This is a genomic window from Kribbella sp. NPDC056951 (genome assembly GCF_042674205.1).
GTDB lineage: Bacteria > Actinomycetota > Actinomycetes > Propionibacteriales > Kribbellaceae > Kribbella > Kribbella yunnanensis.
Genome location: NZ_JBHUQZ010000016.1, coordinates 108,358 through 164,357, shown reverse-complemented (window position 1 = coordinate 164,357; position 56,000 = coordinate 108,358). Strand labels below are relative to the sequence as shown.

Here is a 56,000-nt window from a genome sequence, read left to right as displayed (position 1 = left end):
CTTCCTGATCATTCCGGATCGCCCCGCCCGGATGGCCTACCTGACCAAGCGTTGGGCCCGTCCGCTGTACGACCGGCAGATGCGCAAGTCCGCTGCCCAGGCTCACCGACGCGCAGAACAGGCCCAGCAGACACATGGGTGATGGTGCTCGCGCCGTTCGCGACGAGGACGCGTTCGACGTCACGGCGATGGACACCTGGTTGCGGCAGCACACCGAGCTGCCGCCAGGTGAGCCGACGGTCAAGCAGTTCTCCGGCGGCGCGTCCAACCTGACCTACCTGTTGAGCTACCCCGGGCACGACCTGATCCTGCGTCGGCCACCGGCCGGGACGAAGGCGAAGAGTGCGCACGACATGGGTCGCGAGTACCGGATCCAGGCGGCGCTCAAGCCGGTCTTCCCCTACGTCCCGACGATGGTTGCCCACTGCACCGATGATGCGGTGATCGGCTCGGAGTTCTACGTGATGGAGCGGGTCGCGGGCACGATCCCGCGCAGCTCCGCGCTCGGCGTCGACCTCACCCCGGAGCAGACCGGTCAGCTCTGCCGCACGCTCATCGACCGGCTCGTCGACCTGCACGAGGTCGACCCGGCCGCGGCCGGTCTCGCGGACCTCGGCCGCGGCGAGGGGTACGTCGGCCGCCAGGTCAGCGGTTGGTCGGACCGGTACCGCAAGGCGAAGACCTGGAACGTGCCGAGCTACGAGAAGGTGATGGCGTGGCTCGCGGCGAACCAGCCGGCCGACGTCCGCACCTGCGTGATTCACAACGACTTCCGGCTGGACAACGTCGTACTGGCTCCGGATGATCCGCAGCGGGTGGCCGGGATCCTGGACTGGGAGCTGGCGACGCTCGGCGATCCGTTGATGGATCTCGGCGGCGCGCTCGCGTACTGGGTGCAGGCCGATGACGACTGGGCCTTCCGCCGGTTCCGGCTGCAGCCGTCCGCTGAGCCGGGAATGCTGACCCGCGCCGAGATCGTTGCCTACTACACCGAGCGGTCCGGGCTGAAGCCGGAGAACTGGGCGTTCTACGAGGTGTTCGGGTTGTTCCGGCTGGCGGTGATCGCGCAGCAGATCTACTACCGCTATCACCACAAGCAGACGCGCAATCCGCGGTTCAAGAACTTCTGGCTTCCGGTGAACATGCTCGAGCGGCGTTGCCGGCGCATCATCCGGCAGGCCTGACGTGGGTGTCATCTACTTGGTCCGGCACGCGCAGGCGTCCTTCGGGGCGCGGGACTACGACAAGCTCTCGGATCTCGGCGAGCAGCAGGCGGTTGCGCTCGGCAACACCTTGCGGGCTCGTGGGGTGCAGCCGGATCTGGTGATGTCGGGTTCGATGCACCGGCACGCGCAGACGGCCGAGCTGGCGGGATTCGGTCCCGAGGTCGACCACGGGTACGACGAGTTCGACCATGACCAGGTGATTGTCGCGCACAAACCGGCGTACAAGGTCCGGGCGGTTCTGCTCGCCGATCTGGCGCGCAAAGGGAACCCGAAGCGGGCCTTCCAGGAGATGTTCACTGCGGCGACCGACCGCTGGGTCAACGGCGGTGACGGCTACACCGAAACGTTCCAGGCGTTCTGCGACCGCTCCGACGACGCAGTACGGCGTACTGCCGGGCGGCTCGGCAAGGGCGAGACCGCGCTGGTGTTCACATCCGGCGGACCGATCGCGGCCGTCGTCAGCCGGCTCTTGTCCGGGGGCGACGGGCTGTGGGGCAAGCTCAACCCGGTCACCATCAACACTGCGATCACGAAGGTCGTGTCCGGCCGCAGCGGACTGACTGTGGTCAGCTACAACGAGCACGGTCACCTCGACAAGCAGGAGCTCACGTACCGATGAGACGGAACATCTTGATCACCGGCGCGAGCGCCGGCCTCGGCGAGGAGATGGCGCGGCAGTTCGCGGCCAAGGGCTACAACCTCGCGTTGACCGCGCGGCGCGAGGATCGGCTGGCCGCGCTCCGCGACGAGTTCCTCGGCAAGCATCCCGGGCTCACCATCACCATCCACAAGCTCGACGTCACCGATGACGAGCAGGTGTTCACCGTGTTCCGCGAGGCCGACAAGGCGCACGGACAGCTCGACCGGATCATCGTCAACGCTGGGATCGGCAAGGGCGCACCCGTCGGCACCGGCCGGCCTGAGGTGAACCGCGAGACCCTGATGACCAATTTCCTGGCCGCATTCACCCAGGCCGAGGCCGCGATGGAACTCTTCCGCGCCCGCAACGCCGGCCACTTGGTGTTCATCGCTTCCGCCGCCGCTCTGCGCGGACTGCCCAAGACCATCACCGCGTACGCCGCCGCGAAGGCGGGCGTCGCCTCGCTGGCTGAAGGTCTGCGGATGGAGATGCTGAACAAGCCGATTACGATCAGCACGATCTCTCCCGGCTACATCCGGACCGCGCTGAACGAGAAGGTCAAGAGCACGCCGCTGATCGTCGACACGGTTCCCGGCGTCCGCTCGATGGTTGCCGCGATCGAGGCCGAGAAGGCAGTCGCCTATGTTCCGGCCTGGCCGTGGGCGCCGCTCGCGCGATTCATGAAGGCTGCGCCGTTGCCGATCTTGAGGAAGTTGATCTGATGCGCTGGGGTCTGACCGTTCCGCTGACCGGGGTTCCGTTGCGGGACCACAAGCCGTTGATCACCGAGCTCGCCTCGCTGGGCTACACCGATCTGTGGTCGGCCGAAGTGGCCGGTGCGGATGCGTTCACGCCGCTGGTGCTGGCCTCCGAATGGGACGACCAGTTGCGGTTGGGCACGGCCGTCGTACCGGTGCACACGCGCGGACCGGCCGCGCTCGCGATGAGCGGGGCGGCGCTGGCCGATCTGGCGCCGGGGCGGTTCGTGCTCGGGATCGGGGCGTCGTCGGAGACCATCGTGAGCGGGTGGAACGGGATCGCCTACGACCCGCCGTACGCGCGGACCCGTGATGTCTTGCGGTTCCTGCGGCAGGCGTTCGCGGGGGAGAAGGTCGACGGGACGTTCGACAGTTTCACGATCAGCCGGTTCCGGCTGGAGAAGGCGCCCGACGTACCGCCTTCACTGATGCTTGCTGCGCTCCGCCCGCAGATGCTTCGCCTGGCTGCCCGCGAGGCCGATGGCGCGATCACCAACTGGCTCTCGGCGGACGATGTCCGCCAGGTCCGCGCTGAGCTCGGCCCCGACAAGGAGCTGGCCGCGCGGATCTTCGTCTGCGTCACCGAGGATGCCGAGATGGCCCGCAACATCGGCCGCTTCCTGATCGCCACCTATCTGACGGTCCCCGGGTACGCCGCCTTCCACGACTGGCTCGGTCGTGGGCCCGCGATGAAGCCGATGCGCGAGGCCTGGGCCGCGGGCGACCGTAACGCCGCGATGGCCGCCGTACCGGTCGAGGTCCTCGACGCGTTGATCGTCCACGGTACGGCGGAAGAGTGCCGAGCCCACATCAACCGCTACGTCGCGAACGGCCTCGACACTCCGATCATCGCCACGCTGCCCACCGGCACCAGCCTGATCGAGACGGCTCGAGCCCTCGCCCCCTAGACCGTCCGCAGCACGAACGACTTCACACACGGTTGACCGGCAACCTCCACCACGAGGACCCCGCCGGCGGTCGCCCCCTTCATGGTGCCGCCGAGCGAGAACACCGCGATCGCCCCCGCACCGCTCACCTGAGCCTTGCTCACGGTCAGCGAAGCCGGCCGCCGGACGAACTGCTCGATCAGCGTCGGAATCGCTTGCTTGGTGTCCACGCAGCCGAGCGCCGTGGCACCCTTCGCGTCGTTCGCGTTCAGGAGTGTCACGAACCGGGCAGCCAGCTGCGCCGAGTCGGACGGCGGGATGGCGGGCCGCGGCGTGATCGGCAGCGGCTTGACCGGGACTGTCTTCACCGTGGCGCTCGGCTTCGGCTTCACCGACGCGGTGAGCTTCGGAGGCGGCGCCACCGAGGTGATCGGGGCAGGAGGCGGAGTCGAATTGTCCGGTTTGATGCTCGAGACAACCTTCGTGGCGACCCAGGCGCCCGTGCCCAGGACGACGATCAGCAGCAACAGCATCAGCACGATGAACAGGCCGGCGCGACTCTTCCGCGGCGGTCGGCCGTAGTCAGGCGCCGCCATACCGCCCGGTGGTTGGTAGCTCACAGCCGATGCTCCCGCAGCCACGTGGTGGCCCGCCGATTGGATGCCCGCGACAACCAAGCGTCCTGGATGATCTCGGTCAGCTCCTGCTTACCGAGCTCCCCGATCCGGCTCGCCCGGACCAGCACCGACGGGTGCCCGTCGAAATGCGGCGTACTGAAGAACGGCGTCGACTCGTCCGACACCAGCGCCAGCTTCTCGTCCTCGGACTCGGTCCAGATCATGATCACGTCGTCGTACTTCTCCCCGCTCACCGGATCGACGGCGTCAGGCCGAGCCGTCCGGAAGAATACGAACGACTTCCCGCCGATTTGATACACCGGCCGCTCGGTCCCGTCGTCCCGCTCCCACACCGTCACGAACGGCATCCCCAGCGCAATGGCGTGCACATCCGCAACCCGCGCCTTCCGGTCCGCCATGGCCTGATCGTACGGCGGCCTGAACCGGCCGAAGCCTAGGATGGCACTCCGTGAAATTCCCGTCACGGTATGAGGTCGGGTGAAGTGCTTGTGGACGAGCGAGCTCCGCTAGGCGGATACGAGGTGCTGCGGACCCGGGATGTCGACGAAGCCCGGTTCCGGGTCGGGCAGACGTTCGCCGACCATCGGCTGACGATCAATGCGCAGCCCGAGCGGTTCGAAGCTCGTCACCACGTGGTGCCGCTGGGGTCGATGGCGCTCTGCTACCTCGACTACGGCTCCGAGGTCTGGCTGACGCCGGGACCCATCGGCGACATGGTGTGGGTGCACCTCCCTTTGAAAGGCTCGGTCGCCACGTACGGGCATCGGGAGCGCGTGCTCTCCACGTCTGCCACGGCGACGATCGCCCAACCTGATCAGCCGTTCGCGATGCACTGGCAGGCGGGCAGCCCGCATCTGCTGGTCAGGTTCTCCGCAGCTGAGCTGCGCCAGATGTTGGGGCGGATGGTCGATGCCGACCTGAAGCAGACACTGCGCTTCGCACTCGGTCAGGATCTGCAGACGAAGCGGATGAGTGCCTGGATGGACATGGTCCGGCTGGTCTGCCAGCAGGTGGACAGCGGCCACGACCTGCTCACCCATCCACTTGCTGTCCGCAACCTCGAACAACTGCTCACATCGAGCTTCTTGCTCGGCAGCGAGCACTCCTTCACCGACCTCCTGAACAAACCGGAGCGGTCTGCCCCGCCCCGCACTCTGCGGTTCGCGCTCGAGTTCCTGCATGCTCACCTCGCCGACCCGATCACCGTGGAAGAGATCGCAGCTGCGGCGGGAGTGGGCGTCCGCGCGCTGCAAGAAGCCTTCCGTCGGCACCTGGACACGACTCCCTCGGCGTACCTGCGGACTCTTCGGCTGGAGCATGCCCGGCAGGACCTCGTGGCCGGGTGTCCAGGGAACACCTCGGTTACCGACGTGGCGCTGCGGTGGGGGTTCGTTCACCTTGGCCGGTTCGCAGCCGAATACCGGAAGACCTTCGACGAGTACCCGCGCGACACCCTGCTGCGCCAGTGACCGGTGCGCATATCGGCTGACCTCACCGCGTCGATCGGATAGTTCGTCGTCGACCGCCTCCCTAGGGTCGATAGATCTTGCGTCCGGCTGGGAGATGGTGTGACACAACGAGGTCTATGGCAGGTCGTCGTACTCGGCCTGGTCGTCGGTAGTGCCGTCACCGCCTGTGGTGGCGATCCGAAAGTGGCACCGCAACCTGGCCCGGCGACGACTGCGAGCCCGACACCGACGGCTTGGACCCGGCCGGACGGGGTCGCCATTTTGACCAAGTCCTCGACCGGCTACACGGTGCGGATCTCCGACTGGAACACCGGCGCCCGGGTTGAGGACCTGCCGTTCCAGTTGACCGACGGCGGCTTCGAACCGCACGTGCGGTCAGATCTCCGGTACGCCGCTCGTCGCAACGGCTACGCGACCATCGAGCTGTACAAGCCGGAGCGGGACACCGGATTCGTGCTCGCGGCGAGTCTGAAGGACCAGGCGGCCAGCTTCGGCGGCGGCAAGGTGGAGCTCGACGAACCTCGTTTCAACCCGGCCACCGGCCGGCTCTGGGTGACCGCCACCCCGACCAAGGGCGATCCGTACTACCTCTCGGTCGATCCGGAGCAGCCGACCGCCAAGCCCCGCCGGGAATCGACCCGACAAGCTGGGCTGCGTCCCTGGGAGTGGGGATTCGACAGCAAGGGCGCACTGGTCGAGACGCCCGACTGGAGCAAGAAGACCATCACCGTGGCTGGCAGCAAGGGCTATGCGTTCAAGTACGCGACGTCCAAATCCGGCGAGATCGTGTACGCCGGTCTGATGTTCACCGCCAATCCCACCTACGGCCGAGACGCCTATCAACTGCTCGCCGAACTCGCACCAGGTGATCTCCTGCTGCGGTACGTCTACCCCGGCGCGAACGACGACGAGGGGACCGTGCTGCGCGTGAGCTTCGACGCGAAAGCCAAGACAGTCCGGTATCGCACGGCCATCCCGGCCAGCGCCGACCGCGTCGTCTTCCAGGCGCTCGCCCCCGACAAGAGCGCCGTACTGGTCGCCACCACGTCCGCCTGGTACCGCGTCCCGCTGGCCGGCGGCGGTGACCAAGCCGAGCCGCTCCCAGCCGCGCGGTCGCGGGAGATCGGCGAGGAAGTCGAGGTCATCAGCTGATGCGCAAGAAGTTGATCGTCGTGGTGATCGCAGTGCTGGCAGTGTTCGCGCTGACCGGCTGCTTCCGGTATCGCGCGGAAGGCACGATCGACGCCAACGGGCTGGTCAGTGGGTCGATCGTGATCGGCTACGACCGTGAGTTCGTGAAGCAGCAACCCGGTCAGGGCGTGTACGCCGACCTCAGCCGGTTCATGAAGGCCAATGCGGCATCGGTCTCGAAAGGAACCGCGTCGGTCGCGCCGATGGACGAGGGCCAGTTCCGCGGTTTCCGCATCACCTTCAGCGAGGTCGCGCTGGCTGACTTCGTTCAGTTGATGCGGCACGAAGAGGTTCGCGCGGGGGAGACCGGCGGGCTCGACTACCGGCTCAGCCGACAGGGTGACGAGTTCGTCTTCGACGCGCGAGTTCTGCCCGACAAGGGCGGCCAGTTCCCCATTCCTCCGGAGACCTTCGAGCGGGCCGAACTCATGGTGTCGCTGACCTTCCCAGGGAAGGTCGTGTCGTCCAACGGCACGGTGTCGGGGAACACGGTGACCTGGAGCCCGACCATCACCGACATGCCACACCTCACCGCGACGGGCAAGGCCGACCAACCCGTCGACGTACCGACCGAAGGCGATGCCAAGCCCGTCGGCGCGGAAGAATCCGGTGGCGACAGCAACGGCGTACGGGCGGCTCTGGTCGCGGGAGCGGTCGTCCTGTTGGCGGCCGCGGTCGGCACCGTCTGGGTGGTACTGCGCCGCCGGTCCCGATGACGGCCGCCGCTAGGGGACGCCGGACTGCTTTGGTAGTCCTCATCGTCGCCGCCCTGCTCGCGGGAGCCGGTGTGCTGGCGTGGCGTGGCCTGGCGCCGCGAACGGGGCAGTTGGTTGTCGAGGTGTCCGGACTGCCACCCGAGACCGCCGGGCGCGTGACAGTTGAAGGAGCGGCCGGCTTCCGGCAGGCGGTGACATCCAGTACGACGCTCAAGGTCGCTCCGGGAAAGTACGTCGTCCGCGTTGATCCGGTCGACCTTCCGGACGCGAAGACCTATCCGGCCGACGAACTGTGGTCGGCGAATGTCGTGGCCGGTGGCGCGGCGACGGTACGCGCGGCGTACAAGATCCTGATTCCCGACACCACCGTCGTACTGGACCCTGAGGCGCCGGGTCTGGTGTCGCCGTCGACCGGTAAGCAGCTCTCCTTCGAGGCCGCGACAGCTGGGCTGAAGGATGTACGGGCGGGCCACTTCGTCGTCATCGCGGAAGGCCCGAAGACGCCTGAGTTGGTCGTTCGCAAGGTGCTCTCCGTGCAGAAGGCCGCCGGCCGAATCAACCTGGACACGGCACCGGCGTCGCTCGAGCAGGCCGTGCCACGCGGGGTGTTGAGGTTCGAAGCAGCCGACAAGCTCAAGCCGGTCAGCTACCAGGAGGCCGGCGTCCTCGCCGAGATCGACACCTGGAAACACCGCCTCGGGCAATGCGGTATCTCCAGCCCGCGGATCAGCTACAAGATCCGCGACTTCGACCTCAACTTCGACGGCAGCGATCTCGAGTGGTCGGCATCGCCCTTGAATCCGTATGTGAAGCTCACGCTCAAGTCCCGCTTCGGCTACCAGAGCACGATCGGTCTCGAGGCCGGGCTGGGCGGCCACTGCTCCCATGATGACGAGGTCAAGCTGGTCAGCTTGCCGAAGAGATTCACCAAGGCCATCAAGATCGGCAAGGTGAAGGTGAACGGCACCATCAACCTGGTGTTCAAAGCCGAGGTCGCGGCGACCGCAGCGGCGACCGCGGCCTGGACCCAAACCGTCGATTTCACCGCGCAGGCCGAAGCCCGCAGTGGTCGCGGTGCCGGCGTGGACTCGGACTTCTCGGGCTGGCCACCGAAGTTCGCGTTCACCGGATCACCAAAGGTCGACGGCAAGCTCTCGGGCAGCCTGAAGATGGGCTTCCGGTTGCGCTTCTCCAGCGGTGATGCGCTCAACTTCATCGAGGTCGGGCCCAGCTACGACCTCACCGACGGGGTTCGCTTCACCATCACGTCGGAAGGCGAAGCCTCGATCGACCAGATCTACACGGCCGGGGTGAGCCATCGGTACAAGCTGCTGGGCAAGCGCTTCGGCTACCGCGTCTTCGACCTCTCCTGGACCAACCGGGTTTGGACCGGGAAGGCCGAACGCCTGAAGCCACCCTCCGGTACGGCGTACTACGCGGCGCCCGGTGCGGACGGCGGCCAACTGGCGCTGTACGCCAAGTCCAACGCCGAACCCGCACGTGTCATCAACCCCTCCGTGCCGTACGGCGTTGCCCTGTCGCCCGACGGGAAGCGGCTGGCCTGGATCGATGTCGCTTCGGGCACCAACGTGATGATCAGCGATGTCGACGGGCGTCATGCCCGCCAGGTGGCGACTGCCCCGAACCGGCACGGTCTGTGCCAACTCCTGGCTTGGTCTGCCGACTCAGGCCACCTCTTGTACCCCGCCGCCAACGAGCAGTGGGCGGTCGTGGAAGTTGCCACCGGCAAGCAAACCGCCGTACTGCAAGGGATGGGGTGTTACCCGGTCTGGGCGCCCGACGGCCAGCACATCGCCTGGTACGACCACGGGCCCGGCAGTACGGCGAACATCCGGATCACCGACGCGAGCGGCACCACCGTGCGCTTCGTCCCGTATGTCGACGGAGTCGCCGACATCTGCTTCAACACGTTCGCCGCCCTCGCACCAGGCGGGAACACGATCCTCGTCGATCCGGCCGAACCCAGCCGGCACGCCTGCGGAGACGGACCCGGACGTGTCCCCTCCGCCGGCGTCATCGCGGACACCCGGACCGGCAAGGTCATCACCACCGGGGTCGGTCAACCGCTGCGCTCGGGCGTCTACCTGCCCGACGGCCGCCTGGCCGCGCTGACCGCTACGTCCTCCGAGTTGGTTCTCGTCGGCACACACGGTCAAGTCCTCGCCCGGCAGCACGACCCGACGTTCAGCCAGGGCGCGATCCTTCTGCGCTACCTCCCCAACTGACCTCACGGCCTCGGTAGCGTCATCGCCGATGATGCCTGCTGCGAGACCGCTCGGTCCGGATGCCGAAGGACAGTGGGTACGTCGATGGCTGTCGCCGGAGTGGAACCGCGTGGTCGACGCCTGGGTGGCTGACCGGCTCGATGGGCGGATCATCGGTGAGCCGGTCACCTATCGGGCGCGGCTGTGGTCGGTGACTCGGTGCTATCCGACGAGCGACGGGCTGGTGTGGTTCAAGGAGAACAACCCCGGTCACCGGTTCGAGGCCGCCCTGGTCGCCGAGTTGGCTCGCCTGGTGCCGGACGATGTGGTCGTGCCGCTGGCGGTTGAGCGGGAGCGCGGTTGGCTGCTCGCACCCGATCACGGTCCGACGCTGACGCGCGCCGATGTGGCCGACCAGGCGACCCGGTGCACGGTGGTGCGGGCGCTGGCTCGCCTGCAGTGCGCCGTACGGGGGCGGCTCGAGATTCAGCCGGGGATGGTGACGCTCGCACCTGCCGAGGCGGGCGACCGGGTGCGTGCGATCGCTCGGGAATGGGCGACGTTGCCGCGGGGACATCCGCTCCGGATCGGGGCCGGTGAGCTACAGCGGGCGGAGGCGGCGGCCGACGTACTGGATCGTCGGCTCGCACACCTAACCGAGGTCGAGCTGGAGCTCAACGATGTGTATGCCGGGAACATCTTCGCCGAGGGCCCGCGGTTCTTCGACTTCGGCAATGCGATCTGGGGACACCCGTTCGTGTCGCTGCACAGCTTCCTCACCTCGGTTGTCGAATGGACCGGCATGCCGCTGCGGCAGGCGGACCGTGAGGAGCTGTACGACGTCTACCTCGCGATCCACGGTGGACGTCGTACCGACCTCGTCGCCACCGAAGTCCTCGAACGTGTGCATCGACTCGTGTCGTGGGTCCGCCTGATCCCGCACGCGGATCCCGTCGAGCTCCGCGCCCGGGCTGAGATCCCGCTCAAGTACCTTGCGGGAGCCACAGGGTGAAGACCGAGCCCTCGCCTAGTTTGCTGGTGACGGTGATGCGGCCGTGGTGGGCTTCGGTGAGGTGTTTGGTGATGGCCAGGCCCAAGCCGCTGCCGCCGGTGGAGCGGCTGCGGGACTGTTCGGCGCGGTAGAAGCGGTCGAACAGGTGCGGGAGGTGTTCGTCGGCGATGCCGGTGCCGTTGTCGGTGACGGTGAGGTTGTAGCCGTCGTCGACGCGGCGGACGCCGACGACGATGGTGCCGCCGCGCGGGGTGTAGCGGATCGCGTTCGAGACGAGATTGCCGAGGGCTTGGCGCATCCGGGCGCTGTCGATCGAGACGACGGCCTCCGGTGGGACGTCCGCGGTCAGGGTGACGCCGGCGGTCTCGGCGGCCGGGCGGTGGGCGAGGACGACCTGCTGGGCGAGCTCGCTCAGGTCCCGCGGGGCGGGGTGCAGGCGGAGCATGCCGGCGTCAGCCAGGGCGAGGTCCTGCAGGTCGGCGACGAGGTGTTCGAGGAGGCCGGTCTCCTCCAGCAGCGACGTGACGAGCTCTCCGTCGAGCGGTACGACGCCGTCCTCCGACGCGACCAGGTAGCCCTTGATATTGGCCAAGGGGGTTCGGAGTTCATGGGCGACATCACTCACCATGGCCTTCCGCTGGAAGTCGCTGCGCTGGATCGATTCGGCCATCGCGTTGAACGCGTGCCCGAGCCGCGCGACCTCGTCCTTGCCGGTCACCGGTACCCGGGCCGCGTGGTCGCCGTTCCGCATTCGCTGGGCTGCGCCGGTCAGTGCGACGATCGGCCGCACGAGCCGACGACCGGTCAGCAGCATCACCAGCGCCGCGATCAGCATCACGCCGAGCGCGGTTGCCGCCGTACGGAGCATCCCTTCACCGGAGAACACGTTGAACGTGCTCTTCGAGCCGAGATAGAGCTTCGCCGCCGGGGCGACGTACGGCGCGATCGCCTGCGAGCGGGCTTGCGTGCTGCACTCGAAGAACTCGGCGGTGACTGTCTGCTTGTCCTTCGGCGTCACCGCGCGCAGACCGTCGGTCGCCTCGGTCAGGTTGAAGTCGATGTTTGCCGCTGCGAGGCACGCCGAGGCCCGCCGGATCTCGTCGTCGTTCACGAGCTTCGCCTTCGCGCTCGGTGCGTACAGCCCTTTCGGCACGCAGCGATCGGCAGCGTTGGTGTTTGCGCTGCCGTTGCCGCCACCGGCTGCGGCGTCGGCGCTCTCGAACGTCGTCATGCTCGGGGTCGGCCGCCAGACCTGCCGCACGTTGACCCCGTCCGTCCCTTCGGCCTCGAACGCCACCATCGGGGCGCCATCGGTGACCGAGACGTCCGCCTTGATTCCGTTCGCCGCCAGGCACCGGCTCGCCCGCTCGGCGAGGACCTTCCGTTCCTCCTGCTCCGCGGCGGTCAGGCCCCAGTTGTAGCTGAGTGGACCCGCCGCCGCCCTGGCCGTCGTCATCTGGACCGAGTGACCGGCGGCTGGTGGTGCCGGGGCGACGGAGACCGACTGGAGCGCGCCGGCGAAGACGAGCCCGCCCTCGGTCCGGGCGTCGATGGTTGCCGCCGGCACCGATGGGAGCTCGGGCGCGGCACCGAGCATCCGGGCCGAATCCGCGATCACGGTGCCGTCCGGCCTGGTCAGCGCGATCCGGCGGCCGAGATCGTCGGCGAGTCGACGGACCTCTTTGTCGACACCCGACCAGCCGGAGTGGTTCAGCGCATAGCTGCTCAGCTCGGCATAGATTCGGCCGTCGACCTCGAGTTGGCCGGCGTTCTCCTGGAGCTCGCCCTGCAACTGCTCGGTGGTGCTGTACGACGCGATCACGGCGGTCGCGACGACCGCGCCGAGCGCGACCGCGAGGGACAGACCCAGGAACCGGAACAGCAGACTACGACGCATCGGACACCACCTTGTCGGTCAGCTTGTAGCCCACGCCGTACACGGTTTTCAGGTACGTCGACCCACCGAACTTCTTCCGCAGGTTCATCACATGTACGTCGATCGTCCGGTCGAACACGTAGTGGTCGAAGCCGAACGCGTGCTCCAGCAACTGCTGCCGGGAGAACGCCCGCCCGGGCGACGCGGCCAGGCAGGCGAGGATCTTGAACTCGGCTGGTGTCACCTCGACCAGCTCGCCGGTCAGCCGGACCTCGTGCCGGGTCGGGTCGATCTCGAGCGCGCCCACCCGGTACACCTCGCCCTCACCGCGGCTGCGCGTCCGCCGCAGTACCGTCCGGACTCGGGCCACCAGTTCGCGCGGGTTGTACGGTTTGGTCAGGTAGTCGTCCGCGCCGAGATCCAGCCCGAGCAACAGATCGTCCTCGGTGGATCGCGCGGTCAGCATGATGATCGGGACCCCCGCGTTGTCACCACCGTCGGCCCGGAGCACCCGGCAGACGTCCAGACCGTCCACCTTCGGCATCATCACGTCGAGCACCAGCAGGTCGGGGCTGCGCCGGCGAGCCTCGTCGATCGCGGCCCGGCCGTCGTGCACGACAACCGTCAGATGCCCCTCCCGCTCGAGGTACCGCCGAATCAGCTCCGCCTGTTTCACGTCGTCTTCGGCGACCAGGATCCGCGCAGGCATGTTCCCTAATGTCGCCGAACATCATGAGAATCCGATGAAGATCGACTGAGAGCATCGGGTGCAAACCGGTCCTTCACAGGTTCTTCACAGCCCGGACGGCACGCTCCAGGCCATGAGAACCTCACGGACCGCACTTGCCGCCCTGGCCGTTCTGGCGCTGGCAGCCTGCGGGAACAACCAGGACAAGACGCCGGTCGCCGGCGACAGCAAGAGCGACAAGAGCCCGCTGGCCGAGTACATGGGCGACGGGTTCATCAGTTCCGGTGGTAGCGGGATGATCCGCGCCACCCGGGCCGGGGGCAGTGGCGGACCGACCGCGGAGGATCTGGACAAACAGCGCAAGGTCGAGGACTCGATCGTCGCCTGTATGAAGACGGCCGGGTTCGAGTACGTCGCGGTGCCGCCGGAGCAGAAGCCGAAGAGCAAGTTCGCCGAGGCGTTCGACCTGCCGCCGGACAAGTTCGCCGAGCAGTACGGGTACGGGATCAGCACGATCGACTGGTCGAAGGCCGACGCCGAGGACTCCAACGACCCGAACAAGAAGATCCGCGACGCCCTGTCCAAGTCGGCGCAGAAGTCGTACGACGAGGCGCTGAACGGCAAGGGCGGCGGGAACGGCGTCGCCGTCGCGGTCCCGGCGGACGGCGCCCCGGGGAAGCCGCCGTTGGACATGGGGTGCCGGGGGAAGGCGTTCAACGAGGTGTTCGGCGACCCGGGCAAGCACGAGGACGACTTCAAGAAGTACGACGCGCTGTTCAAGGACCTGGAGGCGTTGAACAAGCGGGTCACCAACGACCAGCGAGTCGTCGACGCGACCAAGAAGTGGTCCGACTGCCTCGCCGATGCCGGCCACTCCGGCTTCAGCAAGATCGACGACCCGCGGGAGTCGATCCAGAAGAAGCTCGACGAGCTGACCGGCAACAAGGGGCCGGGCGGCAAGGCCGACGACGGGCCGAGTGTCACGATCGGCGGACCGCCGTCGTTCGACAAAGTCGACGCGGCCAAGCTGGGTGAGCTGCGCAAGTCCGAGACCGAGCTTGCCGTGGCCGACCAGAAGTGCAAGGCCAAGGAGTACGACAGCCAGTTCAAGACCGTGCAGTACGCGATGGAGAAGGAGTTCGTCGCCGAGCACAAGGCCGAGCTCGAGGCGTACCGCGACGGAATGGCGAACCGGTGACCGCAGGACCCAAGTCGCGGCGGCAGATCCTGGTCGGGGTGGCCGCGCTCGCGGCGACCTCGCTCGGGGTCGGCGTCGTGGCCGGTGCCCGGATCACCTCGCCGGAGGATGCGGCCGCGAAGACCGCGCCGCCGAAGGCGTCCCAGATCACGGTCCCGGTCGAGAAGAAGGCGCTGGCCAGCAAGGTGGTCGGCCGTGGTGACGCGTCGTTCGACGGCGCGGTGAACATCCGGGTCGAGACCAGCGGCCTGACCACCCCGGCGATCGTGACCGGGAAGGTGCCCGGGGTCGGGTCGACCATCACCGAGGCGAAGGCACTGCTCGAGATCGTCGGCCGGCCGGTGATCGCGCTGGCCGGCGTACTGCCGATGTACCGGACGATGACGCCGGGGAGTAAAGGTCCCGACGTACTGCAGCTGGAGAAGACGCTGGACCGGCTCGGGTTCGACCCGGGGAGTGTCGACGGCGAGTACGACGGCGGTACGGCGCGGGCGGTGCGTGAGCTGTACGAGAAGGCCGGGTACGACGCGCCCGAGGCGGACCAGCAGCTGAAGGATGCGGTCGACCAGGCCAAGAAGATGACCGACGCGGCGAAGAAGGCACTCCGGCAGGCGCAGTCGCAGCTCGCTCAGGCCAAGAAGGCGAAATCTCCGGACCTCACGGTTCAGAAGGGTGCGGTCGAGGACGCCAAGGAGGCTCTGGAGGACGCCCGCGACGCGCAGGATGAGGCCGAGCTGAAGGCGGAGACGCCGCTGCCGGTCTCGGAGATCGTCTATGTGAAGTCGCTGCCGCGGCGGGTCGACAAGGTGAACGTCGAGCGCGGCGGTACGGCGAGCGGCACGGTGATGTCGGCCAGCGGCGCGGCCCTCGTCGTCACGGTCAAGGTGGACGCCGCCGCGGCCGAACACCTCAAGGCCGGTATGGCGGCCGAGCTGACCCTCGGCGACGGCTCGACCGTGAAGGCGAAGATCAAGCGCCTGACCCGCAAGGGCGAGTCGTACGACGTCGTGGTCGGCCCGGACAAGCTCACCCCGAAGCAGCTCGAACAGCTCCGGGACGCGAACGTGAAGGTGACGATCCCGGTGAAGAGCACGAACGGCAAGGTCCTCACCGTGCCGGTCGCCGCACTCTCGGCCGGTTCGGACGGCGGTTCGCGGGTCGAGGTCGTGCGCAACGGCAAGACCGAGCTCGTCCCGGTGAAGGTCGGACTGACGGCGGATGGGTACGCCGCCGTGACGCCGACCGGCGACGCGAAACTCGACGAAACCGACCAAGTGGTGGTCGGAAAATGACCATCGAGTTCGAGATGTCGCCGGTGGCGGTCGCGCTCCCGGCGCCGGTCGTGGAGATGATCGGCGTCCGCCGGGTTTTCCCCGGACCGCCCGAGGTGGAGGCGATCCGGGACGTCGACCTGGTGATCCGGCAAGGCGAGTACCTGTCGATCGTCGGCCCATCCGGCTCCGGCAAGTCCACCTTGCTGCACCTACTCGGCCTGCTCGACAACCCGAGCGGCGGTGTCTACCGCCTCGACGGCGTAGACACGATGAGCCTCCGCGAGCGCAGACGCGCCGTACTGCGGGGTGAGCGGATCGGCTTCGTCTTCCAGTCGTTCCACCTGCTAGCCCACCGCACCGTGCTCGAAAACGTGGCGCTCTCGATGGTGTACGTCGGAGTCCCGCGACGCGAGCGCATGTCACGCGCCCGCGTCGCGCTGGAACGAGTCGGGCTCTCCCACCGAATGGACTTCGGCCCAACCACCCTGTCTGGCGGTGAACGCCAACGCGTAGCCATCGCCCGAGCCCTGGTCGCCGAACCAAGCCTCCTCCTCGCAGACGAACCCACCGGCAACCTGGACAGCGTCAACGCCGAAGCCATCCTGGAGTTGTTCGACGAACTCCACGCCGGCGGCATGACCCTGGCCGTCATCACCCACGACGACCACGTCAGCGCCCGAGCCCAACGCCGCGTCCGCATCGTCGACGGGACCCTCCAATGGTGACCCCACCAGCAGGCCCCCCGGACTATCCCACCGGCGGGCCGTCCACTCCCGGGCGGCCGCGGCGACGCGGCCGCCCGCGGATCGCGTTGGCCCGCCTGATCGGTCGCGCAGCTCCGGCGCGCCCCCACCTCGACTCCACAGTTCCCGGCAGTGCACGTCGTTCCAGGCCGGCAGTGCGGGATGTGTTGGACGAGGCATTGGCTGGGGTGGCGGCTCGGCCTACTCGGCTGATTCTGACGACCCTGGGCACGGTGCTGGGCGTTGCGGCGTTGGTGGGGACTGTCGGGCTTGGGCAGACGGCGGCTGGGCAGATTAGTCAGAAGTTTGATTTGGCTCAGGCGACTCGGGTGGTGGTGGCACCGGATGAGAACCAGGGGCAGGAGGGTGAGGCGGCTACCGAGTTGCCGTGGGATGCGCCTGAGCGGCTTGGGCGGTTGAACGGGGTCGACGCGGTCGGGACCGTGGCGACGCTTGATGTCGGCGATGACCTGGTGAGCAGTGTGGCTGGGTTGAACGGCGGTGAGGGTAAGGCGTTGACGGTGATGTCCGGTTCGGCCGGGCTGTTCGACGCGATCCGCGCCGTACTGAAGACCGGGCGGTTCTTCGACGCCGGGCACGACCAGCGCGGTGACAAGGTGGTTGTCCTCGGCAAGCATGCCGCCGAGCGCCTCGGCATCAACCGGGTCGACTCCTCACCGGCCATCTTCATCGGCGACCAGGCGTACACCGTGATCGGCATCCTCGACTCGGTCTCGGGCCGCGCCGAGCTCAACGACGCGGTGATCATGCCGAACGGAACGGCCAAAACGGCGTACAAACTCAAGTCACCGGACGCGATCGAGATCCGGACCGCCGTCGGCGCCGCCCAGCTAATCGCCGGTCAGGCCCCGAAGGCGATCCAGCCGAACGACCCGAGCAAGCTCAAGGTCGACTCACCGCCCAAGCAAGGCGCCGTACGCAAAGGTGTCGAGTCCGACCTGAACGCGCTCTTCCTGCTCCTAGGCGCAGTCGCGCTCCTCGTCGGCGGCCTCGGCATCGCCAACGTCACCCTCCTCTCCGTCCTCGAACGGATCGGCGAGATAGGCCTCCGCCGAGCCCTGGGCGCCGCGCGACGACACATCGCCGCGCAGTTCCTGGTCGAGAGCGTGATCGTCGGACTGCTCGGTGGACTACTCGGTACGGCGGTCGGCGTCCTGCTCACCGTCGGCGTCTCGTTCGCGAAGGACTGGACGCCGATTCTGGACAACAAACTGGCGTTCGGATCACCCTTGCTGGGCGCGGTCATCGGCCTGATCGCCGGGACCTACCCCGCCTGGAAGGCCTCCGCCATCCAGCCGATCACCGCGCTGCGCGGCGCGTGAGTAGAGCACCGCGGTGACCGCGAAACCGAGCACGATGAATGCCAGCACCGGGTAGGACTTCCCGCTGTCGGGCAGGATCACCGCACCGAGTGCAGCCGCGGAGACCTGTCCGACATTGAAGATCATGTCGTAGAGCGAGAAGACCCGGCCGCGGAAGACATCGTCGACACCCGTCTGGACGAGGGTGTCGACGCTGATCTTCACGCCCTGTGCACAGAACCCGGTCAGGAACCCACCGACGATCAGCGCCGGCTGCGTGAACAACCCGACCGGTACGACGGTCACCACCGCCGCGGCCGCGAACAGTACCGTGATCCACCGCCGCAGCGACATCACCCGCGTCGCCCACGGCGTGACCAGCGCGGCCACGAAGATGCCGACCCCGACCATCCCGGTCGCGATCGCCAGCGCACCGAACGCCTCATCCAGTCGATCCGGACCGTAGAAGTAATTGCGATACAGCAGAATCATCGCGACCGTGATCAGCCCGAAGAAGAACCGCAGCGACCCGATCGCCGCCAGCCCGAGCGCCGCCTGCCGCCGCTCCCGCAGATGCCGCCCGCCATCGACCAGCCCCTTGGCGATCGTCCGGATCGCCTCGACCAGACCGGGTTCGTCACCCTGCAAGTCCGGCCCGAGTTGGTCCCGGCGCAACCGCAGTGCGAGCAGCGCAGCACCGACGTACACGAGCACAGTCAGTCCGAGTACGGCGAGATCCGAGTCGACCAGGAGTTTCACCCCGGCCCCGACGCCACCGCCGACGAGGAAGGACGCCGTACCGGATGTCGGGGTGACCGCGTTCGCCATCACCAGCTCGTCGCGCTCGACCACATGCGGCAGCCCGGCCGACAACCCCGACAACAGGAACCGGTTCACCCCGAGCGTCAGCAGCACCCCGAGATAGAACGGCACCCCGGCGTTGCCCGCCGCAACGATCACGCCGACCACGCACACCAGACCCGCCCGGGTCAGGTTCGCCCCGAACAGGATCTGCCGCCGCGACCACCGGTCCAGCAACACCCCGGTGAACGGACCCAGCACCGAGTACGGCAACAGCGCCACCGCGAACAGCCCGGCGATCGCCGCCGCGTCCGGCGCCCGCTCCGGCGAGAACAGCACGTACGACGCCAGCGCGACCTGGAACACCCCGTCGCCGAACTGCGACGTCAGCCGGACCGCGAACAGTCGCCGGAAGTCCCGCCGCCGCAGCAACGTCCCGAGATCCCGGATGAACCGCACGCTCGAACTCTAGGCCCCCAAGTAGTCCGCCAGCACCGCCGGATGCCCGAGCATCGGGAAATGTGCACCAGGCATCTCATCCGGCACCACCCCGAGTCGCTCCAGCGTCACCCTGCGCAGAAACGCCGCCGGGAACAGCAGGTCGTCCCGCGCGATCACCGCACGCGTCGGTACGTCGGGCCACTTGTCGAACGCACACGGGTCATCCATCGGCCCACCCGACTGCTCTCGCAGGTGCTGCCGCGCCTCAGCCGCCAGCTCCGCCGGCAGGTCGTGGAAGAACAGGTCTCCGTCCGCCGACTCCAACCCAGTGTTCCCCCACCACTCACCGATCCGCTCACCCGGTGCCGGCACCATCGCTGCCACCAGCACGACCTCCCGCACCGGCAGCCGCTCACACAGCGGCACTCCGACGAACCCAGCCATCGAATGAGCCACCAGTGTCACCGGCTCACCGGGCGGTACAGCGTCCACCACCGTGTCGACGTACTGAGCCAGTCCAGCCGCGGGATCATCGATCGGCAGTTCCGGCGCAATCACCTCATGACCGCGTCGGGTGAGCTCAGCCGCCAGGCGGTGCCAGTGCCACGACGAGCTGGCCGCACCGTGGATCAGGACGAAACGCATGGCACTCACCTTATGGTGGCGGGATGGACCGGTCCGGCTTCCCGCATTTCCTGCCGATCACACTGCGGTGGAAGGACAACGACGTCTACGGGCATGTGAACAACGTCGAGTACTACAGCTTCTTCGACACCGTGATCAACGACTTCCTGATCCGGGAGGGCGGGCTGGACATCCACGGCGGTGCGGTGATCGGGCTGTGTGTGGATTCGCAGTGCACGTTCAAGGCGTCGCTGGAGTTTCCGGGCGTGGTCGACGCGGGCCTGCGGGTGAGTCAGCTCGGGAACTCGAGTGTGCGCTACGACATCGGGCTGTTCCGAGAAGGTGTTGAGGAGCCTGCTGCGACCGGGCGGTTCGTGCATGTGTTCGTGGACCGGGAAGAGCGGCGGCCGGTGCCGATTCCGGACCGCATCCGTGAGGCGTTGGAGGGGATCACCGGATGATCGTGCGCGGCGCCGTACTGCGGGAGATGGGACTACCCAAGCCGTACGCCGAGTCGCAGCCGCTGCGGATCGAAGAGGTCGAGCTGGCGCCACCTGGGCCGGGAGAGCTGCTGGTGCGGATCCGCGCGGCCGGGCTGTGTCATTCGGACCTGTCCGTGATCGACGGCTCGCGGCCGCGGGTGATGCCGATGCTGCTCGGCCACGAGGCCACGGGTGAGGTGGTTCAGTCAGAGGCTCCTGGCTTCACAGCGGGCGACGCTGTTGCTTTTGCGTTCGTCCCTGCGTGTGGTGAATGCGGTCCGTGTGCTGAGGGCAGGGCTGCGCTGTGCGAGCCCGGTGCGGCTGCCAACACCGCCGGCACGCTGCTGTCCGGCGTACGGCGCCTGGACGGAGTGCACCACCACCTCGGCGTCTCCGGGTTCGCAGACCACGCAGTGGTGTCCGCGCGGTCCGCAGTGAAGATCGACTCGACGTTGCCCCCGGAAATCGCCGCCCTGTTCGGTTGTGCCGTCATGACTGGGGTGGGTGCAGTCGTGAACACCGCACAGGTCCGGGCCGGCCGCAGCGCCGCCGTCTTCGGACTGGGCGGTGTGGGCCTGTCCGCCCTTCTGGGTGCGGTGCTGGTTGGAGCACACCCGATCGTCGCGGTGGACGTCGTACCGGAGAAGCTCGAGCTGGCCCGCTCTCTCGGTGCCACGCACACAGTCCCGGCTGGCTCTGACGCAGTGGAAGCGATCCGTGACGCCACCGCCGGTGGTGCGGACTACGCCTTCGAGACGGTCGGCAGCGGCAAGGTGCTCGAGCAGGCGTACGCCGCCACCCGCCGCGGCGGGACCACCGTCACAGTCGGTCTACCGCACCCGTCGCAGTCGTTCAGTGTGCCCGCTGTCAGCCTGGTCGCCGAGGAACGCACAGTGAAGGGCTCCTACCTCGGCTCAGCGATCCCCAGCCGCGACATCCCGCGGTACATCGCGCTCTACCAGGCCGGTCGCCTCCCGGTAGACCGCTTGCTCACCGCAACCGTCGGCCTCGACAACCTCAACGAAGCCTTCGACACCCTCGCCGCCGGTACGTCGATCCGCCAGGTACTAGTCCTCTGACCGTCGAGCGTCCAGTACGGCGAACGTGTTCGCCTCGCGCGCTCGCGCCTCCGGCGTGAAGTTGTCGCCGAAGTCGTCAGCCGTCGCGACCCGCCGGAGCTCGATCCCGGACGTGTTTCCGTGATCGGCCGCGAAGCAGCGCTTCGCCCACATCAGCGCCTCCTCGCGGGACTCGACCTCGATCAGGCAGAATCCGGCGATCAGCTCCTTGGTCTCGGCGAACGGGCCGTCGACCACCCGTGGCGTGCCGCCGCCGGCACCCAGCAGCCGGAAGCCCTCAGAGCTCGGCAGCAACCCTTCACCCGCGAGAAGCACGCCTTTCTCGGCCATCTCCGCCATCACCTGGGTCATCTCGTTCAGGCTCTGCTCGCTCGGCTGCTCCCACGCTTCGGAGCCGGCGCTGGCCCGCATCATCATCACGTATCGCATGCCCACATCAAACGTTAAATCCGCCGAAAAACGTATACAGCGGGGCAACCGATCAGGCAGGCTACGCACAGTGCGTTCTCACATACCGCTCGTGAGGCTATGTCAAGTGAGACACGCGGAGTCCCTGAGGAGGACCCCTCTATGCACACCCGCCCCCGCCGCATCGGTGCCATGGTCGGCGCCGGTGCCGTAGCGTTCGGCGCCCTGGCCGTTGTCGCCGGAAACTCGGCCGACGCCCAGCAGCAGCCGGCCCCCACCCCGATCGACCAGTTGCTCGGCCAAGAGCTTCAGGGCAAGGCCGCGCTCGGCCGCGTCCAGACCCGGCTCACAGAGCTTGCCGACCGCAACGGAATCGCCGCTGCCAAGCTGCAGCAGATCCTGGCCACCGACAAGACCAGCTGGCTCGACCGTGACGGCAAGCTGTTCTTCCGTGAGCCGACCACCGGCGCGAAGGCCGCGCCCACCGCCTCGCCCCGCTGGGCGACCAAGGCCGTCGCCGCGGCGACCGGTCCGGCGTTCGAGCTGCACAGCAAGCCCGGTTCGAACCGCGTGATCTACCTGGACTTCGATGGTCACACGATCTCGGGGACCGCGTGGAACACCGGCGGCAAGCCCGCCACGGTCAACGTCACGCCGTACGACACCAACGGCAACACGGGCACCTGGAGCACGGCCGAACAGGACGTCGTACGGGATGTCTGGGCTCGGGTCGCCGAGGACTACGCGCCGTTCGACGTGGATGTCACCACGCAGGCGCCGGCCGAGTCCGCGATCACTCGCTCCGGCTCGTCCGACCAGCAGTACGGCACTCGCGTGGTCATCGACCCGACCTCCTGGTATCAGTCCGGCTGTGGCTGCGGCGGTGTCGCGTACGTCGGTGTGTACGACAACACCAGCCAGCACTCGTACTACCAGCCCGCTCTGGTCTTCACCAAGGGTGTCGGCACCGGCGCGAAGAACATCGCCGAGGCCGCGGCGCACGAGGCCGGGCACAACGTCGGCCTGAGCCACGACGGTACGTCGTCCGTCGGGTACTACCAGGGCCATGGCGCCTGGGCGCCGATCATGGGTGTCGGCTACTCCAAGGCGATCAGCCAGTGGAGCAAGGGCGAGTACTCCGGTGCGAACAACAAGGAAGACGACTTCGCCGTCGTCGGCCAGAACGGGCTCGCGCTGCGCACCGACGACCACGGCAACGCGACGAGCAACGCCACCGAGCTGACGCTCGGCACCGCAGCCTCCGGCGTCTACGCCAGTGACTCCGACGTCGACGTGTTCCGGATCGACCTGTCCGCCGGCACCTTCAAGTTCGCGGCCACCTCCGGCGGAGACCTGGACATCAAGCTCCAGCTGCTCGACTCGGCCGGCAACGTCGTCGTCACCAACGACCCGGCCGCCGGACAGTCGAACTCGGCGACCCCGACCGGTCTGAGCGCCAGCATCACCCGTCAGGTCGCAGCGGGCCGCTACTACGTGCGGGTCGACAACGTTGGCTACGCCAACCCGCTGAACACCGGCTACTCCACGTACGGGAGCCGTGGCGCGTACACGGTGCGTGTGACTGCCGGCTAGCAGTACCAGAAGCTACCCGGGGCCGTCGTTCCCACCGAGATCGACGGCCCTGGGTTCTGGGGGGAACAACCGCCCAACCCCTGGAGGACCTCGATGAGGAAGCAACTCCGTCGTACCGGTGCGCTCGCGTGCACCGGCGCTGTTGTGTTCGGAGGCCTGGCCATCGGAGCCGGTGCCCAAGCCGATGCACAGGAGCCCACCCCGCTCGCCGAAATAGCGGCGACGAACGGGATGCTCACTGAGCAACTGCAGCGCATTCTGGCGACCGACAAGACCGCCGTACTGGATGCCGCCAACCGGCTGTTCTACCGCGAGCCGCAGCTCACCACGGCACAGAAGTCCGAAGAGGCCTCACCGCGCTGGGCCACCGAGTCCGTCGAGGCGGCAACCGGTCCGGCGTTCGAACTGCACAGCAAGCCCGGCTCGAACCGCGTGATCTACCTGGACTTCGACGGTCACACCATCACCGGTACGGCGTGGAACGCGTCGAAGGGAGTCGACCCGGTCAACGTCTCGGCGTACGACACCGACGGCGATCCGGCGAACTACAGCACGGCCGAGCAGGACGTCGTACGCGATGTATGGGCGCGGGTTGCGGAGGACTACGCCAGCTTCGACGTCGACGTCACCACGCAGGCACCGCCGCAGTCGGCGATCGACCGGTCCGGTGCGTCCGATGCGCAGTACGGGACGCGGGTGCTGATCGACCCGGACACCTGGTACCAGTCCGGCTGTGGTTGCGGCGGCGTCGCATACGTCGGCGTCTACGACAACAGCAGCCAGCACGACTACTACCAGCCGGCGCTGGTGTTCACGAAGGGCGTCGGCACCGGGGCGAAGAACCTCGCCGAGGCCGCGTCGCACGAGGCCGGTCACAACGTCGGCCTGGGCCACGACGGCACCTCGTCCGTCGGCTACTACCAGGGCCACGGCGCCTGGGCGCCGATCATGGGTGTCGGGTACTACCGCGGGATCAGCCAATGGAGCAAGGGCGAGTACGCCGACGCTAACAACAAGGAGGACGACTTCGCGGTCGTCGGTACCCACGGTTTGGCTGCGCGCGCGGACGAGGCCGGTGACACCACGGCCGCCGCCGCTGCCCTGACGGTCGGTACGCCGGTCACCGGGTACATCGCCGCCGAGACCGACACAGACGTCTACAAGGTCACGGTCGGTGCCGCAGGCAACTACACGGCGACCGCGAACGCCGCGGTCTCCGGTGGGAACCTGGACATCAAGCTCGACCTGCTGAACAGTGCCGGCACCGTCGTAGCTTCGGCCGACCCGGCCTCGGGCCAGACCGACGCCGCAACCCCGACCGGCCTGAGCGCCGGCGTCACCGCGAACCTCGCGGCCGGTACGTACTTCCTGCGCGTCGACAACGTCGGCTACGGCGACCCGCTCAGCACGGGCTACTCGACGTACGGGAGCCGCGGCGCCTACACCGTCAATCTCGCCACGTCCTGACCCTCTGAACCCCTGCGGCTGGCGACATCTGGCGTCCGCCAGCCGCAGGTCAGGTCAGGTGTGAAACCGCCAGCTGCGCCAGCGCGGCAGCCTGCATCGGAAGTACGTCGTCATCGAAGCGCACGATGCTCGAGTGATTGGACGGCGCCTCGTCGGCCGGTACGTCGTCCGGGCGCGCACCGAGCATGATGAATGTGCCCGGCACCTCCTGCAGCACCATCGAGAAGTCCTCGGCCCCCATCTGCGAATTGGGCGCCACCTGCACCTGCTCCGGACCGAAGAGCGTCCTGAGCTCGCTGATCGCGTGCTGAGTCCGGTCCGCGTCGTTGATCGTCACCGGGTACTGCAGGTTCAGCGCCGCATCCACCGTGCACCCATGCGCCTTGGCAATCGACTCCGCCAGCGCCGGCAGCTCACGGCTCAGCTGCTCGAAGGTCTCGTTCGAGAGCGTCCGAACCGTCGCACCGAGCTTGGCCGAGTTCGGAATGACGTTGATCGCCACCCCCGCCGACAACTGCGTCACCGTGATGACCACCGGGTCGAACACACTCACCCGCCGAGTCACATACGTCTGCAACGCCGACACCAACTCAGCCACCACCGGCACCGGGTCCGCCGTCGTATGCGGCGTCGACCCGTGCCCACCACGCCCGTGCACAGTCACATGCAGCTGATTGGACCCGGCCATCATCGTCCCCGGCCGAGTCTCGAACAGCCCCTTCGCCGCCAGCCCCCACACATGCACGGCGTACGCGGCAATCGGCGTCTCCCCGCTCGCCTGCAGCAACCCCTCCCGCAGCATGTACCCCGCACCACCCAGCCCTTCCTCACCCGGCTGGAACATGAACACGACGTTCCCACTGAGCTCCTCGCGATGCGCACTCAACAACTGCGCAGCACCCACCAACCCAGCCGTGTGCAGATCATGACCACAGGCATGCATGTTCCCGTTCTCCGACGCGAACTCCAGCCCGGTCTCCTCCGCCACCGGCAACGCATCCATATCCCCCCGCAACAAAACGGTCGGCCCCGGCCGCCCACCCCGCAACACCCCAACCACCGATGTCACGTCGCGCCCCGTAGAAACCTCCAACGGCAACCCGGCCACCGCATCCAGCACCCGAGCCTGAGTCCGCGGCAACACCAACCCCACCTCAGGATCCCGATGCAACTCCCGCCGCAACGCGACCATCCCCGCCGCCAGCCCGCCACTCTCCCGCACCAGATCCATCGCCAAGCACCTTCCGTTCGCATCGCCGGAGCTCGCCACCGTACCCGCCGCCCGGCCGACCGACTGGCCCCGTCGAGTTGCACGCCACAGTGCGGTGGAACTGAGCGCCGTCATCCGGTCCCAGACCCTCAGCCTCGACACCTTCGCGGCCCCTGCTGCCACCATCTGCCAGCAACACTCCGACAACCGCAAGCCGTCGAGTCCCGCGCCGCCCACTGATCCTCCCAAGGACAGGACGTATGCCCGGTGGACTGCCGATTCCGTCGGCGCTGAGCGTGGCGAGGGCGGTCGGTAGCCGTATACGTCCTGTCCGTCGGCATATCCAGAGGTCGACACAGCCCGAGCCGGTAGAGCGACTCGGCCGGTCACGTTCGCTGTGGCTGATGACGGCTGCGGCCGACTAAAAGAAGTGTGGCTGGGTAGTCGGTGGCTGAGCGGGATGGCGAGGCGGGTGACCGGGCTCTTCGTTGCCTGGGGCTGACGGGCTTTGGTTGCCGTCCAGAAAGAGCCGCCTAGCAACTGACACTTAAACACACGCACACTCGTGCGGCGGCAGCCGAGACGGAGGTCTGGGGTGCTCGCCGTTGCGGCCGATGGACGGAGGAGGAGTGGTTGGCGGGTGATGCGGTTCAGGGGGACGGCGCTGGCGGGCTGAGGCGGATGGCGCGGTTGGTTACCGAGATGCAGTTCCAGGTCTTTGGGGAACATAGTGTGCTCCAGGCGCACGATATGTTCCCCAAAGCTGCATCCACCCGCGCAACCCGAGCCTCAACCCCCACCCGCGGGCACTTGCAGACTCGCCTCAGCTGGCTACCGCAACCGAAGCCCGTCAGCCCAAGACGGCGATCACCCGGGCACCGAGCTCGCCATCCCCCTCAGCCCCGAGCGGCGGCCCGCCACCCCTCCTCTGTAAAGCCGGCCGCAGCGGCGAGTACCCGGCAGCTCGGGGTCGGCCGCATGCGAGCGAGCCTGAGGCGGGGTCCGACGTACAGGCCTGGGAGTGACCGGTTGGGTCAGTTGGTGCCTGGTGGAAGGGGCCTGCTGGTGATGGCCGGCGGCTGGGGCCGGGCTTGGGGCTCGGGTCGGGGGTGCGGGGTTGGTTGTTGGCGCGGAGGATGGTGGGGTGCCGGATCTGGTGTGGGATGACGTGCGGAACTTCTTCGACGCTGAGCTGATGGGGGCGCTGCCGGAACTTTGGGTGCCGGGGACTTCGGTTGAGGACTGGCAGGTGGTGTTCGATTTGGTGCGGTCGAGCGGGTGGTCGTGGGAGTTCATGGAGGGCGGTGTTGTCGGCGCTCTGCCGAATGCCGCGGAAGTGCTGACGCGTTCCGCCGATGCCGAGTTGGTCACGCTGCGGTCCAACCTGTGCCGGATGTGGTGGTGATCTTCTATCCGATGCCGGCGGAGGATGTCTGCTTCGATGTCGACCTTCGGGAACTGCAGGGGCAGCGGGGTGTGGACGTCTTGTGTGACTTCCTTTGCGCAATTGGCCGTGCGCTGTCCAAACCGGTGTACATGGCCGCGGAAGGTGATGGGGGCCATCCGGTGCTGGGTTATGCGCCGGCGGATGATCGCGTGATGTTGGTGGCGAATCCGCGGTTCAGTCGGCCGTGAGTCGTCGGTTAGGTGAGCTGCCGGGGCGAGGGGCGACGTAGGTGGTGGTGCGGGGCGCGGTGGGGTTGGTCGGTGGGTCTTGAGGCGGTGGGTGGGGTTAGGCCGGCGAAGGCTGTGTGGGTGGGGCGGTGGCGGTGGGTGTAGAGGGATTCGGCTCGGGTGATTTCGGTGTGGAGGTGGGAGAGGAGGGACTGGGTGGTGGCCTTGGCTCGGGCTTTGGCTTGGGGGTGGGGGAGGAGTTGGTGGGCGTCCAGCGAGGCGAGGCCGGTGCGGAGGATGGATTCGAGGTGGTCTCGGGTGTGGGGGCCGGAGGGTTCTAGGTCGGGGAGGCGGGTGGAGTTGTAGTAGAGGGTGGTGAGGAGGTCTAGCTGGTGCTCGGCGGTTTGGTTGTTGAGGGCGGTGAGGACTGTGCCGGGGGTTAGGTCGGCTCGGGATTCGAGGTCGGTGGTGAGCATTTGGACGGCGGTTACGTAGGGGGCGTAGTGGCCGTTGGTGTGGAAGGTGTCGATGCCGGGGGCAACTTTTTCGACGCCTAGGTGGTGGAGGTAGGTGTCCAGGTGGGTTTGGGTCCAGGCTTCGGCTACTCCTTCTTCCAGTTGGCGGCTGCCGGGGCGGACGAAGGCGGCTCGGGCTGCTTCTTGGGTGGCGCCGTCGGGGCCGAGGAAGTGGGAGTGCTCGTGGAGGATGGTGGCCAGGGCTTCGCGGTAACGGGCGAGGTTTGCGATGGGGTGCTTCTGGCCGGCTAGGGCGTACATCTCGCGGAGTGGGTCGAGGATGTATTCGCGGTCCAGGTGGAGGGTGCCGTCCCAGTGGGCTAGGCCGAGGATGTCGTCGGTCGATTCGATGACTTGGCCGTTCCAGGCGCTGTGTTGGGCACCGGATAGTTCGCGTGCTGCTTGGCCGCTGCGGAGGAGGAGCTCCTCGAGGGAGGCGGGTGGGGCGAGGATCGCCGTGCTCATGGGCGGTACGCCGTGGCGAGGCGGATGAGGGAGTCGGCGGAGCGGCAGAGGCTGGCGCGCTCGGCCGGGTTGTCGGTGCCGGCGGCCATTCGGTGGAGCTCGGCAACCAGCAACTCCGCACGAGCCCGGTGCTCGGCGCGAGTGCTCCGCGATGTGCGCGTGCGCAGGGGTGCAGGGCTTGAAGGTGCGGTGGGGGTGTCGATGTGCTCCATGGATTCTCCTCCGAGGTCGGATCTCGACGGAGAACATACGGAGATTCACCCTGCTGCCAGCAGCAAACTTTCTACCTGTGGATAACTCAGAACAGGGTCGGTGGTTCGAGGGAGATCGGTTCGGGGAGTGGGTCCAGGGACGGGAGTTGGGTGCGCACCGTGCTGTGGAAGAGGCGGGCCAGGTTGAGGGCCTCGGCGTTGTCGGGGGTGTGGAGGAAGATCGTCGGCGAGCGGCCTTCCGTGAGCCAGGTCAGCACGAGCTCGACCAGGTAGGACCAGCCTTCTACGGTTTCGTCGACGGAGTCGCGGCCGATGTAGCGGACGATGGGATGGGCGGTCAGCGCCACGAAGCGGCGGGTTACGCGGGGTTTCTTCATCCAGGCGTCGCGTTCGGCGAGGCTGGTGGGGCGGCGGGCGAAGAGGGTGCCCGTGTCGAAGGGGACCCATTCGGTGCCGGTGCGGGCCAGCACCTGTTCCAACGCGTCAGCCACGCGGGGGTCGTCGAAGAAGGCCGGGTGGCGGACCTCTACGGCGTACCGGTGTTCTTCGGGTGCGCCGCGTAGGAAGGCGGCCAGCATGCCGAGGTCGGTGGGGGCGAAGGACGCCGGGAGCTGGATCCACATCGCGTGGTTGCGGGAGCCGAGGGGCTCGACCGCGGCGGCGAAGGCGTGGAAGTCGGCGGCGATGTTGCTGAGGCGGCGTTCGTGGGTGATGACCTGGGGCAGCTTCACGACGAAGCGGAAGTCAGGCGGCGTCTGCGCGGCCCAGTTCTCGACCGAGGAGCGGGAGGGGATCCCGTAGAAGGTCGTGTTGCTCTCTACGGCGTTCACCCAGGACGCGTACGACGCGAGCTTCGAGCGCGACGGTTGCGGCCACGCGGGATGTGTCCACTGAGCACATCCCACGTGGAGCCGCATACCTCAGAACTTAGCGCTCGACCTCACCGCGGATGAACTTCTCCACGAGCTCGCGGCAGACGTCGTCGGCGTACTGCTCCGGCGGCGACTTCATGAAGTACGACGACGCGGACAGGATCGGGCCGCCGATGCCGCGGTCCTTGGCGATCTTCACCGCGCGGATCGCGTCGATGATGATGCCGGCCGAGTTCGGCGAGTCCCAGACCTCGAGCTTGTACTCCAGCGACAGCGGGACGTCACCGAAGTTGCGGCCCTCGAGCCGGATGAAGGCCCACTTGCGGTCGTCCAGCCAGGCCACGTAGTCGGACGGGCCGATGTGCACGTTGCGCGGGTCGATGTCGTCGACCAGCTGCGAGGTGACGGACTGGGTCTTGCTGATCTTCTTGGACTCCAGCCGGTCGCGCTCCAGCATGTTCTTGAAGTCCATGTTGCCGCCGACGTTCAGCTGGTAGGTCCGGTCGACGGTGACGCCGCGGTCCTCGAACAGCTTGGCCAGCACGCGGTGCGTGATGGTGGCGCCGATCTGCGACTTGATGTCGTCGCCGACGATCGGCACGCCCGCCTCGGTGAACTTGTCGGCCCACTCCTTGGTGCCGGCGATGAAGACCGGGAGCGCGTTCACGAAGGCGACCTTCGCGTCGATCGCGCACTGGGCGTAGAACTTGGCCGCCTGCTCGGAGCCGACCGGCAGGTAGCAGACCAGTACGTCGACCTGTGCCTCGCGCAGCGCGGCGACGACGTCGACCGGGGCTGCGTCGGACTCGGTGATGGTCTCGCGGTAGTACTTGCCGAGACCGTCCAGGGTGTGACCGCGCTGCACGGTGACGCCGGACGGCGGCACGTCGCAGATCTTGATCGTGTTGTTCTCGCTGGCGCCGATGGCGTCGGCGAGGTCCAGGCCGACCTTCTTGCCGTCGACGTCGAACGCGGCGACGAACTCGACGTCGCGGACGTGGTAGTCGCCGAACTGGACGTGCATCAGACCGGGGACGCGCTCCTCAGGCTTCGCGTCACGGTAGTAGTGCACGCCCTGGACGAGCGAGCTGGCGCAGTTGCCGACGCCGACGATCGCTACCCGGATCGAGGTCATCTGGAATCTCCTTGGTCAGGCGGTGGGGGATGGGGGGAGGTCGAAGAGGGGGGCAGAAAAGGTTGCTGCCGCCGCTCGCCGTCGATCAGCTCGTTCAGCCAGCGGACCTCGCGCTCGGCCGACTCCAGGCCGTGCCGTTGCAGCTCGAGGGTGTAGGCGTCGACCCGTTCCGCGGTCCGGCTCATCGCGGCCCGGAAGTTCGCCAGCCGCTCCTCCATCCGGGCGCGCCGGCCCTCGAGGATGCGCAGCCGGGTGGCCGGATCGGTCCGGCCGAAGAACGAGAACCGGACGCCGAACGTGTCGTCCTCCCAGGCCGACGGACCGGCATCGTGCATCGCGTGCGCGAAGTGGTCCTTGCCGTCGGCCGTGATCGTGTACACGATCTTCGGCCTGCGCCCCGCCTCCGGCGTACCGGGGTCGGCGGTGATCAGGCCGTTGCGGAGCATCGCCTTCAGACACGGGTAGAGCGATCCGAACGACAGCACGCGTCCCCAGCCGAACTGGGCGTTGACGCGCTTGCGGAGCTCGTAGCCGTGCATCGGCGCTTCGTGCAGCAGACCGAGTACGGCGAGCTCCAGGACACCACTGCGGTTTCCCATGACCCCACCTCCTCGGTCCAGTTTGTCAGAACCTGATGTATCGGTTCGATACATCGTGTCGCCACTGTAAGCAGAGCTCCGAGCTGTGGACAACTCATGACAAAGGTCGTCTTTGTCACCTCGTACGACGGCACGCGCCGGAAACCTGTTACGTCAGGCGGCCGGAGCCGTTTAATCGGATAACACCCTGCGTCGTGATCCAGGAGCGGAGAGTCGTGACCGACAGCCACGGAAAGCACGCCAAGCACGAACTCGAGGGCGAGGGCCCGCTGGCGCGGGTGGCCCTGCGGTTCACCGCGTTCACCGAGAAGTGGCTGCCGGACGCGTTCGGGTTCGTCCTGGTCGGCACCTTCGTGGTGCTGCTGTTCGGGCTCGTCACGGGTGAACCGCTGCTGAAGCGCCCGGACGATCCGGCCGCGACCAAGGGGTTCGGGCTGGTCGATGCCTGGGGCATCGGGTTCTGGAGCCTGATCACGTTCACCCTGCAGATGGCGATGATCATCATCGGCGGGTACGCCGTCGCGACCAGCGGACCGGTCGCCCGGTTGATCACCCGGTTGGCGCGGATCCCGAAGAGCCCGCGATCCGCGGTGGCGTTCGTGGCCGCGGTCGCGATGCTGGCGTCGTACCTGAACTGGGCTTTCAGCCTGATCTTCGCGGCGATCCTGGCGCGGGAGGTGGCCCGCAACGTGCCGAAGGCCGACTACCGCGCGCTGGGTGCGATGGCGTTCCTGGGGCTCGGGACGGTCTGGGCGCAGGGCCTGTCCGGCTCGGCGGCGCTGCAGGTCGCGAGCGCGAGCAGTAGTCCCGCACCGGTCCAGGAGGTCATCAAGGCCGGCGGTCGCGCCAGCGGGCTGATTCCACTCAGCGAAACGATCTTCACCTGGCAGGCGCTGGTCGCAACACTCTTCGTGTACGTCGTCGGTGTCGCGATGGCCTGGTTCATCGCGCCGGGCGAGGGGAGCTCGCGGACGGCGGCGGACCACGGCATCGAGCTCAAACCGCTCATCGGCCGAGGATCGGCGTACAACGGTCAAAGAGAAGAGAGTGCGAAGCGCCGGCCTGGTGATTGGCTCGAGCACTCGCCACTGTTCAGTCTGTTCATCGTCGCGCTCGGTGTGACGTATCTGGTCCGCTACTTCGACAACAAGAGCTTCTTCAGCGCACTCGACCTCAACACCGTCAACCTGATCCTGTTCCTGCTCGCGATGCTGCTGCACTGGCGCCCGTGGCGGATGGCGCGCGCGGTGCGCGACGGCGCGCCAGCCGCGGCCGGTGTACTGCTCCAGTTCCCCTTGTACGGCGGCATTTTCGGCATGATCGCGTATACCGGCATCTCCGCCCGGCTGGCCGGTTGGTTGGTGCAGGCAAGTAGTCAGTTCCTGCTCGCGCCGTTGGTGGCGATCTACTCGTGCATCCTCGGCATCTTCGTGCCCAGCGGTGGCAGCAAGTGGGTGATCGAGGCGCCGTACGTGCTGCAGGCGGCGAACGAGCTCAACGTCGATGCCGGCTGGATGGTCATCGTGTACGACCTCGGCGAGGCGAGCGCGAATCTGCTGCAGCCGTTCTGGATGTTGCCGACGCTCGCGATCCTGGGGCTGAAGGCCCGCGACATCATGGGCTACACGTTCACCATGTTCCTGGCGTGCTTCCCGGCGGCGCTACTCGCTGTCACGTTCCTGGCGCCGCACGTCACCGGATGATTCGCCCCCGAACCCCGGAGTTGGTACCCTCCGGAGCGGATTCGGGCCCGTTACCACACCCGCCGTAGTCTGTGGGGCAATGACTTCCGCGAGATCGTCGAGGATTGCACTGTGAGTGAAGCTCGTAGAAAAGCCGCTCCGCCGCGCCGGGCCAAGAGACACTGGGCGCTCCGGGTGCTCGGCTGGCTGGCTGCTTTCGGGTTCCTCGGGATCATCGTCGGCACCGCGGCCTTCTTCATCATCTACCAGAAGACCGAGATCCCGGACGTCAACAAGGCCTTCGAAGCGAACACCACCACGGTCGCATGGAGTAACGGTGTGACGATGGGCCGGTTCTACGAGCAGAACCGCACCTCGGTCCCGCTGAACAAGATCCCGAAGCGGGTCCAGGACGCGATCCTGGCCGCCGAGGACCGGACCTTCTGGACCAACCCCGGCATCTCGCCCCAGGGCATGCTGCGGGCGGCGTACAACATCGCCAAGGGTGAGCAGTTGCAGGGTGGTTCGACGATCACCCAGCAGTACGTGAAGATCATGTACCTGAACCAGGACCGGACCGCGTCCCGGAAGTTCAAGGAACTGTTCATCGCGACCAAGCTGAGCCGCCAGCAGGACAAGAGCAAGACCCTCGAGGGGTACCTCAACACGATCTACTTCGGTGAGGGCGCGTACGGCGTCGCGGCGGCAGGGAACGCCTATTTCCGGGTGACCGACCCGAGCAAGCTGACCGTCCCGCAGGCAGCGTTCCTGGCCACGGTGCTGAACAACCCGACGCTGTTCGACGTCGACAAGAAGGCGAACCACCAACGGATCCTCGAGCGCTACCGGTACGTGCTCGACGGCATGCGACTGAGCGGCACGATCACCCAGGCCGAGCAGGACAAGTACTCGAAGGCACTGCCGACGATCGACAAGCCGAAGAAGAACAACAAGTACCGGGGCCCGCAGGGCTTCCTGCTCGACATGGCCAAGAAGGAACTGCTCCGCCGCGGGTTCACCGAGAACCAGATCACCGGCGGCGGCTACAAGATCGTCACCACCTTCGATCCCACGCAGCAGGCCGACATGGTCAAGGCCGCCGAGACCCGGCTGCCGAAGAAGCGCGACAACCTGCATGTCGGGATGGCGGCGGTGAAGCCCGGGACCGGTCAGCTGATCGCGATGTACGGCGGCCCGGACTTCCTGAAGAGCCAGCTCAACTGGGCGACGGCGAAGGCCAGACCGGGGTCGTCGTTCAAACCGTTCGCGGTGGCCGCGGCCCTGCAGGACGGGCGCTCACCCTGGGAGAAACTGCAGGGCGACAGCCCGATCGAGGTCCAGGGCCAGGAGTTCAACAACGAGTTCAACAACGACTACGGCGACGTGGACCTGCAGTACGCGACGCAGGAGTCGGTCAACACCGCCTTCTACGACCTGGTCGACAAGCAGATGGAAGACGGGCCGGAGAAGTTGGTGAACGCCGCCGAGGCGGCCGGTATCCCGAAGACCAAGGCGCTGGAGATCGGCCGGAAGAACCCGTCGACGGTGCTCGGTCCGGACCCGTACGCGTCGCCGGTCGACATGGCCAACGCCTACGCGACCTTCGCGGCCGAGGGCAAGGCCAAGGAACTGCACGTGATCAAGAGCATCACCGACAAGACCGGCAAGGTGGTGTGGTCGGACGAGAAGAACCTGAAGCAGACCCAGGCCTTCGACATCAACCTGGCCCGCCAGGTCAACAAGATCCTCGAGACCGTTGTCGAGGACGGCACCGGTGAGGGGGCCAAGGATCTCGACCGCCCGGTGGCCGGCAAGACCGGTACCGCCGGTGGTGTCGCGGTGGAGCATCGCGCGGCGGACAAGGCCTGTGACGGCTGCAAGGCCGGCACTGACACGTTGACCTCGTGGTGGACCGGCTACACGCCGCAGCTGTCGACCTCCGTGCTCTACCGGGCCGGCAAGACCGGTGAGGCCGACCTCGACCCGTACTCGAAGGACGAGGCGTTCTTCGGTGGCAACTGGCCGCTGAAGACCTGGCTGGCCTACATGAAGCCGGCCCTCGACGGCCAGGACGACCTGGAGTTCACCGAGCCCGACGAGGGCTCGGTCGACGAGAGCCCGAAGCCGCCGAAGCCGACGATCACCCCGACCATCACGCCGACGATCACCCCGAGCGGGCCGCCGACGAAGACGCCGACCGGGCCCACCAACACGCCGACCGGGCCGACGAACACCCCGAGCGGGCCGACGAAGCCCACGAAGCCGACCAAGACGCCGGGCTGGCCGACCATCACACCACCAGGCAGCGGTGATCCGGAGGACCCGGAGAAACCCGGCGGCGGTGGTCAGTAGTCCAGCCGCCCCGCCACCGGAGCCACCCCCAGCCGCCGTCGAGGCGCGGCCGGGGCGGGCGCGGCGGGCACGGGTGGAGGGGGTCGGGCTGCGGCGGTGGTTGCCGACGGCGATGACGCGGGAGGTGCTCGGGTGGTGGCTTGTCACCCGGGTCGGGTTGTTCCTGCTGTCGATCTCGGCGCCGCTGCTCTTCAATCGCGGGACGGACTACCCGGATGTGTGGCGCGCCTGGGTGCAGTGGGACGTCTGGCATCTGAAGGCGCTCGCGGAGTTCGGCTACAACAACGGTGAGCCGTCGCAGGCGCCGCTGGCCGCGTTCTTTCCCGGTTTCCCGCTCCTGGTCCATCTCGTGCACTTCACCGGCGTCGGATACTTCGGCGCCGGCATCGTCGTCTCGGCCGTGGCCAGCGCAGTGGCCGGCGTCTACCTAGCTCGACTCGCGCAGTACGAGTTCCCGGAGCTCAAGGGACTCGGTCCGAATGCCGCAGTGGTCTGGTACGGCGCTCCGGTCGGAGTCTTCCTCGCGGCCGGGTACACCGAGGCGCTGTTCTGTGCCTTCGCCTTCCCCGCCTGGCTCGCGGCCCGGCAGGGGCGCTGGGCGCGAGCCGCGATCTTTGTCGCGCTGGCCGCGACCGTCCGGGTCTCGGGGATCTTCCTCGCCTGCGCGCTCGTGGTCGAGTTCATCACCTCGAAGAAGCGGGACTGGCCGTCGGCTCCTTGGCTGGCGCTGCCGGCCATTCCGGTGCTCGGTTTCATGGCCTACCTGAAGCAGATCCACGGCTCGTGGTTCGCCTGGCAGGAGGCGCAGGAGAAGGGCTGGGCGCGCGAGTTCACCTGGCCGTGGGAGTCGCTCGTCCACACCTGGGACGCCGCCTCGCGCGGCCACTTCGCCGGCGAACGCAGCGACTGGACCTGGATGTTCCGGGCCGAGCTGGTCACGCTGGTGATCGGTCTGCTGCTGCTCGCCTGGCTGCTCCGGCGCCGTTCGTGGGGTGAGGCAGCCTGGGTGGCCGCCACCGTCGGCGCCTTCTGTACGTCGTTCTGGATCTACTCGCTGACCCGGGCGACGCTGCTGTGGTGGCCGCTCTGGATCGGCCTCGCGGTCGTCGTGCACCGCCATCGCTGGCTCGGCCGGCTCTACCTCAGCGTGGCGATACCACTGGCCGCGATCTGGGCGGCCGGGTTCTTCACCGGCCGTTGGACCGGCTGAGTAGTTCTCCTCATGACTCGACTCCGATTGCGCGCCTAGCGTGATCGCATGGAGACGCAGACGCAGTCGATCGGCCGGGTGACGCTACAAGCGGCGTACGTCGGTCTGGCCGTCGGCCTCCTGTACGCCGTTCTGTTCCAGCTCCGCGTGCCGTTGTGCCCGCCGAGTGCCGAGAACTGTGCGATCAACAGCCTCGGCCCGCTCTTCGCCGTCCAGCTCGGCGGGATCGCGATGGTCCTCGCCCTGCCGGTGCTCGCCGCCCGAGCCGGTCTCAAGTCGCCGGTCACCGTCTCCACCACGGTCGCGATCGCGCTGCTCAACCTGGGATGGTTCGCCCTGAACCGGTGAGAGTTTGTCCGGCATGTGGACTCTTTGCGGTGGAAGGCAACCCGTCGGCGATCCCGGCCGTCGATAGGGGTGAAGGGGTGGCAGTCCGGGCGGGGACCGCCACCCCTCCTCAATTTCCCGCGGAACCTTTCAGGGGCAGGCTCCGCGGGTTTTACTTGGGCTTACCCGTAGTTGCGGTCGATCGACTGGGACGGCGTCGGGCTCGGCCGGGTCTCCGCGACCCGCTTGTCGCTCGGATGCGTCCCGACCTCGATCCCCTTCAGCGTCCCGAGCAGCTCGAACTCGGCCAGCGTCACCCCGTCGGCACCAGCCGGCGCCAGCACCAGCCGGTACTGCGTGTACGCCTTCGGCGACGCGATGCTGAACGACCGCGTGTACGACGTCCACGGCCAGGTCACCCCGGTCCGCTTGTCGACCGTCGACCACGTGGTCCCGTCGTTCGAACCCTCGAGCACCCAGCCGGACGGCGCCGTACCGGTCGTGCCGTTGGTCAGCGTGTACATGCCGACCGGGCGGCCCTGCTGGAGGGCGACCGTCACCGTGGGCTTGTCACCGGTGAGGGTGACCTGGGTGCTCGCGTTGTCGTCGGTCAGCGCGGCAACATCCGCGGAGCCGGTGACAACCGCGCCCTCGTCCGAGGTGGAGTCCCGCCAAGTGCTCGGGTCCTCGCCGGGGGTGGTGATCGACGGCGGGGCGTCGTTGCGTCCGGTACCCCAGTTCGACGGCTTGTCCGACATCTCGAACTCGATCTTGCCGCCGCTCGCGATCAGATCGTGCGGGAGGTTCGTCGACGTCCACTTCTTCCCGTTGATCCGGACGCTCTTCACGTAGATGTTCTTCGCGCTGTTGTCCGGTGCGCTGACCACCAGCTTCTTCCCGCCCGGCAGCCGGACGGTCGCCTTCTTGAACAGCGGCGAGCCGATCGCGTACGACGGCGATCCGACCTGCAGGGGGTAGAAGCCGAGCGCGCTGAACAGGTACCAGGCGGACATCTCACCGTTGTCCTCGTCGCCCGGATAGCCCTGGCCGATCTCCGACCCCAGGTAGAGCCGCGACACGGCCTCGCGGACGAGCGCCTGCGTCTTCCACGGCTGACCCACGAAGTCGTACATGTAGGTGAGGTGGTGCGACGGCTGGTTGCTGTGCCCGTACTGACCCATCCGTACGTCGCGGGCCTCGAGCATCTCGTGGATCGTGCCGCCGTAACCGCCGGGGTGCAGCGCGTCCTCCGGTGTACTGAAGAACTCGTCCAGCTTCTTGATCAGACCGTCCCGGCCGCCGTAGATCGCGGCCAGTCCGGCGCCGTCCTGCGGAGTCGAGAACGCCATGTTCCAGGCGTTGGTCTCGGTGTAGTCGTGGCCCCAGTCGCGCGGATCGAACAGGTTCGGCGACGTACCCCAGCTACCGTCCGGGTTCTTGCCCTGGAAGAAGCCGACCGTCGGGTCGTAGAGCGTGACATAGTTGCGGGCCCGGTTCAGGAAGTACTTGTAGTTGTCCAGGTACTCCTGCTTGCGCGGGTCGCTCTTCTTCGCCTTGTCGTACAGCGCCTTCGACAGGTTCGCGATGCCGTAGTCGTTGATGTAACCGTCCATCGACCAGCTGAAGCCCTCGCCGGTGCTGTTGGCGGTGTAGCCGTGGAAGGTGGACAGGTCCATCCCCTTGCGGCCGACGTTCTGCGACGGCGGTACGACGGACGCGTTCTTGACCGCGGCGTCGTACATGGCCTGGACGTCGATGCCCTTGATCCCCTTCAGATAGGCATCGGCGAAGGCGACGTCGGACGACGTACCGACCATCAGGTTGGCGTAGCCCGGCGAGGACCAGCGGGAGATCCAGCCGCCGTCCTTGTACTGCTGGACGAAGCCGTTGACCAGATCGGCCGCCTCGTCCTGCGCGAACAGCGAGTACGCCGGCCACACGGTCCGGTAGGTGTCCCAGAAGCCGTTGTTGACGAAGGTCTGACCGGCCACGATCTTCGAGCCGGTCGTGGTCGGGGTGTCCGGACCGACCTTCGGTGAGGTCGGCGAGGCATAGGTGATGACCGGCTTGGACTTCGTGCCGGTGTTCTCTGAGCCGTTGTTCGGGTAGAGGAACAGGCGGTACAGGTTCGAGTAGAGCGTGGTCAGCTGGTCCGCGGTCGCGCCCTCGACCTCGATCGTGCGCAGCTTGGCGTCCCACAGGTCCTGGGCCGCGTCCTTGACCTTGCCGAACTTCGAGCCGGCCGGGAGCTCCATCTCCAGGTTCTTGCGAGCCTGCTCGGTACCGATCAGCGAGGTCGCGAGCCGCAGCTGGACCTGGGTGACGGCCGGGTCGAAGCCGAAGTAGCCGCCGACGTTCGCGCCGCCACCGTCCGACAGCTTGCCGGAGGCAACCACCTTCTGGTCCACGACGCCGTACACGAACAGCCGGCCGGCGCCGGTCGACAGCCCGCTCTTCACATCGCTGAAGCCGGTCACCACACCGGTCTCCGGGTCCAGCGTCAGGCCGCCTTCGTTGGTCACGTTATCGAAGACCAGCGACGCGCCGCCCTTCGGGAAGCTGAACCGCAGCATCGCCGCGTGGTCGGTCGGCGCGATCTCCGCGGCGTTCCCGTTGTCGAACTCGACCCCGTAGTAGTACGGACGGGCGACCTCGTTGTCATGGCTGAACGACCACCCGCGGTTGGCCCGGTTCGCGGTTGGCGTGGCCGCCGTCGACGGCATCACCTGGAAGGTCTGCCGGTCACCCATCCACGGGCTGGGCTCGTGGCTGATCGACAGGGCCTGGATCGTCGGCTTGTTCTCGGCGTTGTTGCCCTTGGCGTAGTCGTACAGCCAGGAGCGCGAGCCGGCGTTCGTCACCGGGGTCCAGAAGTTGAAACCATGCGGTACGGCGGTCGCCGGGAAGTTGTTGCCGCGGGAGAACCCACCGGTCGCGTTGGTGCCACGGGTCGTCAGCGCCAAGTCGGACGGGTGCTTGGCGGCGGTACGCGCAGCCGCGGAGTCCGGGTTGATCGCGCCGGCGATCCGGATGTCGTCGACCCAGCCGCGGAAGTCGGCCGGTCCGGTCGGCTTGTCGTAGCCGACCAGGATCCGCTTGATCGTCTTACCGGCGGCAACCCGTCCGAGGTCGGCCTCGATGTTGTTCCACTGGTTCGTGGACAGACCCTTGGCGTCGCCCTGGCCGCGCGGGCTGAGCCCGAAACTGTGGTGGTCCTTGGCGCGCAGGTCGCTCAGGTAGGTCCCGTCGGAGAACGCCAGGTCGAGCGCGGCATACGTGCTCGGGTAGCTGAGGTCACCCTCGATGTGCTCGGGGAAGATCTTGTAGGACAGCCGGGTGTCCCGGCCGACCTTCAGGTCGACGTCGGAGATCTTGTTCCAGGTGAAGCCACGACCCTCGGTCGTCTGGTGCCCGCCGTACCGGAACGACTTCACGCCGGTGAAACCGACCCTGGCGCGGGCGTTGTAGGCGCTGGTCGGACCCGAGTCCAGCCGCGACTCGGCGACCGGACCCGGTGGCGGCAGCGGATCGCCGTTCGAGAGGTACCAGTCGGCGAGCTGGACGATGTTCTCGCCGTGGTTGAGCGTGACGTCGAACTTGAAGAACTTGTACGCCGTCTCGTTCGCGAAGCTGTATTCCTTGGTCTGGAACCGGTTCTCGAAGCTCTGACCGGTCTGCGTGTCGAGCACGGTCCAGTCGGTGCCGTTGTTCGAGCCCTGCACGGTCCAGTTCTGCGGGTCGCGGCCGTCGGCGTCGTTCGCCGAGGTGAGCGCGTACTTCCGGATCACGACCGGCGCGGAGGTCTCGTAGGTCAACCAGCCGGTCTTGGTGAAGACCAGCCACTTGGTGAACTTGTCCCCGTCGGCGGCGTTGGAGGCGATCTCACCGCCGCCGGTGTTCTCACCGCTCGCGGTGATGAGTTTGACCTTGTCCATCTCGCTGCCGCCGACCCCGGTCGGCGTCGGGCCCTGGACGCCGCCCGCGCGGGGCTTCCCGTCCGGACCGGTCTCGACGGTGTCGGTGTAGCCGGGCTGCGGTTGCCCGGACTCGAACGAGGTGAAGAACGAGGTTCCGCTCACCACCGGCTCGTTGTGGGTGGCCGAAGTGTTCGGCGGGACGGCATGCGCTGACGTCATAACTGGTGACATTGTCACAACTAGCCCGAGCGACGCGACGACCCCTAGTGGGCGGCGGAGTTTCATCCACGCTCCTTGCACGGCCGGACCGGCGCGACGGCCTGAGCCAGTGCGCCGGAGGGTTTACGCGGCCCCGATGACAAGGTTGTCAGCCCGCGTCCGGGGTGATCTTCCCTATCTTCATGACGCTTGGTCAAGGCCTTGTCGCAGCCCGCTTCCGGATGCGGCTCAGTTGCTCTCCCGGCGTAGGTTGATCGCTATGGCGGAACGGGTCTTGGTCACGGGTGCGGCAGGCTTCATCGGGCGAGCGGTGGTACGCGCTCTCCGGGAGCGGGATGTGCCGGTGACGGCAGTGGACCGCGAGCCGCCGGATCCCACGTGGGACGACGGCGTGACCGTCGTGACCGGGGACCTGGCCAACCAGGAGGTCTGTATCGGCGCCTTCGAGACGCGGCCGACCGCAGTGGTCCACCTGGCCGCTCTGACCTCGGTACTGCGCTCGGTGGACGCACCGATGGCGACCTTCGCGCAGAACGTCACCATCACCCAGGTGCTGCTGGAGCTGTCCCGGGGGAGCGGTGTGGACCGGTTCGTGCTCGCCTCGACCAACGCGGTCGTCGGTGACGTCGGTACGGCGACCATCACCGCGGATCTCCCGTTGAGCCCACTCACGCCGTACGGCGCGACCAAGGCGGCCGGCGAGATGCTGTTGTCGGCGTACTCCGGCAGCTATGGGCTGGCCACCGCCGCGCTGCGGTTCACCAACGTCTACGGGCCGGGGATGTCGCACAAGGACAGCTTCGTGCCGCGGCTGATGCGGGCGGCGCTCGCCGGCACCGGAGTGCAGGTGCACGGCGACGGCACTCAGCGCCGGGACCTGGTCTACATCGACGACGTGGTGAACGCCGTACTGCTCACCCTGGAGACCGGGTACGACGGCCGCGCGATCATCGGCTCCGGTCAGTCGGTGTCGGTGCTCGAGTTGGTGGAGGCGGTGCGCGCAGTCACCGGTACGCCGATTCCGGCCGAGCACATCGAGGCACCGGCCGGTGAGATGCCCGCAGTGATCGTCGAACTCGCTAGCGAGTTGGGCTACGCCCCGGAGGTTTCGCTCGACGAGGGCCTCGCCCGGACATGGCAGTACTTCCAGCACATGTGAGACGCCACTGGCTGCTGGGCGTCTTCCTGGTCGCCGGTGCGGCGCTGCGCGTGCTGGCGACGGTCGCGTACCAGCCGGGGATCATCTATGTGGACTCGCAGCAGTACCTGAACAACATGGAACTGCTGCGACCGGACGAGCTCAACCCGATCGGCTACTCGATCGCCCTGAAGCCGCTGGTCGCACTGGGCGGTACGACGCTCGTCGTCGTCGTGCAGCACGTCGTCGGGCTGCTGTTGGGCGTCGCGGTCTACGCGCTGGCACGGCGGTTGACCGTCTACCGCTGGCTGTCCGCCCTGGCTGCCGCACCGCTGCTGCTGGACGCCTACCAGGTCCAGATCGAGCAGAACGTGATGGCGGAGACCCTGTTCGACCTGCTGCTCGTCGGCATCCTCTGGCTCCTGCTCGGACGCCCAGGTTGGCAGGCAGCTGCCGCAGCCGGCGTACTCGTCGGCGCTGCCTTTGCAGTCCGGGCGATCGGCCTCACCCTGCTGCTCGCTGTCGTGCTCTACCTGCTGGTGGTCAGCAGACGCCGACTACTGCATGCCGGGCTGGCCATAGCCGGGTTTGCGGTCGTGTTCGGCGCGTATGTCGGCTACTTCCATGCTGAGACCGGCCGCTGGGGTTTCACCGGGACGGGCAGCCAGGTGCTCTACGGCCGGACCGCAGTAGTCGCCGACTGCAGCAAAGTGACGCTGAAGGCGCTCTGTCCAAAGGAACCGCGTCTCGGTGTGGACCGGTACGCCCACGATCCGCTCCCAGCGGGTGCGACCACGGAACAGGCCACCGCGTTCGCCCGCGAGGTCATCCGTCACCAGCCGCTCGACGTCACCTGGGCGGCCCTGAAAGACTTCGCCAAGGGATTCGCTCCCACGAGGACCAGTTCGCCCGACGACGTACCGCTCGACCGCTGGCAGTTCCAGCTGACTTATCCGAACCTGCAAGACATCAACACCGCCGCGTTCGCACTCAAGTACGGCGGCCAAGAGCCGCAAGTCGTCCACACACCAGCAGCCATCCTCCGCGCGTATCAGCTCAACGGCGGATACACCTCCGGAAGCCTCCTCGGGTTAGGCGCGCTGATCGCGCTCGGTGCAGCCGCCGGACTCGGCCGCGAGCCGGGGTTGCGTTGGGCCGGCTTCTTGCCGGCGGCGGCTGGTGTGGTGCTGCTTCTCGGCTCCGCAGCGTTCGAATTCTCCTGGCGCTACCAGCTTCCGGCGCTTGTGCTCTTTCCACTCGCCGGCGCGATCGGTTTGCGGGCGATTCTTGGGAAGGATCAGGCGCGGCCCGCGCTGGCCGACTATCCCGATGCGGTGGATTCCCAGGCCACACAGGGATTCACACCGTCCTTCGCGCCGATCGTCGTGGTGATTGCCGCCTACAACGAAGCCGGTGGGATCGGCTCCGTGCTGGCGAACATGCCGCGCACCTGTGCTGACATGGCGGTCGACATCCTCGTGGTGGTGGACGGCGCAACAGACGACACCGCCGAGATCGCCCAACAGCACGGGGCTTCGGTGGTTGTTGCTGAGAGCAACCGTGGCCAAGGCGCCGCACTCAGGCTTGGGTATCACGTTGCGGCGGACGGTGGAGCCCAGTACATCGTGACCACGGACGCGGACGGCCAGTACGACAACGACGAACTCGGCGTACTGCTGCAACCGATTCTCGACAATCGCGCCGACTTCGTCACGGGGTCACGCCGACTCGGAGTCGAGGACGCGGACAGTCGGCTGCGGTGGCTGGGTGTCCGGGTATTCGCCGTACTGGCGTCGATCCTGACCAGACACCGCCTGACCGACACATCGTTCGGCTTCCGCGCAATGCGGTCAGACCTAGCGACCGCGATCACCCTCCGAGAGCCGCAGTACCAATCGTCCGAGCTGCTCCTCGGCGCACTTGCACACAAAGCACGAGTCGTCGAACTACCGATGACGATGCGCCGGCGCGACAACGGGACCAGCAAGAAGGGCCCAGGACTCGTGTACGGCGCCAACTACGCGCGCGTGCTGATCACTACGTGGCTGCGGGAGTACGTACTGCGACGGGCTCGGCGAACACCCAGCGGTCGAACAGCTTGAACTTGACCACGAACAGCACCGCGAAGGTGAAGAAGTACGAGCTGCTGACCAGCATGGTCTGCCAGAACAGCGAGTCGATCCAGGCCCGGGCCGCCAGGTCGGTGAGGCTGGTCACCAGTGCCGCGACCCCCGCGTTCCCGACCACGATGATTGCGTAGGGCAACATCCGGCCGGGGCGTTCCCAGGCCCAGCGCCTGGTGAGCAGGTAGTTCGGGATGCCACCGGCGATCCAGGCCAGCACCGTGGCCACCAAGGGCATCGCGCCGAACCAGTAACACAACGCGAAGGCGACCTGACTCACCGCGGTCGAGATCACCGAGGATGCCGAGTACTTCGCCCACAGCAACATTCGGCTCCGGCGCAGACCGAAGCGCGCCGCGAGCCTTCTGTGGATGCGCACGGCACCCATTGTGCACCTTGCCTTACCGAGCAGGATTCACAGGTAATTGCCAGCGTCCCCGGGGTTGATTGCGGAGGCGGCAGGGATAGGAATGAAAGGGAGAGCACCAGCCGACGATGGAAGGCGGCGAGCGCCGTGCGCGTACTCGTCCTGGGCGGTGACGGCTACCTCGGGTGGCCGACCGCGTTACATCTGTCCGACCGCGGTCACGAGCTCGCGATCCTGGACAACTTCGCCCGCCGCGGTTACGACCGTGAGCTGGGCGTGCAGAGCCTGGTCCCGATCGAGGACCTGGACACCAGGGTCGCGGTCTGGCAACAGGTGTCAGGGCGAGACATCACGCCGTACGTCGGGGATCTGCTCGACGCGGACTTCGTCAGCCAGGCGGTGAGCGAGTTCGCGCCGGACGCGATCGTGCATTTCGCCGAGCAGCGGGCGGCGCCGTACTCGATGATCGACCGGCAACATGCCGTCTACACCCAGCAGAACAACGTGATCGGCACACTCAACCTGATGTACGCGGTGGCCGAGCTCAACCCGGACATCCACCTGGTCAAACTCGGCACGATGGGGGAATACGGCACGCCGAACATCGACATCGAGGAAGGCTGGCTCGACGTCACGCACCACGGGCGCACCGACCGGATGCTCTACCCGAAGAAGCCGGGCTCGTTCTATCACCTGAGCAAGGTGCACGACTCGCACAACCTCGAGTTCGGCTGCCGGGTCTGGGGTCTGCGGGTCACCGATCTCAACCAGGGCGTGGTCTACGGGCAGCAGACCGACCAGACCGTGCTCGATCCGCGGCTGGCGACCAGGTTCGATTACGACGCCGTCTTCGGCACCGTGCTCAACCGCTTCGTCATCCAGGCCGTCCTCGGCGAACCACTGACCGTGTACGGCGCGGGCGGTCAGACGCGCGGATTCCTGGACATCCGCGACACCGTCGAGTGCATCCGGCTCGCGGTCGAGAACCCGGCCGACGCGGGTGAGTTCCGCGTCTTCAACCAGATGACCGAGAGCTACTCGGTTCGCCAGCTCGCCGACAAGGTCGCCGAGTGTTTCCCCGGCCCTGTCCAGGTCGACCACCTGGAGAACCCGCGGGTCGAGCAGGCCGAGCACTATTACAACGTCAAGCACACCGGCCTGGTCGGCCTCGGCCTCCAGCCGCACCTGTTGTTGGACACGCTGATCGAGTCGATGTTCGACATCGTTGCCGCCAACAAGGATCGAGTCAGCCCGGCAGCGTTGCTGCCCACTGTCCGCTGGCAGCTCAGCGGCGGGCGCTGACCAGGAGCGTCGGTAGGACCGCCAGGAAGCGGTCCTTCCGGCCGCGCGTCTCCTGTTCGGCCAGCCAGCCGTCGGCGTCGTCCCGAGTGATCAGGGCCTTGTCGACGGCTGCGGTCGCGGCCGCCGCGAGTTGCGGAGCCATGGTGGCGTGCTCGGTGATGACGTCGTTGTGGACGACCACCTCGGGGTCGTGGAAGCCGGCGTCGAGCAGAAGATCACGAAGATTCCGTACGGCGCGGGGCGCGACCGACCGCGATTCCAGTCCGAGCAGGATGACGTCGGTCAGGTCCTGGTCGGAACTGTCGATCAGCACGAATCCATAGTCCTGACCGCCGACCACGATCCGCCCGCCGGGCCGTAGTACTCGATAGGCCTCGGCCACCGTCGGGACCGGATCCTCGAGCAGATGGAAGAGCCGCAGGGCGCGATAGCCGTCCATCGATTCGTCGGCGAGCGGCAGGTCGTCGGAATGTGCCACGTGAAACATTGCGCCTGGGACCCGCGTCCGGGCGGTCTCGATCGCCTCCGGATCGGGATCCAGCCCGGTCACCTTCAGCCGCTTGGCCGCCAGCTCCTCGGCCGCGTGCCCGGCACCACAGCCCACGTCGACCACGCTCGCGCCGCGCTTCAGGCCGAGCAGCCGGTACGACTCGGCCCGAAGTTCAGCGGCTCCGGGCCGCTCCTCGATCCGTTCCAAGAACCCCATGACCTCACCTTCCAACTTCAGGTGCACCTGAAGTCAAGACGCCGGTGCTCGATGAGGCAGCAAGATTCGATCGAGCTGGAAAAGGGTGGGGCGGCGAACCTGCCAAGAGTTAGTTTCGGGCCCCCATCCCTGTTTCGGAACGAGGTTCTCGCCATGCTCACCAGGCGCCGCGCTCTCGCTCTTGGCTTCACCATCCTGGCCGGTCTCGCCGTGCCTTTGGGTGCCAACCAGCTCGACGGGACCAACCAGCTCGATGCCACCGGGTACGACGGCACCGCGAAGGTGCTGATCCGCGACGCGTCGATGGTCCTCACGATGGACCCGGGCGTCGGCCAGGGCTCACTCGGCCTGCTCGAGGATGCCGACGTACTGATGACCAAGAACACCATCACCGCCGTCGGCAAGGACCTGCCGGCCACCGCCGGTGCGCGGGTGATCGACGGCCGCGGGAAGATCGTGATGCCCGGTTTCGTCGACCTGCACACGCACACCTGGCAGTCGCTGATCCGCGGTTGTGCCACCGACAAGGAGCTCAACGGCTGGCTCGCAGAGTGCGTGCTGCCGCTGTACGGCAATCAGCCCGCGTACGCCGAGGGGTACGCCGGCACCCGGTTGTCCACCCTGGACGCGATCGGTACCGGGATCACCACCACGACCGACTGGTCGCACAGCTTCTCGGCCGACTTCGCGAACGGCAGCCTGAAGGCCCTCGCGGATTCGAAGATGCGCTTCTTCTTCTCGTACACGGCCAACACCAAGCCGGCCACCCTCGACGAGATCCGCCGGGTGAAGAAGGAGGTCATCGATCCGAACCCGCTGGCGCACCTGCAGGTCGGCACGCACCCGACGATGCAGAACCTCCCCAACACCACGGCCGCGGAGAACCTGTCCAAGGAACTCGGCGTCGCCCTGAACGTGCACGTGCACGAGTCGAAGACCGACCCGGCCACTGGTCAGATGGAGGCGCTGCGCAAGGTCGGCGCGATGCGACCCGGCCTGCTGATGAACCACGCCGTACAGATGACTGACGCGGAGCTCGATGAGCTGGCTGCCCACGACGTCCGGGTCGCGCACAACCCGCTGTCGAACATGCGCCTGGCCTCCGGCGTCATCCGGCTGCCGCAGATGGCCTCGCGCAACATCAAGGTCGGTCTCGGCATCGACGGTGGCACCAACGACACCACCGACATGTTCAACGACATGCGCGCCGCGGTAGGCCTCCAGCGCGCGACCGCGATGGACCCGACCCGCTACCCGCAGCCGGCCGACGTACTGCGGATGGCCACCCTGGGTGGCGCCGAGGCGCTCGGGATCGACAAGGAGATCGGTTCGCTGACGCCGGGTAAGAAGGCGGACCTGCAGATCATCGATCCGCAGGCCCTCAACTTCGCACCTAACGGCAACTGGGTCAGCCAGCTCGTCTTCAACGCCCAGCCGGTCAACGTCCAGTGGGTCTTCGTCAACGGCGTCGCCGTCAAGCGCAACGGCCAGCTGATCGGCGTCGACACCGCCAAGGTGATCCGGGACGCCGACACGGCCAGCGACCGTATCGACGTACTCCTCGGGCGTAGCTAGTCCATCGACACCCGGTCGAACGAAGTGGTGGTGAACCGGACGTCGACTCCGATCGTGTCGCCCACAGCGGGCGGCGCGACGGAGGACGGCAGGAAGAGCATGCTGGCCTGCATGTGCGGCGGCTCGGCGAACCACCGCTGCTTGCCCTCGATCGTGAACGGCGAGAGTGCCATCCCGGCCGCGTCCAGACTGCCCTTCGCCATCGCGATCGCGCGCTGGCGGACAGTCGCGGCCGCGGTCGGGGCCTCCAGGCCGACACCGTGCGCGGTGCCACCGGACACGACCAGGATGTGGCCGTCGCCGCTGACCCGGCGCTGCCGGTAGCCGACCCGCTCACCACGACGGACCGAGTGCACGTCGAGCACGGTCGCGCGGACCGTGAGCGCACCACGGTCGCCGAGCCAGAGCGCCGTACCCATCCGGAGCTTCACGTTCTCGCCGATGTCACCGAGCTTCTGCGCGGGGACATGTGACACCCACAGCGCACCACGCCGTACGTCGGTCGCCGCCTTGGCCAGCTGAGCCGCCTCGCGGACGTTGGCCGACGTACCGCCCGCGCCCATCGGGAAGTGCAGTGACCAGCCCTCGAAGCGGATCCGGTCCAGGGCGTTCAGGAGCATCGTGTGCCGCAGCTCGCGGGCGCCGATGCCGTGCCGCCGCATCGACGTCTGGACCTCGATCAGCACCCGGCTGCCGGCCGGGATCGAGACCAGGTCGGCCAGCCGGCTGACCGTGTGGATCACGTTCTTGTGCTGCGACATGTCCAGGAACGGCCGCCACGGCGTCAGTACGACGACGTCCTCACGCGGGTCCGGGGGTACTTCGAAATAGGTGCCGACGGCCACTGTCCGGGCGCCGAGCGCCCGGGACTCGGCGATCAGCCGGTGGTTGCCGAAGCCGTACCCGTTGCCCTTGGCCACCGGGACGATATCGGGGTTCCACGTGGAACGAAGGTGATCGCGCCATCGATCGGAATCGACGTGCAGGGTCAGGGGCATGGTGTCAACGCCGTCTCATGTAGAGGTCGAATGCGGTGTAGAGCGCCTTGTTCAACGGCAGATCCCACTCACCGACGTACTCGACGGCCTCGCCGCCGGTGCCGACCTTGAACTGGATCAGCCCGACGTGCGGGTCGTTCGGGTCCAAGGTGTCGGTGATGCCCCGTAGGTCGTACACGGTCGCACCGGATTCCAGTGCGTCCGACATCATGCGCCACTGGATCGCGTTCGATCCGCGCACGTCCCGCTTGGCGGTCGAGCTGGCACCGTAGGAGTACCACGAATGACCGCCGACCCGGATCCAGATCGTCGAAGCGACCAGATCGCCCTCGTGATGGGCGTTGTAGACCCGGAAGTCACAGCAACCGGCGGGCTGGTTCGCCATCGCCGAATACATCTTCTCGAAGTACGGCAGCGGCCGCGGGGTGAAGTGGTCCCGCTCGGCCGTCTCGACGTACAGCTGGTGGAAGGCCTTCAGGTCCTCGGGGCCGCCCTGCGTGACCTCGACGCCCATCTTGTCGGCCTTCTTGATGTTGCGCCGCCACAGCTGGTTCATGTTCTTCAGCAGGTCGTCCGGGCCGCGGTCGGCGAGCGGGACCTGGAACACGTACTGCGGCTGTCCGGCCGCGAAGCCTTCGCCGACCCGCGGGGCCTTCCAGCCCAGCGCGCGCAACTGGTTCGCGACGGTCGCGCCCGACGGCTCGATCACGTCGGGGCGGACATCGCCGAGCCGCGGCTGCTGCCCGCCCGCGATCGCGTCCTTGATCGTCTTCGCGGTCCAGCGCCGGGTCGGGACCGGCGGACCCATCCGGATGCCGAACGCGCCCTGCGCCTGCGCGTGCTCGGCCAGTGGCCGCAGGTAGCGGCCGAGGTCGATCGCGTCCCAGTCGATGACCGGCCCCTCGGGCAGGTAGGCCAGGTACCGCTTCACCTTCGGCATCTGCCGGTACAGCACCAGGCCGACGCCGACCAGCTCCGCCGGGTTGGCCGGTTCGTACCAGCCCAGTGACTCGGCCTTCCACTCGCTTTTCACCGCCGCCCAGCCCGGCGTCTGCAAGAAGCTGGCCGACGGACGTGCCGCGATGAACGCGGCGTGTTCGTCGGCCGAGATGATCCGGATGCTCAAGTCACTCACGGTCGGTCAGGTTACCGGCCCAGCCTGAGGAACCCCAGCTGAGCCGGTCCCGTGATCAAACCAGCTGCTCGGACAGCTCCCACAACCGAGTGGCCGACTCCGGATCCAGCGCGTACGGCGCGACGCCCGTGTTCTCGCCGGGGACGTTGGGGAGCGCCTCGTTGTTGTCCTCGAAGTACAGGCCGGTGACGCCGTCGAGCAGCGGGGAACCGGCCAGCAGAACCGAGGTGGACGCGCCCTGCTCGGTGGTCTTCCAGGGGAAGTCCTCCCACTGCTGCATGGCCTCCGCCGAGAGATGCCGCTGGAGCGGCGTCCGGATTCCGCCCGGCATCACGGCGTTCGCGGTGATCCCGGCACTCGCCCAGCGCTTGGCCGCCTCGACCGCGAACAGCACGTTCGCCGTCTTCGACTGCCCGTACGCCGCCCATTCGTCGTACGGGCGGTTGTCGAAGTGGATGTCGTCGAAGTGGATGTCAGAGAACAAGTGGGCACTCGAGCTGACCGAGACGATTCGCGCACCGCCGGCCGCGGCCAGGGCGTCGTACAGGCCGAGTGCGAGACCGAAGTGGCCGATGTGGTTGGTCGCGAACTGGTGCTCCCAGCCCTCGGGAGTGCGGTTCAGCGGCTCGGCCATCACGCCGGCGTTGTTGACCAGGATGTGCAGCGGGCCGTCCCAGTTGGCGGCGAAGGCCCGCACGGAGGCGCGATCGGCCAGCTCGAGCGGGGCGACGTACACGCGGCTGTTGCCCGTCGAGTCGATGATTCCAGCGGCCACGCGCTCGCCGACGAGCTTGTCGCGGGCGGCCAGCGTGACCTCGGCCCCGGCCCCGGCGAGCGCCCGGACCGTCTCGACGCCGATCCCGGAGGCGCCGCCGGTGACGACGGCGCGACGGCCGGTCAGGTCGACGCTCGCGCTCACCTCGGCGGCCGTGGAGGTGTAGCCGAAGGGGGTGGTGATTCTGCTCATCAGGGTTCGTCCTGTTCTGCGAGCTATGGTTGATCCGGAGGAGCCTCCGGATAGATCCAGTTAAGCGGAGGCGCCTCCGGATATCAAGTCCGCTAGGTTTCTGGGCGTGGAGGAGGGGGAGATGACCGAGCCGAAGGCGCGGCCGTTGCGGGCCGACGCGCAGCGCAATCGCGACCAGGTGCTGGCCGCGGCCGCCCGCGCGTTCGCGAAATGCGGGCTCGAGGCGACACTCGAGGGCATCGCGAAGGACGCCGGCGTCGGCATCGGCACGCTCTACCGGCACTTCCCGACCCGCGAGGCGCTGATCGAGGCGGCGTACCGCAAGGAGCTGGCGACAGTCTGCGAGGCCGCCCCCGACCTGCTCGACAAACTCCCGCCCGCCGAAGCCCTCCGCGCCTGGATGGACCGCTTCGCCGACTACCTACACACCAAGATGGGCATGGCCGACGCCCTCCGCGCCATCATCGCCGCGGGCGCCAACCCCTACGACCACAGCCTCGAGCTCCTGGTCGGCGCGATCGAACCCCTCCTAGCCGCCGGCATCGCCTCCGGCGAACTCCGCTCCGACATCTCCGCAGACGACGTCCTGATGAGTCTCAGCGGCGTAGCCCTAGCCGCCGGTGACCGCCGCGACCAAGCCGGCCGCCTCCTAGACCTCCTCCTGGACGGCCTCCGCTACGGCGCCTGACCGCTTTCTAGGGTGTGGGGATGGCGAAGGTTGCGTTGGTGACGGGGTCGGTTTCGGGGATCGGGGCTGGGGTGGCTCGGCGGTTGGCGGCTGATGGGTTTGCGGTGGCGGTGCATTCGCGGGTCAGCCGGGAGGCGGGGGAGGCGCTTGCGCGGGAGTTGGGTGGGTCGTATCACCAGGCTGATCTGGCTGACGACGAAGCGGCGCAGGGGTTGGTGCCGGAGGTGCTGGGCGTGCACGGGCGGCTCGACGTACTGGTGAACAACGCTGGGATCAGCTGGCCGGTACCGCATGCCGAGCTCGACGGTCTAACTGCTGCCGACTGGCGGCGGGTGCTTGACGTCAACCTGATCGCGCCGTGGTTGTTGTGTACGGCGGCCTTGCCTGCGCTGCGCGAGTCGGGCGGTTGCGTGGTGAACGTGACCAGTCATGCGGGTGTGCGGCCGAAGGGGAGTTCGATCGCGTACGCCGCCAGCAAAGCCGCTTTGAACCATGTCACCAAGTTGCTGGCGGCTGCGCTCGGACCAGAGGTGCGGGTGAACGCAGTGGCCCCGGGACTTGTGGATACGCCGATGACCGCCGACTGGACGGACGCTCAGGAGCTGTGGAAAACCACGAGTCCGATGCGTCGTGGCGCCCAGCCGGCGGATGTCGCCGACCTGATTTCCGCACTTATCCACAACAGCTACGTCACCGGCGAGGTTGTCCTGCTCGACGGAGGGCTGAACCTGCGCTGAGGCTCACAAGCTGGTGCGGAAGGGCCCGGTGACCTCGTAGGTGATGCCGCCGCTCGACGAGCCGCTGGTACCGCGCTGCGAGGAGAAGTAGAGGCGGTTGCCGGCCGGGTTGAACGCGACACCGCACAGCTCGGAGCCGGACTGTCCGGTCACTCGGAGGAACGGGGCGACGATGTCGTTCGGGGTGATGATGCAGATCTCCATGTTGCCGCCGTCCTCGGCGACGTACAGGTCGCCGACGGTCGCGGCGGTGATGTTGTCCACACCGGTGAGCGGCGGGTTCGGGGTGAGGTTGTCGTCGTAGGCGATGGCGATCGTGTTGTTCACCGCGTTGTAGGCCCAGACGCGGTTGTCGCCCTTGGTGGTGAAGAAGCAGGTGCCGTTGCGGTAGTAGCAACCCTCGCCGCCGTTGAACACCTTCATGCCGGACACCTGCTTGCGGGTCCGGGTGGGGCTGCCGTCGGGGTCCGGGACTGTCACCCAGGACAGCGTGCTGCCGGACTCGCGCAATACCTGCAGGGTGCCCGCGGACAGGTTTCCCCAGGTGGTCGGGACGAAGCGGTAGAAGCCGCCACTCGGCTCATCCTCGGTCAGGTAGATGACGCGCCGGTCCGGATCCACCGCCGCGGCCTCGTGCGAGAACCGTCCGAGAGCAGGACGCCGTACGGCGGCTGTCGCACCCTTCGGGTCGGTCTCCCAGATGTAGCCGAGGTCGGTCTCTTCGCCGGACAGCCAGGTTCCCCACGGGGTTGCGCCGCCTGAGCAGTTGCGTGTCGTGCCGGAGAGGATCCGGTAGGCGCCGGTGACCGAACCGCTGCTGTTGAAGCGCAGTGCGCCGGCCCCGCCACCTCCGCTGCTCATCTCCGAGTTCGAGACGTAGATCCAGCCGGTGCCGTCCGCGAAGCACGCACCGCCGTCGGGAGCGCTGTGCCAGGTGTAGCTGGTGCCGGGCACGGTCTGCGTCGACCGCGCCAGCACGCGACTGGTGAATCCGGTCGGGAGCATGAGGCCGTTCGCGTCGGCTGCCTGCAGACCGCCGTACGGGCTGGTGCCGGTCTGGGCCGGGAAGGCGAGCGCCTGCGGTGCCACGCTGAAGCCGAACGCGACAGACGTGGACGTGCCGATGACGGCAGCTCGAAGAAAGGTACGACGGTCCATGGTGATCCTCCCGGGGCGTGGATGATGCCCCCAGTCAAGCGGCTGGACGTGAACGGCGGCTTTCTGTCGGTGGGTCCTCCTACGATCGCCGGATGTCTTTGGGTCGGGACTTTCGGCGGTTGTGGTTCGCCTACGCGGTCAGTGCACTGGGGTCCGGGATCGGGTACGGCGCGCTGCCGCTGATCGCCGTACTCGTGCTCGACGTCAGCACGTTGCAGGTGTCGATGCTGGCGGCTGTCTCGGCCCTGGCGGGCGCGGTGCTCGGGCTGCCGATGGGTGACTTCATCGAACGGCGACGGAAGCGGCCGGTGATGATCGCCACCGACCTCATCCGGTTCGGGGCACTGATCAGCGTGCCTATCGCCGCAGCCTTCGGCGTACTGAGTTATCCACAGCTGTGTGTTGTCGGCGTCCTGCAGTCGGCGGCGCTGATCGCGTTCACGAGCGCGAGCGGTGCGCACCTGAAGGCACTCGTCGGGCCGGAAGGGCGAGCTGAGGCGAACGGCAAGTTCGAGCAAGTCTTCTGGCTGACCATGAGTGCGGGGCCGGCGATCGGCGGTGCGCTCGTCAGCCTGGTCGGCGCCACGCTGACTCTCGTGGTGGACGCGGTGTCGTTCCTGCTGTCCGCGCTCGGCATCCGGCGGATCCAGCAGCCGGAACCTGTACCGGTCGAGCACACCGGCAAGCGCGACCTCAGCGCCGGCTGGAAGTACATCTTCGCGAACCGCGGCCTGGCGGTCCTGTTCTGGAACTCGCAGCTGTTCGGTGGACCGCTGATGATGATCTCGCCACTGCTGACCGTGTTCATGCTGCGCGACCTGCACCTGGCGCCGTGGAGCTATGGCGTGTTCCTGGGCGTCTCCTGCCTCGGTGGCGTGCTCGGCGCCTGGGTCGCGCCTGCGCTCACCCGCCGGTTCGGACTACACCGGATGCTGCTGTGGTTCGGCGTACTGCGGGCGCCGTGGACCCTGCTGCTCCCACTGGCCCCGTCCGGTATGGCGGGCTTCGTGTGGCTGCTCGTCGCCGAGACCGCGCTGCTGGTGGCGGCTGGTGCGTTCAACCCGTCGTTCGCGACGTACCGGATGGAGGTCACCGAGGACCACTACATGGCGCGCGTGCTGACCTCCTGGTCGATCACCTCGCGCTGCGTGCAGCCGGCGTTCATGGCGGTCGGCGGCCTGCTGACCGCCGTACTGGGGCTGCGCGGCGTCATGTACGTCGGCGGTGCGATCGCACTGCTCAGTGCGTTCGTCCTGCCATGGCGGTCCGCTAAACCAGCCCCATTGCCTGCGCCAGCCTGACCTGACTGCCCATGTTGTGCCCACCGTCGTCCTTCGCGTCGAGGTAGGCAGCCGCCTCTGTCGGCGGCAGCACGAGCACCTCGACCACCTGCTCACCGTCCTCCGGGTTGGTCGGCGGCCCCTCGAGCACCACATCGGCGACCACGGTGGCCCAGTACGACAGCGGGTGCGGCAAGTGCGGCCGGTACGGCGTGGGCCGGCGGTGGTCGGCGCGGTGACCGCCGAGCCAGGTCAACGGCCCGAGCAGTCGGGCTCCGGCTTCCTCGACGAGCTCCCGCCGTACCAGCTCCTCGATCGTCTCGCCCGCCTCGCGGGTGCCGCCGGGGAGGAACCGCCAGCCGAGATCGTTGCTACAGGCAATGATGCCTTCAGGGGTCCGGGCGATCACGTGGACGTTGCTCAGCAGCCCGTCGTCCGGGCGGTCGACGGTGTACCGGACGTCGACCTGCGCCCACGGCCAGTCGGCGGCTGCGAAGAGCTCGGGGAACTGCTGGGCCCAGGATTCCTCGGTCTGCATCCGGCCATTGTCCTTCGGTGCGCTACCGTCGCCGCCATGGCCCCAGCAGAACCCGAGCCCGACGCCGAACCGGCGAAGCAGAGCCCGAAGAGCCTGTTCTGGGTGTGCGCGGCGGTCACCGTGGTGATCGGCGCATTCCAGTACTCCCACAGCCTGAGCGGGACAGGCGGTCTCAATGCCCTCGCCGTGCTCGGCCTCATC

The 56,000-nt window shown here is 67.6% G+C and carries 53 protein-coding genes (2 of these 53 only partly in view); 32 read left to right on the top strand and 21 right to left on the bottom strand.

Annotation, left to right across the window (positions count from 1 at the left end):
- The 5 genes in view from ACFTSF_RS38065 to ACFTSF_RS38045 are tightly spaced (at most 1 nt apart) and all read left to right on the top strand, a layout consistent with a single transcriptional unit that may run on beyond the window.
- Positions 1-142, top strand: the end of a protein-coding gene (locus ACFTSF_RS38065; protein WP_380160046.1) for an SDR family NAD(P)-dependent oxidoreductase. It extends 653 nt beyond the left edge of the window; only the last 142 of its 795 coding nucleotides appear in the window; its start codon lies beyond the left edge, outside the window; its stop codon occupies positions 140-142.
- Positions 135-1,184 (top strand): phosphotransferase family protein, encoded by a 1,050-nt coding sequence (locus ACFTSF_RS38060; RefSeq protein WP_380160044.1) that lies wholly within the window; start codon positions 135-137, stop codon positions 1,182-1,184. The genes ACFTSF_RS38065 and ACFTSF_RS38060 overlap by 8 nt, the downstream gene beginning before the upstream one ends.
- Position 1,185: 1 nt before the next feature.
- Complete coding sequence (locus tag ACFTSF_RS38055; RefSeq protein ID WP_380160042.1) at positions 1,186-1,845, top strand: histidine phosphatase family protein; 660 nt, start codon at positions 1,186-1,188, stop codon at positions 1,843-1,845.
- On the top strand, positions 1,842-2,588 hold the full coding sequence (locus ACFTSF_RS38050) for an SDR family oxidoreductase (protein ID WP_380160040.1): 747 nt from the start codon (positions 1,842-1,844) through the stop codon (positions 2,586-2,588). The genes ACFTSF_RS38055 and ACFTSF_RS38050 overlap by 4 nt, the downstream gene beginning before the upstream one ends.
- Complete coding sequence (locus ACFTSF_RS38045) at positions 2,588-3,532, top strand: LLM class F420-dependent oxidoreductase (protein WP_380160038.1); 945 nt, start codon at positions 2,588-2,590, stop codon at positions 3,530-3,532. Before ACFTSF_RS38050 ends, ACFTSF_RS38045 begins: the two co-directional genes overlap by 1 nt.
- Here ACFTSF_RS38045 and ACFTSF_RS38040 read toward each other — a convergent pair.
- Both ACFTSF_RS38040 and ACFTSF_RS38035 read right to left on the bottom strand, forming a co-directional pair.
- Positions 3,529-4,131 carry a hypothetical protein gene (locus tag ACFTSF_RS38040; RefSeq protein WP_380160036.1) on the bottom strand — a complete coding sequence of 201 codons (603 nt, stop codon included), beginning with the start codon at positions 4,129-4,131 and terminating at the stop codon, positions 3,529-3,531. The genes ACFTSF_RS38045 and ACFTSF_RS38040 overlap by 4 nt on opposite strands.
- Entirely contained in the window at positions 4,128-4,547 is a 420-nt protein-coding gene (locus ACFTSF_RS38035) for an MmcQ/YjbR family DNA-binding protein (RefSeq protein WP_380160034.1), read from the bottom strand. Before ACFTSF_RS38035 ends, ACFTSF_RS38040 begins: the two co-directional genes overlap by 4 nt.
- Positions 4,548-4,616: 69 nt before the next feature.
- Between ACFTSF_RS38035 and ACFTSF_RS38030 the strand changes: the two genes are divergently transcribed.
- From ACFTSF_RS38030 to ACFTSF_RS38010, 5 genes are all read left to right on the top strand, one after another.
- A complete protein-coding gene (locus ACFTSF_RS38030; RefSeq protein WP_380160033.1) occupies positions 4,617-5,618 on the top strand; it encodes an AraC family transcriptional regulator in 1,002 nt (333 codons plus the stop codon).
- Positions 5,619-5,717: 99 nt separating this feature from the next.
- Positions 5,718-6,770, top strand: coding sequence for a hypothetical protein (locus ACFTSF_RS38025; protein WP_380160031.1), 1,053 nt, complete (start codon positions 5,718-5,720; stop codon positions 6,768-6,770).
- Positions 6,770-7,525 carry an LppM family (lipo)protein gene (locus ACFTSF_RS38020; RefSeq protein WP_380160030.1) on the top strand — a complete coding sequence of 252 codons (756 nt, stop codon included), beginning with the start codon at positions 6,770-6,772 and terminating at the stop codon, positions 7,523-7,525. The genes ACFTSF_RS38025 and ACFTSF_RS38020 overlap by 1 nt, the downstream gene beginning before the upstream one ends.
- A gap of 29 nt (positions 7,526-7,554) precedes the next feature.
- On the top strand, positions 7,555-9,771 hold the full coding sequence (locus tag ACFTSF_RS38015; RefSeq protein WP_380160028.1) for a TolB family protein: 2,217 nt from the start codon (positions 7,555-7,557) through the stop codon (positions 9,769-9,771).
- 28 nt (positions 9,772-9,799) lie between these two features.
- Entirely contained in the window at positions 9,800-10,762 is a 963-nt protein-coding gene (locus tag ACFTSF_RS38010; RefSeq protein ID WP_380160026.1) for a hypothetical protein, read from the top strand.
- Here the strand turns inward: ACFTSF_RS38010 and ACFTSF_RS38005 are convergent.
- Positions 10,734-12,659, bottom strand: a complete 1,926-nt coding sequence (locus tag ACFTSF_RS38005; protein ID WP_380160024.1) for a sensor histidine kinase — start codon at positions 12,657-12,659, stop codon at positions 10,734-10,736. The genes ACFTSF_RS38010 and ACFTSF_RS38005 overlap by 29 nt on opposite strands.
- Positions 12,649-13,347 carry a response regulator transcription factor gene (locus ACFTSF_RS38000; protein WP_132408655.1) on the bottom strand — a complete coding sequence of 233 codons (699 nt, stop codon included), beginning with the start codon at positions 13,345-13,347 and terminating at the stop codon, positions 12,649-12,651. The genes ACFTSF_RS38005 and ACFTSF_RS38000 overlap by 11 nt, the downstream gene beginning before the upstream one ends.
- 112 nt (positions 13,348-13,459) lie before the next feature.
- On the opposite strand from ACFTSF_RS38000, the gene ACFTSF_RS37995 reads away from it, so the two are divergent.
- From ACFTSF_RS37995 to ACFTSF_RS37980, 4 genes are read left to right on the top strand one after another with little or no spacing between them, the layout of a single operon-like run.
- Positions 13,460-14,524, top strand: coding sequence for a hypothetical protein (locus ACFTSF_RS37995; protein ID WP_380160022.1), 1,065 nt, complete (start codon positions 13,460-13,462; stop codon positions 14,522-14,524).
- On the top strand, positions 14,521-15,816 hold the full coding sequence (locus ACFTSF_RS37990) for a peptidoglycan-binding protein (RefSeq protein WP_380160021.1): 1,296 nt from the start codon (positions 14,521-14,523) through the stop codon (positions 15,814-15,816). Before ACFTSF_RS37995 ends, ACFTSF_RS37990 begins: the two co-directional genes overlap by 4 nt.
- 14 nt (positions 15,817-15,830) lie before the next feature.
- A complete protein-coding gene (locus ACFTSF_RS37985; protein WP_344161680.1) occupies positions 15,831-16,523 on the top strand; it encodes an ABC transporter ATP-binding protein in 693 nt (230 codons plus the stop codon).
- Positions 16,520-17,884: an ABC transporter permease gene (locus ACFTSF_RS37980; RefSeq protein ID WP_380160019.1), complete on the top strand. Its 1,365-nt coding sequence runs from the start codon at positions 16,520-16,522 to the stop codon at positions 17,882-17,884. Before ACFTSF_RS37985 ends, ACFTSF_RS37980 begins: the two co-directional genes overlap by 4 nt.
- On the opposite strand, the gene ACFTSF_RS37975 is transcribed toward ACFTSF_RS37980, so the two are convergent.
- Positions 17,786-19,123: an MFS transporter gene (locus ACFTSF_RS37975; RefSeq protein ID WP_380160017.1), complete on the bottom strand. Its 1,338-nt coding sequence runs from the start codon at positions 19,121-19,123 to the stop codon at positions 17,786-17,788. The genes ACFTSF_RS37980 and ACFTSF_RS37975 overlap by 99 nt on opposite strands.
- Positions 19,124-19,132: 9 nt before the next feature.
- Positions 19,133-19,750 carry an alpha/beta fold hydrolase gene (locus ACFTSF_RS37970; protein WP_380160015.1) on the bottom strand — a complete coding sequence of 206 codons (618 nt, stop codon included), beginning with the start codon at positions 19,748-19,750 and terminating at the stop codon, positions 19,133-19,135.
- Between the two features lie 23 nt (positions 19,751-19,773).
- Here ACFTSF_RS37970 and ACFTSF_RS37965 point away from each other — a divergent pair, with 23 nt between their 5' ends.
- Positions 19,774-20,190 (top strand): acyl-CoA thioesterase, encoded by a 417-nt coding sequence (locus tag ACFTSF_RS37965; protein WP_380160013.1) that lies wholly within the window; start codon positions 19,774-19,776, stop codon positions 20,188-20,190.
- Positions 20,187-21,290 carry a zinc-dependent alcohol dehydrogenase family protein gene (locus tag ACFTSF_RS37960; RefSeq protein ID WP_380160012.1) on the top strand — a complete coding sequence of 368 codons (1,104 nt, stop codon included), beginning with the start codon at positions 20,187-20,189 and terminating at the stop codon, positions 21,288-21,290. The genes ACFTSF_RS37965 and ACFTSF_RS37960 overlap by 4 nt, the downstream gene beginning before the upstream one ends.
- On the opposite strand, the gene ACFTSF_RS37955 is transcribed toward ACFTSF_RS37960, so the two are convergent.
- Complete coding sequence (locus ACFTSF_RS37955; protein WP_380160011.1) at positions 21,279-21,719, bottom strand: YciI family protein; 441 nt, start codon at positions 21,717-21,719, stop codon at positions 21,279-21,281. The two genes, ACFTSF_RS37960 and ACFTSF_RS37955, sit on opposite strands and share 12 nt — an antisense overlap.
- Positions 21,720-21,860: 141 nt before the next feature.
- On the opposite strand from ACFTSF_RS37955, the gene ACFTSF_RS37950 reads away from it, so the two are divergent.
- Both ACFTSF_RS37950 and ACFTSF_RS37945 read left to right on the top strand, forming a co-directional pair.
- Positions 21,861-23,291, top strand: coding sequence for a PPC domain-containing protein (locus tag ACFTSF_RS37950; RefSeq protein ID WP_380160010.1), 1,431 nt, complete (start codon positions 21,861-21,863; stop codon positions 23,289-23,291).
- A 93-nt stretch (positions 23,292-23,384) separates the two neighbouring features.
- On the top strand, positions 23,385-24,758 hold the full coding sequence (locus ACFTSF_RS37945) for a pre-peptidase C-terminal domain-containing protein (RefSeq protein WP_380160008.1): 1,374 nt from the start codon (positions 23,385-23,387) through the stop codon (positions 24,756-24,758).
- Between the two features lie 49 nt (positions 24,759-24,807).
- On the opposite strand, the gene ACFTSF_RS37940 is transcribed toward ACFTSF_RS37945, so the two are convergent.
- On the bottom strand, positions 24,808-25,989 hold the full coding sequence (locus ACFTSF_RS37940) for a M20 family metallopeptidase (protein WP_380160007.1): 1,182 nt from the start codon (positions 25,987-25,989) through the stop codon (positions 24,808-24,810).
- Between the two features lie 1,123 nt (positions 25,990-27,112).
- Between ACFTSF_RS37940 and ACFTSF_RS37935 the strand changes: the two genes are divergently transcribed.
- Together ACFTSF_RS37935 and ACFTSF_RS37930 are read left to right on the top strand one after the other, a co-directional pair.
- On the top strand, positions 27,113-27,373 hold the full coding sequence (locus ACFTSF_RS37935; RefSeq protein ID WP_380160005.1) for a hypothetical protein: 261 nt from the start codon (positions 27,113-27,115) through the stop codon (positions 27,371-27,373).
- Positions 27,355-27,603, top strand: a complete 249-nt coding sequence (locus tag ACFTSF_RS37930; RefSeq protein ID WP_380160004.1) for a hypothetical protein — start codon at positions 27,355-27,357, stop codon at positions 27,601-27,603. The genes ACFTSF_RS37935 and ACFTSF_RS37930 overlap by 19 nt, the downstream gene beginning before the upstream one ends.
- Before the next feature lie 8 nt (positions 27,604-27,611).
- Here the strand turns inward: ACFTSF_RS37930 and ACFTSF_RS37925 are convergent, their stop codons facing one another.
- From ACFTSF_RS37925 to ACFTSF_RS37905, 5 genes are all read right to left on the bottom strand, one after another.
- Positions 27,612-28,562, bottom strand: coding sequence for a hypothetical protein (locus ACFTSF_RS37925; RefSeq protein ID WP_380160003.1), 951 nt, complete (start codon positions 28,560-28,562; stop codon positions 27,612-27,614).
- Complete coding sequence (locus ACFTSF_RS37920; RefSeq protein WP_380160001.1) at positions 28,559-28,774, bottom strand: hypothetical protein; 216 nt, start codon at positions 28,772-28,774, stop codon at positions 28,559-28,561. The genes ACFTSF_RS37925 and ACFTSF_RS37920 overlap by 4 nt, the downstream gene beginning before the upstream one ends.
- A gap of 86 nt (positions 28,775-28,860) precedes the next feature.
- The gene (locus tag ACFTSF_RS37915) at positions 28,861-29,691 is read right to left on the bottom strand and encodes a DUF72 domain-containing protein (protein ID WP_380159999.1); all 831 of its coding nucleotides are present in this window, start codon (positions 29,689-29,691) and stop codon (positions 28,861-28,863) included.
- Positions 29,692-29,701: 10 nt separating this feature from the next.
- Entirely contained in the window at positions 29,702-30,781 is a 1,080-nt protein-coding gene (locus tag ACFTSF_RS37910; protein WP_344160443.1) for an inositol-3-phosphate synthase, read from the bottom strand.
- Positions 30,778-31,380 (bottom strand): helix-turn-helix transcriptional regulator, encoded by a 603-nt coding sequence (locus ACFTSF_RS37905; RefSeq protein WP_380159997.1) that lies wholly within the window; start codon positions 31,378-31,380, stop codon positions 30,778-30,780. The genes ACFTSF_RS37910 and ACFTSF_RS37905 overlap by 4 nt, the downstream gene beginning before the upstream one ends.
- A 215-nt stretch (positions 31,381-31,595) precedes the next feature.
- Here ACFTSF_RS37905 and ACFTSF_RS37900 point away from each other — a divergent pair, with 215 nt between their 5' ends.
- The 4 genes from ACFTSF_RS37900 (at position 31,596) to ACFTSF_RS37885 (ending at position 36,972) form a co-directional block, all read left to right on the top strand.
- Entirely contained in the window at positions 31,596-33,083 is a 1,488-nt protein-coding gene (locus ACFTSF_RS37900; RefSeq protein ID WP_380159995.1) for a short-chain fatty acid transporter, read from the top strand.
- Positions 33,084-33,194: 111 nt separating this feature from the next.
- The gene (locus ACFTSF_RS37895; RefSeq protein WP_380159993.1) at positions 33,195-35,414 is read left to right on the top strand and encodes a transglycosylase domain-containing protein; all 2,220 of its coding nucleotides are present in this window, start codon (positions 33,195-33,197) and stop codon (positions 35,412-35,414) included.
- A complete protein-coding gene (locus ACFTSF_RS37890; RefSeq protein ID WP_380159991.1) occupies positions 35,404-36,624 on the top strand; it encodes a mannosyltransferase family protein in 1,221 nt (406 codons plus the stop codon). The genes ACFTSF_RS37895 and ACFTSF_RS37890 overlap by 11 nt, the downstream gene beginning before the upstream one ends.
- A 48-nt stretch (positions 36,625-36,672) precedes the next feature.
- Positions 36,673-36,972, top strand: coding sequence for a hypothetical protein (locus tag ACFTSF_RS37885; protein ID WP_380159989.1), 300 nt, complete (start codon positions 36,673-36,675; stop codon positions 36,970-36,972).
- A 161-nt stretch (positions 36,973-37,133) separates the two neighbouring features.
- On the opposite strand, the gene ACFTSF_RS37880 is transcribed toward ACFTSF_RS37885, so the two are convergent.
- The gene (locus ACFTSF_RS37880; protein ID WP_380159988.1) at positions 37,134-41,087 is read right to left on the bottom strand and encodes a GH92 family glycosyl hydrolase; all 3,954 of its coding nucleotides are present in this window, start codon (positions 41,085-41,087) and stop codon (positions 37,134-37,136) included.
- A gap of 259 nt (positions 41,088-41,346) precedes the next feature.
- On the opposite strand from ACFTSF_RS37880, the gene ACFTSF_RS37875 reads away from it, so the two are divergent.
- Positions 41,347-42,246, top strand: a complete 900-nt coding sequence (locus ACFTSF_RS37875) for an NAD-dependent epimerase/dehydratase family protein (protein WP_380159986.1) — start codon at positions 41,347-41,349, stop codon at positions 42,244-42,246.
- On the top strand, positions 42,222-44,327 hold the full coding sequence (locus ACFTSF_RS37870; RefSeq protein ID WP_380159985.1) for a glycosyltransferase family 2 protein: 2,106 nt from the start codon (positions 42,222-42,224) through the stop codon (positions 44,325-44,327). The genes ACFTSF_RS37875 and ACFTSF_RS37870 overlap by 25 nt, the downstream gene beginning before the upstream one ends.
- On the opposite strand, the gene ACFTSF_RS37865 is transcribed toward ACFTSF_RS37870, so the two are convergent.
- Positions 44,263-44,727: a GtrA family protein gene (locus ACFTSF_RS37865; protein ID WP_344160416.1), complete on the bottom strand. Its 465-nt coding sequence runs from the start codon at positions 44,725-44,727 to the stop codon at positions 44,263-44,265. The genes ACFTSF_RS37870 and ACFTSF_RS37865 overlap by 65 nt on opposite strands.
- Before the next feature lie 135 nt (positions 44,728-44,862).
- Here ACFTSF_RS37865 and ACFTSF_RS37860 point away from each other — a divergent pair, with 135 nt between their 5' ends.
- Positions 44,863-46,017 (top strand): NAD-dependent epimerase/dehydratase family protein, encoded by a 1,155-nt coding sequence (locus ACFTSF_RS37860; protein WP_380159983.1) that lies wholly within the window; start codon positions 44,863-44,865, stop codon positions 46,015-46,017.
- Here ACFTSF_RS37860 and ACFTSF_RS37855 read toward each other — a convergent pair.
- Entirely contained in the window at positions 46,001-46,723 is a 723-nt protein-coding gene (locus ACFTSF_RS37855) for a methyltransferase domain-containing protein (RefSeq protein WP_380159981.1), read from the bottom strand. The two genes, ACFTSF_RS37860 and ACFTSF_RS37855, sit on opposite strands and share 17 nt — an antisense overlap.
- Positions 46,724-46,876: 153 nt before the next feature.
- On the opposite strand from ACFTSF_RS37855, the gene ACFTSF_RS37850 reads away from it, so the two are divergent.
- The gene (locus ACFTSF_RS37850; protein WP_380159979.1) at positions 46,877-48,298 is read left to right on the top strand and encodes an amidohydrolase family protein; all 1,422 of its coding nucleotides are present in this window, start codon (positions 46,877-46,879) and stop codon (positions 48,296-48,298) included.
- On the opposite strand, the gene ACFTSF_RS37845 is transcribed toward ACFTSF_RS37850, so the two are convergent.
- Genes ACFTSF_RS37845 through ACFTSF_RS37835 form a run of 3 tightly spaced genes read right to left on the bottom strand, consistent with a single transcriptional unit; the run spans position 48,295 to position 51,398 of the window.
- Positions 48,295-49,296, bottom strand: coding sequence for an alanine racemase (locus ACFTSF_RS37845; RefSeq protein ID WP_344160405.1), 1,002 nt, complete (start codon positions 49,294-49,296; stop codon positions 48,295-48,297). The genes ACFTSF_RS37850 and ACFTSF_RS37845 overlap by 4 nt on opposite strands.
- 4 nt (positions 49,297-49,300) lie before the next feature.
- Complete coding sequence (locus tag ACFTSF_RS37840; RefSeq protein WP_380159977.1) at positions 49,301-50,431, bottom strand: lipid II:glycine glycyltransferase FemX; 1,131 nt, start codon at positions 50,429-50,431, stop codon at positions 49,301-49,303.
- A gap of 55 nt (positions 50,432-50,486) precedes the next feature.
- Positions 50,487-51,398 carry an SDR family NAD(P)-dependent oxidoreductase gene (locus ACFTSF_RS37835; RefSeq protein WP_380159975.1) on the bottom strand — a complete coding sequence of 304 codons (912 nt, stop codon included), beginning with the start codon at positions 51,396-51,398 and terminating at the stop codon, positions 50,487-50,489.
- 121 nt (positions 51,399-51,519) lie between these two features.
- Here ACFTSF_RS37835 and ACFTSF_RS37830 point away from each other — a divergent pair, with 121 nt between their 5' ends.
- Positions 51,520-52,086, top strand: a complete 567-nt coding sequence (locus ACFTSF_RS37830; protein ID WP_344160396.1) for a TetR/AcrR family transcriptional regulator — start codon at positions 51,520-51,522, stop codon at positions 52,084-52,086.
- Positions 52,087-52,106: 20 nt separating this feature from the next.
- Positions 52,107-52,823 (top strand): SDR family NAD(P)-dependent oxidoreductase, encoded by a 717-nt coding sequence (locus ACFTSF_RS37825; RefSeq protein ID WP_380159973.1) that lies wholly within the window; start codon positions 52,107-52,109, stop codon positions 52,821-52,823.
- Between the two features lie 3 nt (positions 52,824-52,826).
- Here ACFTSF_RS37825 and ACFTSF_RS37820 read toward each other — a convergent pair whose 3' ends face one another.
- Positions 52,827-53,981 carry an alkaline phosphatase PhoX gene (locus ACFTSF_RS37820; protein WP_380159971.1) on the bottom strand — a complete coding sequence of 385 codons (1,155 nt, stop codon included), beginning with the start codon at positions 53,979-53,981 and terminating at the stop codon, positions 52,827-52,829.
- A gap of 92 nt (positions 53,982-54,073) precedes the next feature.
- On the opposite strand from ACFTSF_RS37820, the gene ACFTSF_RS37815 reads away from it, so the two are divergent.
- Positions 54,074-55,282 (top strand): MFS transporter, encoded by a 1,209-nt coding sequence (locus ACFTSF_RS37815; RefSeq protein ID WP_380159969.1) that lies wholly within the window; start codon positions 54,074-54,076, stop codon positions 55,280-55,282.
- Here ACFTSF_RS37815 and ACFTSF_RS37810 read toward each other — a convergent pair.
- Complete coding sequence (locus ACFTSF_RS37810) at positions 55,251-55,799, bottom strand: NUDIX hydrolase (RefSeq protein WP_380159967.1); 549 nt, start codon at positions 55,797-55,799, stop codon at positions 55,251-55,253. The genes ACFTSF_RS37815 and ACFTSF_RS37810 overlap by 32 nt on opposite strands.
- A 36-nt stretch (positions 55,800-55,835) precedes the next feature.
- Between ACFTSF_RS37810 and ACFTSF_RS37805 the strand changes: the two genes are divergently transcribed.
- Positions 55,836-56,000, top strand: the 5' portion of a protein-coding gene (locus tag ACFTSF_RS37805) for a hypothetical protein (RefSeq protein WP_380159965.1). 246 nt of this gene lie beyond the right edge of the window; the window shows 165 of its 411 coding nt (coding positions 1-165); the start codon lies at positions 55,836-55,838; the stop codon falls past the right edge of the window.

Bases quoted from the DNA above. Each gene is read 5' to 3' on its own strand.
- ACFTSF_RS37820 (WP_380159971.1), bottom strand. From the start codon at position 53,981: ATGGACCGTCGTACCTTTCTTCGAGCTGCCGTCATCGGCACGTCCACG.
- ACFTSF_RS37940 (WP_380160007.1), bottom strand. From the start codon at position 25,989: ATGGATCTGGTGCGGGAGAGTGGCGGGCTGGCGGCGGGGATGGTCGCG.
- ACFTSF_RS38045 (WP_380160038.1), top strand. From the start codon at position 2,588: ATGCGCTGGGGTCTGACCGTTCCGCTGACCGGGGTTCCGTTGCGGGAC.
- ACFTSF_RS38035 (WP_380160034.1), bottom strand. From the start codon at position 4,547: ATGGCGGACCGGAAGGCGCGGGTTGCGGATGTGCACGCCATTGCGCTG.
- ACFTSF_RS38060 (WP_380160044.1), top strand. From the start codon at position 135: ATGGGTGATGGTGCTCGCGCCGTTCGCGACGAGGACGCGTTCGACGTC.
- ACFTSF_RS38005 (WP_380160024.1), bottom strand. From the start codon at position 12,659: ATGCGTCGTAGTCTGCTGTTCCGGTTCCTGGGTCTGTCCCTCGCGGTC.
- ACFTSF_RS37810 (WP_380159967.1), bottom strand. From the start codon at position 55,799: ATGCAGACCGAGGAATCCTGGGCCCAGCAGTTCCCCGAGCTCTTCGCA.
- ACFTSF_RS37870 (WP_380159985.1), top strand. From the start codon at position 42,222: ATGGCAGTACTTCCAGCACATGTGAGACGCCACTGGCTGCTGGGCGTC.
- ACFTSF_RS38020 (WP_380160030.1), top strand. From the start codon at position 6,770: ATGCGCAAGAAGTTGATCGTCGTGGTGATCGCAGTGCTGGCAGTGTTC.
- ACFTSF_RS37955 (WP_380160011.1), bottom strand. From the start codon at position 21,719: ATGCGATACGTGATGATGATGCGGGCCAGCGCCGGCTCCGAAGCGTGG.
- ACFTSF_RS37925 (WP_380160003.1), bottom strand. From the start codon at position 28,562: ATGAGCACGGCGATCCTCGCCCCACCCGCCTCCCTCGAGGAGCTCCTC.
- ACFTSF_RS37970 (WP_380160015.1), bottom strand. From the start codon at position 19,750: ATGCGTTTCGTCCTGATCCACGGTGCGGCCAGCTCGTCGTGGCACTGG.
- ACFTSF_RS38000 (WP_132408655.1), bottom strand. From the start codon at position 13,347: ATGCCTGCGCGGATCCTGGTCGCCGAAGACGACGTGAAACAGGCGGAG.
- ACFTSF_RS37875 (WP_380159986.1), top strand. From the start codon at position 41,347: ATGGCGGAACGGGTCTTGGTCACGGGTGCGGCAGGCTTCATCGGGCGA.
- ACFTSF_RS37985 (WP_344161680.1), top strand. From the start codon at position 15,831: ATGTCGCCGGTGGCGGTCGCGCTCCCGGCGCCGGTCGTGGAGATGATC.
- ACFTSF_RS38010 (WP_380160026.1), top strand. From the start codon at position 9,800: ATGATGCCTGCTGCGAGACCGCTCGGTCCGGATGCCGAAGGACAGTGG.
- ACFTSF_RS37880 (WP_380159988.1), bottom strand. From the start codon at position 41,087: ATGACGTCAGCGCATGCCGTCCCGCCGAACACTTCGGCCACCCACAAC.
- ACFTSF_RS37815 (WP_380159969.1), top strand. From the start codon at position 54,074: ATGTCTTTGGGTCGGGACTTTCGGCGGTTGTGGTTCGCCTACGCGGTC.
- ACFTSF_RS38030 (WP_380160033.1), top strand. From the start codon at position 4,617: ATGAGGTCGGGTGAAGTGCTTGTGGACGAGCGAGCTCCGCTAGGCGGA.
- ACFTSF_RS37945 (WP_380160008.1), top strand. From the start codon at position 23,385: ATGAGGAAGCAACTCCGTCGTACCGGTGCGCTCGCGTGCACCGGCGCT.
- ACFTSF_RS37845 (WP_344160405.1), bottom strand. From the start codon at position 49,296: ATGCCCCTGACCCTGCACGTCGATTCCGATCGATGGCGCGATCACCTT.
- ACFTSF_RS37830 (WP_344160396.1), top strand. From the start codon at position 51,520: ATGACCGAGCCGAAGGCGCGGCCGTTGCGGGCCGACGCGCAGCGCAAT.
- ACFTSF_RS37835 (WP_380159975.1), bottom strand. From the start codon at position 51,398: ATGAGCAGAATCACCACCCCCTTCGGCTACACCTCCACGGCCGCCGAG.
- ACFTSF_RS37950 (WP_380160010.1), top strand. From the start codon at position 21,861: ATGCACACCCGCCCCCGCCGCATCGGTGCCATGGTCGGCGCCGGTGCC.
- ACFTSF_RS37995 (WP_380160022.1), top strand. From the start codon at position 13,460: ATGAGAACCTCACGGACCGCACTTGCCGCCCTGGCCGTTCTGGCGCTG.
- ACFTSF_RS37910 (WP_344160443.1), bottom strand. From the start codon at position 30,781: ATGACCTCGATCCGGGTAGCGATCGTCGGCGTCGGCAACTGCGCCAGC.
- ACFTSF_RS38050 (WP_380160040.1), top strand. From the start codon at position 1,842: ATGAGACGGAACATCTTGATCACCGGCGCGAGCGCCGGCCTCGGCGAG.
- ACFTSF_RS37915 (WP_380159999.1), bottom strand. From the start codon at position 29,691: ATGCGGCTCCACGTGGGATGTGCTCAGTGGACACATCCCGCGTGGCCG.
- ACFTSF_RS37850 (WP_380159979.1), top strand. From the start codon at position 46,877: ATGCTCACCAGGCGCCGCGCTCTCGCTCTTGGCTTCACCATCCTGGCC.
- ACFTSF_RS37825 (WP_380159973.1), top strand. From the start codon at position 52,107: ATGGCGAAGGTTGCGTTGGTGACGGGGTCGGTTTCGGGGATCGGGGCT.
- ACFTSF_RS37885 (WP_380159989.1), top strand. From the start codon at position 36,673: ATGGAGACGCAGACGCAGTCGATCGGCCGGGTGACGCTACAAGCGGCG.
- ACFTSF_RS37855 (WP_380159981.1), bottom strand. From the start codon at position 46,723: ATGGGGTTCTTGGAACGGATCGAGGAGCGGCCCGGAGCCGCTGAACTT.
- ACFTSF_RS37960 (WP_380160012.1), top strand. From the start codon at position 20,187: ATGATCGTGCGCGGCGCCGTACTGCGGGAGATGGGACTACCCAAGCCG.
- ACFTSF_RS37920 (WP_380160001.1), bottom strand. From the start codon at position 28,774: ATGGAGCACATCGACACCCCCACCGCACCTTCAAGCCCTGCACCCCTG.
- ACFTSF_RS37905 (WP_380159997.1), bottom strand. From the start codon at position 31,380: ATGGGAAACCGCAGTGGTGTCCTGGAGCTCGCCGTACTCGGTCTGCTG.
- ACFTSF_RS37965 (WP_380160013.1), top strand. From the start codon at position 19,774: ATGGACCGGTCCGGCTTCCCGCATTTCCTGCCGATCACACTGCGGTGG.